Genomic DNA, 57,671 nt, shown 5'->3' with positions numbered 1-57,671 from the left:
GCAACTTCACGCGAAAGCCCCCGGCGACGATCAGCACGTCCTGGTTTTCCGGCATCTGCGCCAGTTCGACGTCCGTCGAGATGACAATGCCCAGGTCGCTCGTGACTTGCCCACCTGAAACCCCCACCGTCAGCACTTCATAGAGGGGCATGTCGCTCATCAGGTTGGCGGTCACCAGCGCATCCACCGCACCGGTGAAGGACATCATCGAGAAGTTGTCCATCAATACAAACGCGACGCGGATCGGCGCCTGGCTGGCGGGCGCCGCGCCGAGCGGTCGATAAGCCATGTTCTTGTTTTTGAGTACGCTCTCGAATGCGCTTGGCATAGGGCCTCGTTAATACATTAAAGACGATGAGGATTGCTGCACGAGGGTGCCTTGAACCCCAGGGCGAAGGCGCAGGGCAAACCACGTTATCTTCCAGACTAGTGAAGCCGGCTGCAATCGCGCCTGCGCCGTCTACCGATCATCCCGCGCCAAAATGGCAAGCCTCAAGTGCCTACGACTTTGGTCGATACACTGGCAGTAGGCATGGGTGCTTTTCCCTTAAGTGACTCGCAACGCCAACCACTGCTGTTTCCGCCATCCAAACACTTAAAATATCCCGCGGGAGAAGTCATGAATATCAAACAGAAGCTGACATGGGCGTTCGCGGCCATCGCCTGCCTTCCGGTTATCCTGGTGGCGGTGCTGGTCGTGCTGAACCTGCGCGACGCCGCAAAAGCCAACTTTCTAGACAGCAGTGGCCGTGAAATCCGCCAGATCGACAACGGCATGAAGCAGTTCTTCGATGGCATCAGCCAGAACGTCGAACTCTTCGCCAGGGATCCGCGGGTCATCGCTGCCAAAGGCTTGAAAAATTATTCCAGCGCCGACGCCGCACAAGCCCCCTTCCCTGAGATCAATCAACAGCTTCTGGAGATCTTCGAAAGATTCGCCAAGAGCCATCCGACTACCGCCTATCTTTCCGTGGGCATGGATGACGGCGGCTACGCGAGCTGGCCGGACGATCCCAAAATGGCCAAGTACGATCCGCGCGTGCGTCCATGGTACAAGGCCGCCATGGCCGCACCGGGCACAACTGTGCGCACAGACGCCTATTACTGGGCGCCGGACGATGTGTCGCTGATCGGCACCGTACAAACTGTCGCTGACTCCAGCGGTAAATTGGTGGGTGTTGTTTGCCTGGACGTGTCGCTCAAACAGCTCACCGAACTGGTCAAGAACATCAAGCTGGGTGAAAGCGGCTACCTGATGCTGGTCGAAGCCAACGGCAACGTCCTGGTGGATGCTGCCGATGCCAAGCATAACTTCAAGCCGTTGGCCGACTTGGGCCCCAACTATGCCGAGCTGGCCAAAAGCAGCGATGGCGTGACCCAGATCGAGATCGACGGCGTGCCCTACATGGCCAACGTGGTCAGCTCCAAAGGGTTGGGCTGGCGCTTCATCGGCCTGATCAAGCGCGATGAAGTGATGGCCGAGGCTTCGAGCCTGACTTGGCTGATCGCCGCCATTGCTGCCGTACTGGCTGTGGTGTTCGCTTTGGTAGGCGCCAGTTTCGCCAGCGTGATCGTGCGGCCGATTCGCGGTGTTGCCAACGGCCTGCAGGAAATCGCCGAAGGTGAAGGTGACCTCACCCGCAAGCTCTCGGTGCAAGGCAAGGACGAAACGGCCACCCTGGCGGGCTGGTTCAACCAGTTCCTGGGCATGATCGCGCAACTGATGCAGCGTATCGGCAGCGCCTCTTCCGACCTGCAAACCGCCGCAGCCGATACCAGCCACGTGGCCCAGAACATGAACGACGCTGCCGGGCGCCAGCGCCAGGCCGTGGAACTGGTGAGCACCGCGTTCAACGAAATGGTCGCCACCGCCAACGAAGTGGCCCGCTCTTGCAGCCAGGCGGCCTCCAGTGCGGACGAAGGCTATCGCGATGTACACGATGGCCAGCATCACATCGGCGAAGCCACCGGCAGCGTGATGAAACTGAGCGACGACCTGCAAAAGTCGACCCAGACCATGCAGGCGCTGGAACAGGACAGCAAGAACATCAACACCATCCTCGACACCATCCGCTCGATCGCCGAACAGACCAACCTGTTGGCCCTGAACGCCGCCATCGAAGCCGCACGGGCCGGCGATCAAGGTCGCGGGTTCGCCGTGGTGGCCGACGAAGTCCGGGCGCTGGCACGGCGTACCGCCGACTCCACCGGTGAGATCGACAGCCTGCTGGGCAACCTCGCACGGCGCACCCAGGAAGTGACCCAACAGATGCAAAGCAGCCTGCAGGTGTCACAAACCAGCGTGGAACGCATCCAACAGGCCCGCGACAGCTTCGACAAGATCCGCAACTCGGTGGACTCGATTCGCGACCAGAATACGCAGATCGCCACAGCGGCAGAGGAGCAGCACCAGGTGGCCGAAGACATCAACCGGCACATCGCGCAGATCCATGCCGATGCCCAGTTGGTCGAGGAATTCGCCCACTCGGCGCAGACCGGCTCGGGGCGTCTGACGGATATTTCCGGACAGCTCAAGGGACTGGTGGGTCGCTTCAAGTTCTAAACCGAGGCCAGCGCAAGTACACAGGTGGGAGCGAGCTTGCTCGCGATGGCAGCCTCACAGTCGACAGATAGGTTGACTGTGCTGGCCTCTTCGCGAGCAAGCTCGCTCCCACAAATGGTTTGTGTTACATGTGCATTTTGCGTCCGCTGAAGATTATCAATGTGGGAGGCAAGCTCAACCAACCGGACAGGCTCCATGCTCCATAAACAACTGATCAGACGCCTGGACCTCATCACCCTTCAGCTGTTCGTTGCCGTCCACGAAGAGGGCACCTTGACCCGCGCCGCATCGAGGGAAGCTATCGCGGTGTCGGCGGCCAGCAAACGCCTGATGGAGCTTGAAGAAGTCCTGGGTGTTGCGTTGTTCTCCCGTACGGCCAAGGGCATGTCCCTGACCGCCGCCGGCGAAACCCTGCTGCATCACGCGCGGCGCATGCTGGCAGAGGTGGAGAAAGTCGGCATCGAAGTCGGCGAGCATTTGCAAGGGCTCAGAGGCTATGTGCGCATGCTGGCCAATCTCTCGGCGATCATCCAGTTCCTGCCTGAGGACCTGCACAGCTTCGTGTCCACTCATCTGCGGGTAAAAGTCGACCTGGAAGAGCGTCCGAGCACAGGCGTCATCGAAGGGATCATCGACGGCGTGGCCGACCTGGGGATCTGTTCGATGGACAGCGATACCAAGGACCTTTTCAGCGTCCCCTATCGCCATGACCGCCTGGCCGTGGTCATGCGTCCCGATCATCCATTGGCCGACCGGGACCAGGTGGCTTTTGCAGACACCTTGCAGTACGACCATATCGGGCTGCACGCAGCGAGTTCGATCAACAGTCGCGTCCATGCCGCCGCCAATACCCTCGGCGAATCCCTGCGCGTGCGCATCCATGTCCCGGGTTTCGACGCGGTCTGCCGGATGGTACAAGCGAACATGGGCATCGGTGTCTTGCCGTACAAGGCCTATGAACTATTCGGACGGGGCCTTGGGCTGACTGTCGTTCCGCTCACCGATGACTGGTCCCATCGAACCCTGTTGCTGGTGGTACGCGAGCGCGACGCCCTGTCCCCTGTGAGCCGGTTGTTGTTCGATCACCTTCAACTCAGCGAATAACCCGACGACTCGTTCGCGAAACGCGAACGCCCCTTTCCAACACAAGGTTGGAATCGCCCACGGAACAGCCTCTAGTCTTGGCACAAATTCCAAGAAACATGAGGCTGCACCATGACTGCTCTTAGCGGAATCCGCGTCATCGAGATCGGAACGCTCATCGCCGCCCCTTTTGCCGCACGGTTGATGGCCGAATTCGGCGCCGAGGTGATCAAGATCGAGAGCCTTGGACAAGGCGATCCTCTTCGCAAGTGGCGAAAACTGCACGAAGGCACGTCGCTCTGGTGGTACCTGCAGTCGCGCAACAAAAAATCCCTGGCACTCAATCTCAAATCCGCCGAAGGCATCGCGATCGTCAAGCAACTGGCCGAAAGCGCCGATGTGCTGATCGAGAATCTTCGCCCCGGCGCCTTGGAAAAACTGGGGCTAGGTTGGGACGTGCTGCATGCACTCAACCCCAAGCTGACCCTGGTACGAATTTCCGGTTATGGCCAGTCCGGCCCCTACCGCGACCGTCCGGGGTTCGGTGCGATTGGCGAGGCCATGGGCGGGATTCGCTACACCACCGGTGACCCGCAGTCCCCTCCCGCGCGCATGGGCGTCAGCCTCGGGGATTCGCTGGCTTCAATGCATGCGGTCATGGGCGCGCTGATGTCGCTGCTGCGGGTCAAGACCGGCCAGGGCGACGGCCAGATCGTCGACGTTTCCCTCGTCGAAAGCGTGTTCAATGTGATGGAAAGCCTCGTGCCGGAATACGACAGGCTCGGCCACGTCCGCGAACGCAGTGGCGGCGCCCTGCCGGGCATTGCGCCGTCCAATACCTACCCGACGGCGGACGGTGGCTACGTCGTCATCGCCGGCAACAGCGACCCCATTTTCAAGCGCTTGATGATTGCAATCGGCCGACCCGACCTGGGAGAAAAACCGGCGTTTGCCCACAACGACGGCCGGGTCGCCGAATGCGACGTGCTCGATCGAGCCATCCGCGAATGGAGCGCCAGCTTGCCGATCGAGGAGGTACTCCAAGCGTTGGAAAAAGCCGAAGTGCCAGCGGGTCGAATTTACTCCGTGGCCGACATCGTCGCCGACCCACACTACCAGGCACGAGGCATGATCTTGGATGCCCAGCTACCGGGCGGAGCCGCGGTAAAAATGCCCGGCATCGTCCCCAAGCTATCGGCCACCCCCGGCACCGTCAACTGGCAAGGGCCGAGCCTGGGGCAGCACACCCAAGCGGTGCTGGGTGAGCTGGGCCTGAGCGAAAGCGCCATCCAACGCCTGAAGAATGAAGGGGTCGTGCAATGATCACCGACTACTCGCAACGCCTTATTGTCCAAGAGGTCGCTCTCCGTGATGGCCTGCAGATCGAACCGGCCTGGGTTGAAACGGCCGACAAGATCAACCTCATCGACCAGCTTTCGCTGGCCGGCTTCACTCGGATCGAGGCGGGATCCTTTGTGTCGCCCAAGGCCATTCCCGCATTGCGTGATGGAGAACAAGTGTTCCAAGGCATCACGCGGCGCCCCGGGGTCATTTATGTCGCGCTGATCCCGAACCTCAAGGGCGCACAACGGGCCCTCGATGCCGAGGCAGACGAACTGAACCTGGTGGTGTCGGCCAGCCAGAGCCACAACCAAGCCAACATGCGCATGACTCGCGAGCAGTCCTTGGCTGCCTTTGCCGACGTGGTTTCGCTGGTGGGCAACCGCGGCGTCAGCCTCAACGGCTCGGTGGCGACTGCCTTTGGCTGCCCGTTCGAAGGGCCGGTCGATGAAGACGTGGTGATGCGCCTGGTCGACACCTACCAGGCACTCGGCATGCACGGGGTGACCCTGGCCGATACGACGGGCATGGCCAACCCACGCCAGGTCTACCGGCTGGTGCGCCGGGTGCTTGAACAGCTTCCTGCCGCTGCGTTGACCCTGCATTTCCATAACACCCGCGGGCTGGGGCTGAGCAATGTGCTGGCAGCCTACGAGGCCGGCGCCCGGCGTTTCGATGCCTCGCTCGGCGGGCTGGGCGGCTGCCCTTTCGCACCGGGTGCCTCAGGCAACATCTGCACGGAAGACCTGGTGAATCTCTGCGAAGAAATCGGCATCGACACCGGAATCGACCTGCCTCACTTGCTGGACCTGTCCCGCACCCTCCCCTCGCTTCTGGGACACGAAATGCCGGGGCAAGTGGCGAAGGCCGGGCGAAATTGTGACCTTCATCCGCTACCTCCCGGTATCGGCTGAGACGTAACGAGGCGACCCTGGTCGCCAGCCAGACAACAAAAACAAAAGAGTTCCCTTAGGGAAACTCGCCTGGAGAAAACTCATGTCTTCCGTATCGATAACCTCTCAAGGTGGCGGCGCCGCAGCCGCGGCCAATGATGAAAAAGCCCTGATCGCCAAAGTGGCATGGCGCCTGATGCCCTTGATCATGGTCTGTTACCTGTTTGCGTTCTTCGACCGCATCAACATCAGCTTTGCCAAGTTCCAGCTGCAAGCCGACCTGAGCCTGAGTGACACCGCCTATGGACTCGGTGCCGGGCTGTTCGTGGTCGGCTACGTCCTGTTCGAGGTGCCCAGCAACATGATGCTGTACAAGGTCGGTGCACGTCGCTGGATCGCCCGCATCATGATGTCCTGGGGGATCGCCACGGCGCTGATGGTGTTCGTGACTGCCGAATGGCAGTTCTACGTCCTGCGCTTCATCATCGGAGCCATGGAAGCGGGCTTCGCCCCGGGCGTGTTGTACTACCTGACCCTGTGGTTTCCACAGAACTACCGGGGACGCATCACCTCCACGCTGTTCCTGGCGTCAGCCTTCGCCGGGCTGATCGGCGCGCCGGTTTCCGGCCTCGTCCTGGGCCATATGGACGGCGTCCTGCAAATGCGCGGCTGGCATTGGCTGTTCCTGCTGGGTGGCATTCCCTGCGTGGGCCTGGGACTGATCGTGCTGTTCACCCTCAAGGACCGGGTCACGGACGCCAAATGGCTGACCGATGCCGAGAAGACCTACCTGGCCAGTCGTATCGCAAGCCAGGAATCCCACAAGCATGGCGGCTCGTTGATGACCGCGCTGAAATTACCGGGCTTCCTGATGCTGGGCCTGATCTACTTCCTCATCCAGGTCGCCTCGTACGGGCTCAATTTCTGGGCACCGCAACTCATTCGCAGCGCCGGCACCGAAAGCCCGACCATCATCGGCCTGCTCACCGCGGTCCCTTACGTCTGCGGCGCCATCAGCATGATCGTGATCGGGCGCTGGTCCGATGCCACCGGCGAGCGACGCAAATTCGTCTGTGGCCTGGTGATCGTCGGCGCCATCGGATTCTTCAGCGCCGGCATCTTTGCCAACCACACCCTGCTGCTGACCATTTCGTTGGCACTGCTGGGTAGCGGCATCATTGCCTCGATCCCGGCCTTCTGGGCACTGCCGCCCAAGCTGTTGGCAGGCGCAGGAGCCGGCGCTGCAGGAGGGATCGCGCTAATCAATACCCTGGGTCAGTTCGGCGGCATCGTCAGCCCGGTGATGGTCGGCTATATCAAGGACATGTCCGGCAGCACCACGCCGGCGCTGTATGTCATCGGTGGCACGTGCATCCTGGCGGGGGCTTTGCTGATGTGGGGCTTGCCGCAATCCTTGAGGACGCTGGACAGGCACCAGTAAACACTCTTTCGAGCCAAGGACGGCTCGCCGTCGGATGCTGCCAGACCACTACCCTTTCGCCTTGATCGCATACATGCCACCGGCAATCACCAGACACGCCCCCACCACCGTCCATGTGTCTGGTAGCTCGCCGAAGACCAACAGGCCAATCAGCGTGGCAAACACCAGCAGCGTGTAGTTGAACGGCTGGAGCGTGGCGGCCGTTGCATACTTCAGTGCCTGGAGAAATAACAGCTGGGCCACCACGCCTGTCGTGGACAGCACCGCAATCAGGCCCCATTGCATCGGGCTCGGCGCCACCCATCCGGGAAGGCCCGACAACGTGACGCTGATCGCGCCGAAGAGGCCCATGTAAAGCATGTTCGTGGCGAACGAATCATGCTGGCTGATCCGACGCGTCAGCACGCTGAAGACCGCGAACCCCAAGGCAGACGCCAGCGGAATCAGGGCGACAAGTTCGAAGACACCGGTGCCAGGCCGAAGGATAACCAGCGTCCCTGCGAAGCCTACGGCGGCGGCAACCCATCGACGCACGCCAATGAACTCACCCAGGAATATCCCGGCCAGCGCCAGTGTCATCAATGGGAACACCGCATACAGGGCATGCATTTCCGCCAGCCCCAGATAGCGCAGCCCCCATCCAAACAGCACGATTTCACCCACCCCGACCAATGCACGGATGACCTGCAGGTAAGGATGACGGCTTCGGCACGCGGTCCGCAGGCTGCCCTGGTAGACGCTATAACCGACAGCGAAAGCCAGGAATACCCAATAGCGCACCATCACCAACTGTGCGACCGGAAGGTCTTTGACCAGCACCTTGGTGATGCCGTCCTGGCTGGCAAACACCAGCATGGAGAGCAGGCACAGGAGAATGCCGAACTGGGGCCTGGGAACCTCGTAGGCGGGTGCGCCGGTGTCCAGTTGATTGCTCATGGGTCATTCCATTTGGAGGGGACTTGCTGCTGCGTGACGACAGCATCATTCACACCCGGCGCGCCATTCGCGTCATCGTAAGTCTGGGGCCCATCGTCAGGCGAGGTCAGACTCGAGCGTGATCAACGGCACAAGGGTAGCCTTGAGCACCTCGATTTTGTCAGCGGACAAACGCGCCAAGGGCCGACGTGGATTCCCTGCGCCATAGCCGCTGATCTCGGCGCCGGCATAGACCGACTGCACATAGTCACCCTGCCAGATCAACGACATTACCGGCTCGATCGACCGCCAAATCTCCCGGGCACGTACCCAGTCCTGTTTCATGGCGGCCTCCACCACGGCAACACAAGCGCGTGGGGCCATGTTCGCCCCGCCCCAGATCAAGCCCGCGGCACCGGCGAAGAGCGCGTAGGGCACCAGCGCGTCGGCGCCATTCATCGTCGGCAGGCCCGTGCGGATCAGCGAGGCTTGGCCGGCAAGATCACCACTGCTGTCCTTGACCGACACGAAGTTTGGAATCTCGCTCAACTGGCGAAACAGCGACGGGGTCACTTCTACGCCCACTGCCTGAGGCACGTTGTAGCCTATGATCGGCAACCCCGCCTCAGACACCGTCGAGTAGAAATCGACGATGCCCTGGTCGTCGGTGGGGCCTTCGAAAAACGGTGGCAGCACCATGACGCCATCGGCGCCACATTCACCAGCATGGCGGGTGCGCTGCACCACCTCCTCCGCCAACAAGGCAGACGTTTGCACGATGACGCGAGCACGCCCATTGATGACCTTGGCGCCAAAGGCAACCAGTTGCCTGGACTCTTCCCGGCCCAGGTAGACGTGCATGCCCGTCCCGGAACTCAGGACAAAGCCGTGCACGCCGGCAGCGAGATAGCGCTCGAGCAAGGTCTCAAAGCGTGGATAGTCGATCTTGCCTTGGGCATCGAACGGTGTGGTAACGGCCAGGTTGAGGCCGGAAAAAGCGAATGCGGACATTGGATCGAGCCCCTCTTATTCTTCTTGATCGGACGCACCAACAGCCCTTCCCAGGCTGTTTGTACGCAGTCGCGATGGCCAACGCAGAAAGCGCCGGCCATCGTTACAGGGAAATCAATCCACCGATTTAAGTGGAATCCGGGCCTGGAGGCGCGTCAGCAGGGTTTCGCAGTACCAATCGTCAAACTGGCATACACCATTTTCCGCGATGTCCGAAAAAGGTCCCGGCTCGTAAGTCGGTGAGGTCACACCGGCCTGCGTCCCTTCCACCAGACGACGGTCTTGGTCGTTGGTGGCAAGCCAAACCTTCGTCAACCGGTCAATCTCGTAGTCAACGCCTTCAACAGCGGTATTGGGCACCAGCCATTTGGTGGTCACAAGCGTTTCGCCGGGGCCGATCGGGAGTACCCGGAAGCTCAATGCGTGGTCACCGAGAAAGTGGTTCCAGGTGGACGGGTAATTAAAGTAGAGCAAGGCGCCAATATCCGGCTCGCCGCTTTTATCCAGGCGTCCTGCAACAGCCGGTTTACCATCCATCGTGTAACTCACGGCACCCGCGGAAAGTGGAATGCGTGTCATACGGAAACGGCCATTCGGGTCCATGACAAGCTTGCTGGGCATACCGGCGATTTCGCAGCGATTCCAGTGGGCGGTCAGTTCCGGATCATCTTCGCCCCCGACCCCTGCCACCGAAAGGTTCTCGACAAAAGAGTTCATCAACTCCGGATGGGTACCGTCACAGTGAAAACACTCGCGGTTGTTTTCAAACACGAGCTTCCAGTTACCTTTTTCCACGAGGTTGGACTCGAAAGCCACCTTGCAGTTATCCAGGAAATGGGGGGCGATGAAAGGACTTACAGAATTCCTGAAACTTTCGAACTCAGGCGCCTCATCAGCGACACAGACATAAATGTAAGCATGAACAATTTCACAATGAACAGGTTTCAGGTTGTATTGAGACCTGTCGAAATCGGCCCCCATATTACCGGCAAACAAAAGACTGCCGTCCAGTTCGAACGTCCACTTATGATAAGGACAAACTAATTTAGCGACTTTACCTTGGGCGTGCTCGCAAACTTTAGAGCCACGATGACGACAAGCATTGTGAAAAGCCCGGACTTGGCCACTTTTATCCCTGATGATTAAGACTGGATAATCACCAATCTGCAAGGTCAAGTATTGCCCGGGCTTTTCAAGCTCAAAAGTATGCCCGGCAAAAATCCAGTCCTTGTGCCAGATCTGCTCAAGATCCTGACGAAAAACTTCAGGTTCAATATACAGTTCACGGGGAAGCGCGTGGCGCGCCTTACGCTTTTGAATCAGGTCGATCACGGATGCCTTGGTATTCATTATTATCCTCTACACATCAACCTGACGGTTAATGGCAAGTACGCCCAGAAAACGGTGTCATGGCCAACGAATCCTGCGCGGAAAACCGTCCAACGCAACCGCTGAATACGCATGTTTTAGCCATGTTTAACACAAAGGGTACGACAGCCTATCCAGTCGACAAAACTACATTTTCGTCGCTCAACTGATAACTTAGCGTTATGACCGACTGAATCCAGACAATATTTTGCTTACCATCACCACCGACCGAGAAGACTTAAATACTCATACGCTCCACCTGGAAAACTTTGAAAGAATCCAGTCCCGCACTCTCCGACAGGCATCTTCGTATTCAGTCCTTTCATTACAGGCCACATAATGAAGACTGTTTCGAAGCGTCACCTGATGTTCGACGGGGCGAACGAGCTGCCCTCTCTCGACCATGGCACCGACAAGCTGGTTCCAGCCCAGTGCGACGCCTTGATGGGTCAAGACCATGTTCATGATCAGGTTGTAATCATTGGCATGAAAAATGGGCGGACAGTCGGCAGGACGCTCATCGATATCAACGTTCAGAAACGCCAGCCACACCCCCCAGTCCACATGCTCAGCCACGCCCGACCGTCCATAGGGACTTAGATTGAGTAGCGAAGAATCGCGCACCCCTTCAAGCGAGGTCAATTCGGGATGCATATCCAAAAACGTTGGCGAGCACACCGGGTAGATAATATCGTGGCACAACTGATAACTCTTATACCCATCCCCCACCTTGCTAATCTTTGAGATGATGATGTCCGGTTCTATGCCAGGCTCCATATTCACAAAGTTTTGAGTGGTGATCAGGTTGAACTCAATATCCGGGTTAGTCGCCCGAAACTCTGGAAGATGTTCGGACAGCCATAATGCAGAGAAGGCGGGCGAACAACAAACGGTCAGGATATGTTTCTGCGTCGGAGCGGTACGAATCCTTTCGGCCGCCTGGGCAATATTAACGAACGATAGTTGCGCAGCTTCAAAAAAGATTTTTCCTTCGGCGGTTAGTTCTACCGTGCGCCCGGCACGCATAAACAACTGAGCGCCCAACGACTCCTCAAGCTCTCGAATCTGCCGACTGATCGCTGCTTGCGATACACACAGTGCCTCCGCCGCCCGAGTGAAGCTTTCATATTTAGCGGCGGCGACGAATGCTCGGACAGCCCGAAGGGAAGGCATTCTAAGCAGTAATGTATCGGGGTCAACGTGTCTGCTGAGCATGGTAAGCCCTCATACTCCTATCATCCGCGAAAGCGGCGGAGCGTAACCCAATAGCCTAGCCCAGGCCATACAAAAGCGTCGTGATTGCGCCAAGACGGTCGTTTCGGCGGGCCTCGATAACGTTAGGTTATCCATAAAGCCCTGTAAATGTTGTTGGATTTAAGATCGGGATACTTATAGATTGAAAAAAAGCCCGAGCCCAAGGGCAAACAATAAAAAACAGGTACACGTCATGCGCAAATCTATCTTTTATTACTGCCCGCCTAAATTACCAACGCTCGAGCTCGATTCGATTTCGCGCGCTTGTAGCGTTACACGCAAAGGAGGGACGCGATGACTAGTCCAGACGAAATCATTTCTGTTAAGAACGTTTTTAAAATATTTGGCGCAGAGCCTGAAACGGCGATGAGAATGCTCGCCGCCGGGGCAAGCAAAAAGAAGTCTTTGAGAAAACAGGCCAGGTCATTGGTGTTTTCGACGCCAGCTTCGCGGTCAAGCGTGGCGAAATCTTTGTGATCATGGGGCTCTCGGGTTCTGGGAAGTCGACGATGGTGCGATTGTTCAACCGCCTTATCGAGCCCACGTCAGGCAGTATTTATCTGAACGGTCGCGAAATTACCGGGCTGGCTGATAAAGCCCTTCTTGATGTCCGCCGCAAAGAGATGGGCATGGTGTTCCAATCCTTTGCCTTGATGCCGCACATGAGCGTTCTGGAAAACACCGCCTTTGGCCTGGAGATTTCCGGCATCAGTGAAAAGGAACGACATAGCCGCGCCAGGGAAGCCCTCGCCCAAGTCGGTCTGGCCGGTCAGGAGCACAGTTATCCGCATCAACTTTCCGGCGGCATGCAGCAACGGGTGGGCCTGGCCCGTGCGCTTGCCAACGACCCGACCATCCTCCTGATGGACGAAGCCTTTTCCGCCCTGGATCCGCTTATCCGCAGCGAGATGCAGGGAGAGCTCATTCGCCTGCAGGCCGAGCAGAAGCGAACCATCATCTTCATTTCCCACGATATTGAGGAAGCTGTTCGTATCGGTCACCGCATCGCGATCATGGAGGGCGGCCAGGTGGTACAGATCGGCACGCCTCAAGAGCTGATCAGTCAACCGGCCAACGACTATGTACGCACCTTCTTCAAAGGCTTCGACAGCTCGCGGATTCTCAAGGCAGGCGACGTGGCCAGGCTCGATCCTGAATGGGTTCGCAAGCTGAACGGCCAAGCGCCACAGTTCAAGGCCGGCCTACCGTTTGGTTACTTGATCGATGAAGGCGGGCAACTGCTCGGGGTGGTGGATATCGATACCAGCGGCGCGGGTAGCAGCACGCATTACACCCAGCACCAACAGCATCCCGTATTTACCGATACCCCCCTGCACGAAGTACTGGAAATCGCAGCCAACCTGCCCTACCCGGTCCCTGTACTCGACCGTTCGGGCGCACTCACCGGGACCCTGTCAAAGAGCGAGTTACTGCAAACGCTGAGCCGCCATTAATACAGGCGCGCCCCTCTACGCTGGCGCGTCCCTGACCTGAAGTACCTGCGGCCTTCATAACGCCGCTGCGGTGATGATGAAGAGGTAAGCCCTGATGTCCGATTTCAGTTTTCTCGACCCGTTTCAAGTCGCCACCATCCCATTGGGTGACTGGGTGGAAAGCAGCCTCAATTTTCTGGTGCACAACTTTCGCGATGTGTTCCGCGCCATCCGCTGGCCGATTGACCAGGTACTGAACGGCGTCGAATACACTCTGCAAAGCATTCCACCCAGCATCGGGATCCTCCTGTCTTCATTGCTGGGATGGCAGCTAGCCGGTAAACGCATGGCGTTGCTGTGCTTTGTGACGCTCACGCTGCTGGGCCTTATCGGTGTCTGGTCCGAATCGATGACCACCCTGGCGCTCGTACTGACGTCGGTGTTCTTTTGCGCCCTGCTGGGTATACCCCTGGGTATTCTCTGCGCCCGCAGTGACAATTTGGAAAAGGTCCTGCGGCCCGTACTCGATGCCATGCAGACATTGCCGGCGTTCGTTTATCTCGTGCCTGTCGTCATGCTGTTCGGCATAGGCAACGTGCCGGGCATCCTTGTGACCATTGTCTTCGCCCTTCCCCCTCTGGTGCGCCTGACGAACCTGGGCATCCGCCAGGTACCGGAGGACAAAATAGAAGCGGCCCGGGCTTTTGGCTGCACACCGCGGCAGATGCTGACCCGCGTTCAGTTACCACTCGCCACGCCAACCATTATGGCTGGACTCAATCAGACCCTGATGCTGTCGCTGTCGATGGTGGTGATCGCTTCGATGATCTCGGTGGGCGGCCTTGGCCAAATGGTCCTGCGCGGCATTGGCCGCCTGGATATGGGCTTGGCCACAGTCGGCGGGACAGGCTTGGTGCTGCTCGCCATCTTCCTTGACCGTTTGACCCAAGCCATGGGCGCGCGCACCGGAGCCGACCCGAGCCTGCGCTGGTATCACACCGGTCCCGTAGGTCTTCTGCTGCGCCTGTTCGGCGCGAAACAGCCTGCGGGGCGAAGCAAGACCGCTTAAACCTTCCTATTCGAATCTGCCGCTCTTGAAGATAAAAACCCAAAAAAGGTACGCGACAATGTCTGAATTAAAGCTTTCCCGCAGCATTCTCAATTGCGCTACAGCCCTTGCCATAGCAGCCATGTCCCTGTGCGCCAACGCCTCGGCGAACCAACCGGGAGACGGGGTAAAGGTCACCCCCATCTTCCCCTCTATTGCTGAAGAACGATTCCGTGGCGAAGTGGCCATGGAAGGTCTTCGAGAGCTGGGTTACAAAGTGGAGGACCCCAAGGAGACCGAGTACGGCGTCATGATGATGGCCCTGGGGAGTGGTGATGCGGACTTTACGGTGCACTTGTGGGACAAATTGCACGATAAGTTCTACCAGCAGGCCGGGGGCGATAAGACCATGGTCAAGGCGGGCGACATCATGCCCGGCGTACTCCAAGGTTATTTGATCGACAAAAAGACCGCTGACGCCCATGGCATCAAATACATCACCGACCTGAAAAAACCGGAAATCGCCAAACTGTTCGACACCAACGGCGACGGGAAAGCAGACCTGACGGGATGCAATCCTGGCTGGGGCTGCGAGCTGGTCATCGCGCACCACATGAAGGCCTACGGCCTCGAAAAAACGGTCACCGTCAACCAGGGTTCTTATTTCGCACTGATGGCGGACACCATCACTCGTTATAAGGAAGGGCAGCCGATTCTCTACTTCACCTGGGTCCCCCAGTGGATCGCCACTGTCTTGGTCGAAGACAAGGACGTGGTATGGCTGGAAGTACCGAAAACCGACTTGCCTGATGGCAACAATGATGTCGACACGATGTACAAGGGCAAGAATCTCGGCTTTGCAGTAGACAAAGTCCAGGCCGTATTGAACAAAGACTTCGCCGAGAAAAATCCGGCGGCCTTGAAGTTCCTTTCGATCATGCAAATTACCACGGCCGACGAAAGTGCCCAGAATTTGAAAATGCAACAGGGCGAGAAAAAACCGGCTGATATCCGTCGTCACGCCAAGGAGTGGGTAGCCGCCCATCGCCAGCAATTTGATGCATGGTTGCAAACCGCTCGCGCTGCTGCGACACAAGCTGAAAATTAATACGAATAAGAGGCGGGACGAGTCGATGACTGGCCCGCCCCTTTAATGACATTCCGTTCCACGTAGAATTTAACGAGTGAAAACCAACCGAAAGACCCGTTTCGATTACTTATAACGGAGGGTTATCTGTTTTCTCCATTAAATGTTGTTGGATATTAAGTAATCACCAGAATAAATTTGGCCCCAGCCCTACAGCCAATTAAAACTGCAAAAAACTTAACCGTGACGACCGCTAAACACTCAGTTCACGTGAAGTTACCAAACACTTTTTTGCATGACTGGCATCGGATCGGTTGAATGAACAGGATCTTGAAATGTTGAAAGTCTCTTCGTTACCTGCCGATGATCAAACTTGCGGGTGGTATCACTTGAGCAAGGGGCGCCAGATCAAGCCCGTCCATCAAGGCTATAGCTGCGCCCGTTGGGTCATTGTCGGTGCCGGCTTCACAGGGCTTGCCGCCGCCCGTCAGCTCGCAACTCATTTCCCCGACGATCAGATCGTGTTGGTTGACGCCCAGGAAGTGGGCTTTGGTACTTCCGGTCGCAATGCCGGGTTCGCGATCGACTTGCCCCATGACATCGCCGCCGAGGATTACATAGGCGACATCGCCACGGCCAAAACAACGCTAAAGCTGAACCTGAGTGGCCTGGGCTATTTAAAAGAGTTGGTTGAACGCCATGGCATCGATTGCCAAATGAAACATTGCGGCAAATATCAGGCCGCCGTTGAACCAAGAGGCATCGCCGTTCTGGAGGCCTATCGTCGCGGACTCGATAAACTGGATCAGCCCTATCAGATGATCGAGGCCAGCGAACTGCCCGAACACATCGGCACGCACTTCTACCGCAAAGCATTATTTACGCCGGGGACTTCTTTGCTCCAGCCTTCAGCGCTTGTAAAAGGCTTGGCTGACAGCCTCCCCAGTAACGTGACGCTGTATGAAAACACTGCGATCACTCATGTGGAGTACGGCACCAAGACCGTGCTCAAGCACGCCGCGGGTTCAATCACCGCCGACAAGCTGATCCTGACCAATAATGCCTTTGGCATGAGTTTTGGCTTCCTTAAGGGCCGAATGCTGCCGGTGTTCACCTACGCCAGTCTGACCCGCCCCATGACCGAGCAAGAACAGGCTCGTCTCGGTGGCAGGCCTTATTGGGGTGTCATTCCTGCGGATCCATTCGGTACCACGGTACGTCGCACACCGGATAACCGTCTTTTGATCCGTAACAGTTTCAGCTTTAACCCGGACGGCCGCAGCGATGCAAAGTATTTGAAACGCTTTGTCGCCCGGCATCAGGCCTCTTTCGAACAACGCTTTCCCATGTTGCCTGAGATGAAGTTCGACTATACCTGGGGCGGCGCACTGGCTCTTTCACGTAACCATATGGGTTATTTCGGCGAACTTTCACCTAACGTCTACGGGGCACTGTGCTGCAACGGATTAGGTGTTACCCGCGGGACGGCGACCGGCAAACTCTTGGCTGATTGGCTGGCCGGTGAACAATCCGAGCTCATTGCTTTCGTCTTGAAATCACCCGGCCCCTGCCCTAACCCACCCGCGCCGCTGGTTTCAGCAGGCGTCAATATAAGTTTGCGCTGGGGACAGTACCGAGCGGGTAAAGAAAGTTGATCCGGTCCGACAATTTGAAGAAGTTGAAGTCGTTCATTTGACTTTCAACAAGCGGCCTCCCTTGGTTTAAAGATTGGCTGCGCTGACTCTATCGAGCTAGCGCCGCTTGATAGGCAGTGACACTAACTGGAGCGAGATTGATGAAATTTGAAGGCATTTACACACCGGCCGTTACGCCCCTGACCTCTGACGGCAGTATCGATAAGACCGCCTTCGCCGACGTCCTGGAGTATCTGGTGGACTCCAAGGTACACGGCATCATTATCGGCGGCTCAACCGGCGAATATTATGCCCACACCGCTCAGGAGCGTTTCGACCTGGCCGTCCAGGCCAAGGACGTGCTGCGCGGCCGTCTGCCGCTGATCGTGGGTACCGGCGCCATCCGCACTGAAGACTCGGTCGCCTACGCCGAAGCGGCGAAGGCCATCAAGGCCGATGCGTTGTTGGTGGGCTCGCCACCCTATGCACTGCCTACGCAAAAAGAGATCGCCCTGCATGTCAAGGCGGTGGACCGCTCCGCCGGTCTCCCCATCATGCTTTACAACTATCCAGGCCGCATGGGTGTGAGCATGGGCGAGGCGTTCTTTGATGAGGTCCGCGATGTGAAAAACATCGTCGCCATCAAGGAAAGCTCCGGTGACATGGCCCAGATGCACCGTTTGGCCTGCAAATACCCGCACATTGCCCTGTCTTGCGGTTGGGACGATCAAGCCCTGGAGTTTTTCGCCTGGGGCGCCCGCAGTTGGGTGTGTGCCGGTTCCAACTTCATTCCCCGCGAGCATGTCGCGCTATACGAGGCCTGCGTTGTCGAGAAAGACTTCGACAAAGGCCGTCGCATCATGGCAGCGATGATGCCGCTGATGGACTTTCTGGAAGGCGGGAAATTTGTCCAGTCCATCAAGTACGGCTGTGAACTGAACGGTTTGAGCACCGGTGGCCTGCGCGCCCCTCTGCACGGCCTGGACCCTGAGGAAAAGCAGGCGCTGCAAGGCGTCGTCACCGAACTCAAGCGCAACATCGCGCAGATCACTGGAGGTGCCTGAAATGGCTGATTTACTGACCAAGGAACAGTACGCGGCCATCGCCGCCCAGTTGAAATTCCCTACCCAGGCATTCATCAACGGCGAGTTCCGTGACGCACTCTCTGGAAAAACCTTCATCACGACGAACCCTGCCACGGGTGAACAGCTTGCAGAGATAGCGGCGTGCGATACCCGTGACGTCGACGTAGCCGTGGCTGCCGCCAAACAAGCGTTCGAGGATGGTCGCTGGCATAAGCTGTCACCCGGCGCACGTAAGCAGGTGCTCCTGCGTTTCGCCCAATTGCTGGAAGACAACGCCCACGAGCTCGCCGTGCTGGAAAGCCTGGACAGTGGCAAGCCAGTCAGCGAATGCCAGAACGTCGATGTGCCCGACACCATCCATACCCTGCGCTGGCATGCGGAGTTGATCGACAAGGTGTACGACAGCACCGCGCCGACCGGCCACGGTGCGGTAACTATGGTGGTGCGCGAAGCGATCGGTGTCGTTGGTCTGGTCCTGCCGTGGAACTTCCCCTTGTTGATGCTGGCCTGGAAGATTGGCCCGTCCTTGGCGGCCGGCTGTTCCATCGTGGTCAAGCCGGCCAAGGAAACCACCCTGACCGCGCTGCGTGTTGCCGAGCTGGCCCATCAGGCCGGCATTCCGGCAGGCGTATTCAATATTACCCCTGGCGGTGGCCGGGAGGCTGGCGAGGCAATCGGTCGGCACATGGATGTGGCGATGGTCAGCTTCACCGGTTCGACCGACACGGGCCGGTTGTTCCTCAAGTACGCGTCCGAGTCGAACCTCAAGCGCGTGGTGCTGGAACTGGGGGGTAAAAACCCCGCCGTGGTGATGAATGACTGCGAAGACCTCGATCAAGTCGCCCAGTACGTGACGGCCGGGGCTTTCTGGAACATGGGCGAGAACTGCTCGGCCTCCTCACGGCTGATTGTCCATAAAGACGTCAAGGATCAATTGTTGCAATTGATCAGCAAACATCTGCGCGACTGGAAAATGGGTGACCCACTGGATCCTGAAAATCGCCTCGGCGCCATGATCAGCAAAACCCATTTCGACAAGGTTCGTTCTTATCTGGAATACGCAGCCGAGCACAAACTCAATGTGATGCAAGGGGGCGAGACCGAGTCCGGTGTGTTCGTGCAGCCGACGATCATCGACGGCGTCGAACGTGACAGTCGCCTGTTTATCGAGGAGATCTTCGGGCCGGTATTGAGCGTGACCAGTTTCAGTACCCTCGACCAAGCCATCGAGCTTGCCAACGACACGGTCTACGGCCTGGCGGCATCCGCCTACACCGGCAGCCTGCGTAACGCTTTGCGCCTGTCGCGGGAGATTCGTGCGGGCGTGGTCACGGTCAACTGTTTCGGTGAAGGCGACGCCTCCACGCCGTTCGGCGGCTACAAGGAGTCTGGCTTTGGTGGTCGCGACAAATCCGTCTGGGCTCATGATCAGTACACCGAGCTGAAGACCATCTGGATCGATGCTTCGTAACCTGATCGAGCACGGGCTGTACTGACAGCGTTCAGCACACCGGTCACCGCTCCACGCAAGCGGTGATCGGATTAGGTGTTCAAGCGTATGGATCCCATCATGACAACTTCACCTTTTTCGATTCCAGCCAATGCTCGGCGCATCGACCCGGCCAGGCAGCGTGCAACTGCATTAAAAAAAGATGGCTCGGTCAATGACAACGACCGCGTCGAAATAGGCCCCACTCCCCTGGCGTTCGCGGAGTGGGAGCGTTTGGGCCTGGAGCCGCCCCATTTGCCCACCCTGCGTACGTACCGATTGCAACGGATCGTGGATCAGTTGGTCGCCCGCGACTTGGGGGGGATTCTGTTATTCGATCCACTGAATATTCGCTACGCGACCGATACCACCAACATGCAGTTATGGACGACCCATAACCCCGCACGGGCATGCTTCGTCGCCGCCAGCGGGCATGTTGTTTTGTGGGATTTCCATGGCTGCGATCACCTTTCCGCCCACTTGCCGCTAGTTACAGAATTGCGCAGCGGCGCATCTTTTTCTTTTTCGAGACCGGCGAGCACACGGATCGACACGCCAGGCATTTCGCCGCACAGATTGACGAGTTACTGCGCCAACACGCCGGAGCCAACCGCCGGCTTGCGGTCGATCGAATCGAAGTCGTCGGCGTGCGCGCATTGGATGCCCTGGCGATCGAGATTTGCAGCGGCCAGGAAGTGACCGAGTTCGCGCGCATGATCAAGGGACCGGAGGAAATCAAGGCGATGCGCTGCGCGGTGGCTTCGTGCGAAGCTTCAGTGGCTGAAATGCACCAGGCAATGCGCGCTGGCGTGACCGAGAACGATGTCTGGGCCGCCCTGCACGCCGGCAATATCCGCCGTGGTGGCGAATGGATCGAGACCCGGATCCTCAGTTCCGGTCCTCGCACCAACCCCTGGTTCCAGGAGTCAGGCCCACGAGTGTTGAGCGACGGCGACCTGCTGTCGTTCGACACGGATCTGATCGGCACCTACGGCATGTGCGTGGACATGTCCCGCAGTTGGATTTGCGGAGGGCTGGAGCCCACGGCCGAACAGAAACGCCTGTATCGAATTGCCCATGACCATATCACCCACAACACCGAACTGATCAAACCTGGTGTGCGCTTCACGGAACTGACCGCCAAGGCGCATCGGCTACCCGAGCCCTGCCGCGCCCAGCGGTACGGCGTGCTGTTCCATGGTGTCGGCCTGTGCGACGAGTACCCCAGTATCCGCTACCCCGAGGACCTGGAATCCTACGGATACGAGGGCGAGCTGCAAGCAGGCATGGTCCTGTGTGTCGAAGCGTACGTGGGTGAAGTGGGCGGCCGCGATGGCATCAAGTTGGAGAACCAATTACTGGTCACTGAAACCGGCTATGAATTACTCACCCGCTACCCTTTCGATGACAGTTTCCTGCGGGATACGAAGCATACCTCATGAACCAGATGATTGAGCCCCAGAAAATATCGAGCGTGGGATTCCTGTTGCTCGATAACTTTTCCCTGACCTGTTTCACCCAATGCCTGGACGTGCTGGTAACCGCCAACCTCATCCAGCCCGGATCGATAAAAGTCCATACTTTCAGTCGAAACGACTCTGAAGTGATCAGCGATTTGGCAATCCCTATCAGGCCAGACACACCGTTGACCGATATCAGAATCGCGGCACTGGACTTGATGGTTGTCTGCGGCGGGCTACGCACGCCCAGGGTACTCCCCAACGGGCTGATAACGCTTCTGACCAAGCTTGCGAACATGCCCATTGCGCTCGGTGGTTTATGGAACGGCGCCTGGTACCTGGGCAAGGCAGGACTGCTGGATGGTTATCGATGCGCCATTCATGCCGAACAACGTATGGCATTGTCAGAGTGTGCACCCAAGACAACGGTGACGTTGGACACGGTGGTGTTCGACAGGGACCGGCTCACCGCGTCAAACCCTGCCGGCGCGTTTCAAATCATGATGAAGTGGCTTTACGCCGCGCTCGATCAGAACCTCGCGGATGCCGTGTTTGAACTGTTGGATCATGAATCTCGATTCCGTACCTCGGCAAAGGTGCTGGACCGCAAAGTCAGTGCATCCTTGCGAGAAGTCATTGCATTGATGGAGTGCAATCTTGAAGAACCATTAGGCCTGGATCTGCTCGCCCAATGCGTTCAACTTTCCAAGCGCCAGATCCAACGTCTGTTTCGAAAACAAATCAATATGTCTCCCCAACGGTATTATCTGGAGCTACGACTGACCGAGGCACGACGCCTGCTACAGAACTCCAGGTTGAGCGTCACTGATGTCGCCATCGCCTGCGGCTTCGTTTCTACCCCGCACTTCAGCAAGTGCTACAGCACCCTCTTCGGCTGTCCGCCTTCAAAGGAAAGTCGTTACGAAATATAGCGTCTGCTGACAAGGCGCCGGGTATTTTCCTGGAAACGTTTCTCCTGTCTCGCGCCTATCAAGACACACCGTTGCTACCGCAATCTTTGCAAAGCCGTCGCGTGATACTGTGGCGTTTCGTGTCTTTGTCCAACAGTTCGACCGCTACAAACTCTTCGATACCCGCCCCGGCCTCAACCTTCTCAATAAACGTCAGAATGGCCTTTTTCATGAACCAGTGGGAGGTGCGGTCCAATTTGGCTGACGCCGACTTCAGCCTCGCCCGCGTTTCTTCGTTCAACTTTACGCCTTGCGTGGTGACCTTCATTTTGCCTCCTCCGAATGGCGAGCTCATTGATTCTTGTAACGAGTCACTCATGCATCAAGCCCCACAGTGCCAGAAGTGGAACATCCGTCGACTTCATTGCATGGACACAGGATGGCGGATTGAATACAAGGCCCCCTGCCCCGGGACTCCACCATCCCACATCCTCCCGATACCACTCCCCTGGCGACAGAACGAGATAGAACTCGGCGGGCGGGTGTTGGTGATAGGGGTAGCAGGTCTCGGGCATCATGAGCGCCAACCCCAAGGTCAAGGTAGTACATTCAAATAATCCACCCGGGCCGGCGATCATCCCGTGGCGATGACGCTCCACGAACGCGCCGTCCTGGTCGGCCCGGGCTTGGCGGTTTATCCAGGTGACATGGGGCAGGAGCGCGCCTAATGCGTCGCGTATCGACACTAAGTGCTCGTTGGCGCTTGGCGCAGCGCCGAGCGCCTCGGATAAATGCCCCTCCAGGAAACCCGGCAGCGCATTTGAAGTTTCCGCCGTCTTCCTGATCGTCCATAGGGCCGTAGCAAGAGATGCGATATGTGCTTGCGCCTTATCGCTGGCATTGCCTGACAGGACGTCCTGAAGCGAACGCCTGAGCACGTCGCCGCTGCTGATAATGTCCTGGTCCCACGATGGGTCTTCAGTGCTGTTCATCATCGTTTTCGATCCCATTGGCTTATAGACGGCTCAGCTGTTCCAACAGGTCTACGGGAACACTGATCCCATCATTCTGTGCGGTGAGCGTTGAGTGTTGCCGTTCCCATCCCGGCCTGTGGACGCCCATCTGCGTCAGGCGGGCCAGTTGGCTTGAGAGCCGCTGCTCGAATCCCGTTGAAAAGAATTTCGGCGCCAGGAGCAGGATCAACAGGCCACAGCCAGGCGTCTGGTTTCCCTGGTTGAAATCCGGCGCATCCAACGACCAATTGGCCCCCGTGAGCCCCGCCGATAAAACCTCGACCATGAGCATCAGATTGGCCCCACGATGGCCACCAAAAGGTAGCAGCGCACCGCTCAACGCCGCCAAGGCATTACGTGTGCCGTTGCCCTGTTGGTCCATCGCCCAACCGTCAGGGATATCGCTGCCCGTCGAAGCGGCGTGGGCGATATTCACGAATGCCGCGGCACTGCACGCCTGGTCGAACATCAGCGGGATGCCGTCGGCTGAGGGCGCGGAAAATGAAAGCGGATTGGTCGAGTAGGTCTTGCCCTTGGCACCAGGAACGGCGACCAGGGCCGGCCCGTTTGCGACCGCCAATGCAATCAGCCCGGCCTGGGCAAACCGCAACGTGTAGTCACCCAGTTCACCGCTGGTGAAACTGTTGCACTGGCTCAGCGTTGCCATACCATTGGCGTGCGTGGCATGGCACAGCGAATCGAAACAGCGATCGACACCCAGTTGGGCAATTCCGCCTTGGGCATCGGACTTGAAGATAATCGCGCCAGCGCGGGAGATGCGTGGTTCGGCACGTGGATTGATTCGTCCGGAAGAAAAGCCCGGCAAGTAATCGGCGAGGTGGCGAAACCCCACGGCCTGGTTACCGCGCGCTTGCGCAGCCACGGTGGCGTGAGCCAATGAGAGGGCAACCGCGGGTGAGCAGCCCTTCGCTTCACAGAGATGCGTCACCCAGTCGATCGCTTCATCAACGGTAAAACGACGATAAGTTGTGGTCTTCAAGGGTTTCGCCTGAATATTCGCTCAATGCATCCGATGCCCTTCACCAAGGGCACCAGACTGCAACACAACTATTGGACAGCAACAGCCATTACTGTGACGGTGTCGCGGAAGCGGTCTGGCTGCCGAACATCGCCTCGAAGCGGGGCTTGTTGGCGGCGTAGTACTCTGCAACGACCTTGTCTGCCGAGCTGTCACGGGCGGTGGACATCAACTTCTCAAGGTCAGCCTTGGGGATCTTGAAGTTGGCGAAGAACCGGGCGACATCAGGATGCTCGGCGCTGAAGCCTTTGCGGGCAACCGCATGGATCTGCTCAGAGCCACCGAAAATCTGCTTCGGATCATCCAGGTAGCGCAGCGGCCACTTGGCGAACATCCAGTGGGGACTCCAGGCGTTGATCAACGACCATTTGTCACGCTTGATGTTGCGATCCAGCTCGCTCAGCATTCCAGACTCTGAAGAAGCGACCATCTTGTAACCATCGAGCTTATATTCCTGGATGGCCTTTTCCGTGAGCTTGTATTGGCCGTTACCCACTTCCGAAGTCAGGATCTTGCCGCCGAGTTTCTCCCGCACCTCTGGTTTGTTCAGATCCTCGACACTGGCGATCTCGCTGGTTGGAATGGACGTTGGCACCGCCATGCCGATCCGACCTTCATACAGCACGCCGAGGTCTTCGAGCTTGTCCTGGTATTTGTCGTAGAACGCCTTGTGAGTGCTCGGCAGCCAGACCATCGGAATCAGGTCGATATTGCCGTTAGCCAGGGCCTGGAACTGAATGCCGATATCGGCGAGCACCAATTTGACCGGTTGCTTCAAGTGGTCGCGCAATGCCGTATCTGCCAGCTTTACAGCGATTTCCGTATCCGACCAATTCACCCATCCAATACGGATAGGCGTGGGTTCCTCGGCGTGAACCGTCAGGCTACCGGCGGCCATCGCCAGGCCAGCAAGCCAGCCGATACAAGTTTTACTGGATAACGTAATCATGGTGCATCTCCGCATACTGTATTAATAGTTATTGGCAGGGCAGCAGAAGAATTAACGTTCCCTCATCAAAGCAGAGCCATTACACCCTCGAGGGATCTTATGTTGTGCATGGATAAATTCTAGTTATGGGGAAACTCTTCATGTATTCCGGTGGCTCGGCCCTCCTCCGCCCTTTGGCGGAACTTATAAATGTAAGCACTCACAATGCTTTTTCGAGCGCCGGCAAGGCCTCGAACAAGTCCGCCACCCACATGTAATCCGCCACCTGGGCAATCGGCGCCTCGGCGTCCTGGTTGATCGCAACAATGACCTTCGAGCCACTCATGCCCGCCAAATGTTGAATGGCGCCGCTGATACCCGCGGCGATGTAAAGCTCTGGCGCGACGATTTTCCCCGTCTGCCCGACCTGCAGATCATTGGCGGCAAAACCCGAATCCACCGCGGCACGCGAGGCCCCTACGGCACCACCGAGCTTGTCGGCCACACGCTCGATCAAGGCGAAATGTTCCTTGGATTGCATGCCGCGGCCACCGGAAACAACGACGCGGGCACTCGACAAATCGGGCCTTTCACTGGCCGTCAGTTGTTCGCTCACGAAACGCACGTTGCTTGCGCTTTGCCCGCCCTCCACCGCCACCACTTCGCAACGATGCTCATGGGACAAGGCCTGGGTGAACGCCGAGGCACGAACGGTCAGCAACTTGATCGGGTCAAGGGACTGCACCATGGCGATGGCATTGCCGGCATAAATGGGACGCTGGAAGGTGTCCGCCGAAACGATGTGGGTGACGTCGGAGAGCATGCCGACATCCAGGCTGGCCGCGACCCGCGGCAACACATTGCGGCCTATGCTGCTGGCGTCGGCAACGACGTGCGTATACCCCTCGGCCACCAGTGAAGTGATCAGCGGTTGGGCATTTTCAGCCAGGGCGTTTTCGAACATCGCACCTTGTGCGAGCAGCACCCGGTCCAGGCCCTGTGTCAGTGCTGCCTGTTGCGCCACTGCCGAGGCGTCCGTCCCGCCCATCACCAGCAAATCCGTCCCGGCACCCAGCGCCATGGCGGCGGTCACGGCACTCCACGTACCCGCCGTCAGTTGACCTGCACTGTGCTCGGCGATCACCAATGTGCGCATCAAATCACCCCCGCAACGTTTTTCAGTTTATCCACCAGCTCGGCCACCGAACCGACGTTGATGCCCGCTTTGCGCACCGCAGGCGGGACAACCCCTAACAATCGAGCGTGTTCCTTCACGCTCGCGCCCAAGGTGTCAGCAGCAATGATTTCAAGCGGTTTTTTCTTGGCTTTCATGATGTTCGGCAACGAGGCGTAGCGCGGTTGGTTCAGGCGCAAATCACAGGTCACCACGGCCGGCATGGCGAGGGCGAGCACCTGGCTGCCACCGTCGACCTCACGCTCGACCACCCATTGCCCGTCGACGTGATTGATTGCCGAGGCGTAAGTGGCCTGACCGCTGCCAATCAGCTGCGCGACCATTTGCCCGACCTGGCTGTTCTCCTGGTCGATCGCCTGTTTGCCGAACAGGATCAGTTGCGGCTTTTCCTGATCGATCACTTTGCTCAGGTACTTGGCGACGTTGAGCGGCTCGAGCAGCTCACTCGTCTCGACCAGCAGCGCCCGGTCCGCGCCGAGTGCCAATGCCGTGCGCAGTTGCTCCTGGGCGGCCGAAGTGCCCACCGAGACCACCACCACTTCGGATACCAGCCCCTTCTCCTTGAGGCGAATCGCCTCTTCCACCGCGATTTCGCAGAACGGATTCAAGGCCATCTTCACGCCATTGAGCTCGACGTCTGAACCGTCGGCTTTCACCCGGACTTTCACATTCGGATCGATGGCGCGTTTTACCGCAACGAGCACTTTCATAGTTCTTTGCATAGCCCCCTTGCACTCTGGATCGATGCGGGATGACCGACCGGATACGCCGGATCCCCCCTGTTTCGACTGGATGGTAATCCTGGTTTTTCCACCACGCAAGAAAAATGTACACCTGTGTCTCAATCGTTGACACACATGAACATTCGACATACCGTTATGTCAAACCAAGCCTGATGTTCTGTTCCCGGAGCGCAACACCATGTCCAGCGATCCTCTGCTGCAGCCCTATAAGATCAAACACCTGACCCTCAAGAACCGGATCATGACCACCTCCCATGAGCCCGCTTATCCTGTCGACGGCATGCCGAAGGATCTGTACCGCGCCTACCACGTTGAACGTGCCAAGGCTGGTGTGGCGCTGACCATGACGGCGGGCTCCGCCGCCGTTTCCCGGGACAGCCCGCCGGTGTTCAACAACGTGCTGGCGTACAAGGATGAAGTGGTCAAATGGATGAAGGACCTGACCGACGAATGCCACGAACACGGCGCGGCGGTGATGATCCAGCTGACCCACCTGGGACGGCGCACACGCTGGGACAAGGCCGACTGGCTCCCGGTCGTCTCGCCTTCCCATCGTCGCGAAGCGTCCCACCGGGCCTTCCCGAAAAAGATGGAAGAATGGGACATCGACCGGATCATCAAGGATTACGTGGACGCCGCCGAGCGCATGAAGGCCGCCGGTCTCGATGGGTTGGAATTGCAGGCCTACGGGCACCTCATGGATCAGTTCTGGTCGCCACTGACCAACGATCTCGACGGGCCCTACGGTGGTTCGCTGGAAAACCGGATGCGCTTCACTTTTGATGTGTTACGCGGCATTCGCCAGCGTTGTGGCGAGGATTTCCTGCTCGGGGTGCGCTACACCGGCGATGAAGACCTGCCCGGCGGCTTCGGTGCCAGCGATGGCCTGCAGATCTCCCACATGCTCAAGGACAGTGGGCTGGTGGACTTCCTCAACGTCGTTCGCGGACACATCGATACCGATGCCGGCCTCACCGACGTGATTCCGATCCAGGGCATGCGCAACTCGCCGCACCTGGATTTCGCCGGCGAGATTCGTTCGGCCACCGGTTTCCCGACGTTCCATGCTGCCAAGATCCCGGACGTCGCCACGGCGCGACACGCCATCGCCTCCGGCAAGGTGGACATGATCGGCATGACCCGCGCGCACATGACCGACCCGCACATCGTGCGCAAGATCATCGAAAAGCGCGAAGAAGAAATCCGTCCCTGCGTCGGCGCCAACTATTGCCTGGACCGCATCTATCAGGGCGGAGCTGCGTATTGCATCCACAACGCCGCCACTGGCCGCGAAACCACCATGCCCCACGAAATCCCCAAGGCGGCTGTCAAGCGCAAGGTGGTGGTGATCGGCACCGGCCCGGCGGGCCTGGAGGCGGCACGGGTGGCCGGCGAACGTGGCCACGACGTCACGGTGTTCGAAGTGGCGGATCAGCCCGGTGGGCAGATCCGCCTGACTGCCCAGAGCGAGCGTCGCCGCGAAATGATCAGCATCATCGACTGGCGCATGACGCAATGCGAACGGCTGGGCGTGAAGTTCCATTTCAACACCTGGGCCGAAGCCGAAACCGTCATGGCCGAGGCGCCGGACGTGGTGATCGTCGCCACCGGCGGCTTGCCCCATACCGAGGTACTCAAGCACGGCAATGAACTGGTGGTGTCGACCTGGGACATCATTTCCGGCGACGTCAAGCCCGGCCAGAACGTGCTGATCTTCGACGACGCCGGCGACCATGCGGCGCTGCAGGCGGCCGAGGTCATCGCCAACAGCGGTGCGAAACTGGAGATCGTCACGCCGGACCGGTCGTTTGCGCCGGAGGTGATGGCGATGAACCTGGTACCTTACATGCGCAGCCTGCAAGACCTGAACGTCACCTTCACGGTCACCTATCGGGTCGATTCCGTGGAGAAACGCGATGGTCAGTTGGTGGCCAACTTCGGCAGCGATTACGGCCAGGTGCACAAGCAGCGTGTGGTCGATCAGGTGGTGGTCAACCACGGCACCCTGCCCCTGGACGATTTGTACTTCGAACTGCGCCCACATTCGAGCAATAACGGCGCGGTGGAACAACACGATCTGATCGCCGGCAAAACCCAGAATATCGTGACCAACCCGCAGGGCCGCTTCCAGTTGTTCCGGATCGGCGACGCGGTGTCGGCACGCAATACCCACGCGGCCATCTACGATGCGCTGCGGCTGGTCAAGGACATCTGAAGTCATGCCCCTGATCCTGGATCAGGGGCCATTTTTCCTATTCGACACGAGGCTCTTCCATGTCAGCACAGACCTTGAAATCAAGGGCTGCGGTCGCATTCGCGCCCAATGAACCGTTGCGGTTGGTCACCATCGATGTGGCGCCGCCCAAGGCCGGTGAAGTCCGGGTTCGCATCATCGCCACTGGCGTTTGCCATACCGACGCTTTCACCCTTTCGGGCAGCGATCCCGAAGGCATTTTCCCCACGGTGCTGGGGCATGAAGGTGGTGGTGTCGTCGAGTCCATCGGCGAAGGCGTGACGTCGCTGCAAGTCGGCGACCACGTGATCCCGCTCTACACCGCTGAATGTCGGCAGTGCAAATTCTGCCTATCCGGCAAGACCAACCTCTGCCAGGCCGTCAGGGCCACCCAGGGCAAAGGCTTGATGCCCGATGGCACCTCGCGTTTTTCCTATGAAGGCCAACCGCTGTTCCATTACATGGGCTGCTCGACTTTTTCCGAATACACGGTGCTGCCGGAAATTTCCCTGGCGAAGATTTCAAAAGACGCGCCGCTGGATCAGGTTTGCCTGCTCGGCTGCGGGGTGACCACGGGGATTGGCGCGGTACTCAACACGGCAAAAGTCGAAGCCGGTGCCAGCGTGGCGATCTTCGGGTTGGGCGGTATCGGCCTGGCCGCGATCATCGGCGCAAAAATGGCCAATGCCGGACGCATCCTGGCCATCGATATCAACCCAGCCAAACGCGACGTTGCCCTGTCATTGGGCGCAACGGACTTCATCAACCCCAAGGAAGATGACCGCCCCATCCAGGACGTCATCGTCGAACTCACCGACGGTGGCGTGGATTACTCCTTCGAATGCGTCGGCAATGTGCAACTGATGCGCGCGGCGCTGGAGTGCTGCCACAAGGGTTGGGGCGAGTCGATCATCATCGGTGTGGCCGGTGCCGGCCAGGAAATCAGCACCCGCCCGTTCCAGCTTGTCACCGGTCGCGTATGGCGCGGCAGCGCCTTCGGCGGCGTGAAGGGCCGCACCGAGCTTCCCAGTTATGTAGAGAAGGCCAGCCGCGGGGAAATCCCGCTGGAAACCTTCATCACCCACAACATGCCCCTGGACAAGATCAACGACGCCTTCGAGTTGATGCACAGCGGGCAAAGCATTCGCACCGTCATTCATTTCTGAGCGCCGGGCGATCGTCCAACTACCCATAGAAAGGAAACCAAGATGTCTGTTTTTACCCATGTCACCGTCGGCACCAACAACCTGGCAAAAGCACGTGCGTTTTATGATGCCACCTTGAAAGAGATCGGCCTCAAGCGTGTTGCCGATCTCAACGAGGCCGGTTCCATCTGGGGCGTCGATAAGCCTTCGTTCTTTGTACTCAACCCGGCCAATGGCAGTCCGGCGACCATTGGTAACGGTGTTACGGTGAGCTTCGAGGCACCGAACCGTGCTGCGGTTCTGGCGTTCCATACGGCTGCATTGGCGAACGGTGGCGTATGTGAAGGCCTGCCAGGCCCGCGTGGCTGGGCGGACAATGCCTATGCGGCTTATGCTCGGGATCTGGATGGGAACAAGCTGGCGGTGTATTGCTTCAAGGCTGAATAGGATTTGAGGTTGGCTTGAGGAAAACGGCGCCTTTCGTTTTTTGGAGGAGTGCCGTTTTTTATCTGGGGGTGGGGTTGCTCGCGAAAGCGGTGTCACAGTCAATGAATATGTTGGATGTGCTGGCCTCTTCGCGAGCAAGCCCGCTCCCACAAAGGGTTTGTGTTGGGCATGGATGTTGTGTCCGCTGAAGATCGAATGTGGGAGCGAGCCTGCTCGCGATGCGGTGGTGGCCGTTACCCGACCCCGATCGTTTTATCAGGCTTGAAGCCCCGTGCGGGCCACCGCGGCACCTGCCTGCAACGCCCTTCCAATCTGCTCTTCGAAATACCCCTGGGTCATCGCCTGCAAGGCCGCGGCCGTTACACCGCGGTAGGCCACCAAGGCGTCGATCATCTGTTGGGCATCACGGCTCGCCAGCAGTTGGCTGCTGTTGACCACTACATTTTTCGCGGCAAGCTGCGCGATATCACCAGGTATACCGGCCAGCATCGCCTGATTCGCCAGCGCCGTCATCAACAAGGCCGGAAAGGCCGGGCCGGTGCCTGAGAGTGCCGAGAGGTAATCGATGAAGTCTTCTTCCTGGACTTCAGCAGCGGTGCCCACACATTCAAACAAGCGCTGCACCAGGATTTTCGTCGTCGCCTCTACCCCGCCCGAACAATACCAGGGCGTAAAGGCCTGCTCGATTTCCACCGCCGCATTGGGCATCGCCCGTACGACTGCCGACGCCATGGTCTGTGTAGCAATTGCCTGTGCCGTGATGCCGGCCATCAAGGAGATCACGGTTTTGCCCGTCGCATTGATGTTCAAGCTGGCGAACTGCTCGGGGCGAACCGCGATGATCACGACGACGCTTTGATCCACCAGGTCCTGGTTGTTCGTGACCAGACTGGCACCTTGTTGGACCAACGGGTGGTTTCCCGAACGATTGGAGATGATCAGGTTTCCCGCCGGCACCAGTCCCTTTGCCAGGACGGCCTTGGCAATCGCGCCGCCCAACCAGCCGGTTCCGCCAATGATCCCCACGGTCTCATTGGTCATCGCCGTTGCCTTCGAAAGTGTCCGTCAACGGAACAAAGACCCCGGGCTCTTTTTCGGCATAGCCGAACTTCCCATAGAAACGATCCAGCTCACGCTGCTTGGGGACTTTGCCGGTGAAGATGCTCACGTAATGAGGGATGCGCTGGAAACGCACGGTGATCAGCTCACTCGTATTCATGGTGATATAGCCGATTTGAGTCAGATAAATCGTTCGGGCCCGGGTATCAGCTCCCTGGCTGTCATAACCAAAGCGCTTGAACATGTTCGCCAGGGCGTTCATTCGCTGCTCGTCTACCGCAGCGACCTCCTGGGCCACTTCAGCGGACTGCAGCGCCCAGCTGCGCACGGCAAACTCGAACTGCGAGTCGAACAATTGTGGGTTGAGCCAGCACTCGAACACATTCAGGATCGCCTCGGAGATGCTTTCGGCATAGCTTTCACATTGCCGGATCAAGCCCCCCGTATTGGTCTCTCGCCAACGCGACAGCAACGCCGCCAGCAGTTGCTCGCGATCCTCGAAGAACCAGTAGAAGCTGGTGCGTGACAAGCCCAGGCGCTTGGCCAGCGGCATGACTCGAACAGCATCGATGCCCGATTCCTTCAGGGCCTCGTAGGCCGCTTCCAGCCAACCCTCCGGCGAGCCCCGCCAGCCTGCGTCCTGGGCCTTGCCGCGTGCCTTCCCTACCTGGGGCATCTTTGCTTACCTTCTTTAAAATAATGCGTAACGTGAATGTACTCGGATGACCGTCGAATGTACACCTGAGTACATTTGATTGACTTTTTCGCCCGAGAAGTGGTGAACAATTAATGATCAAAACTCATGAGACACTGACATAAAATGGTTTGTCAGCAAAAGGCACCTGGATAACTATCTTCCACAGGCAACGGACTCCAAACCAAAACAACAACGAGCCGCCATCATGAATCTTGCAGTGCACACCTCTGAAGGACACTCGACACCCGGCCAAAGAATGCCGGGGCGACTGGCTTTGATACACGCGTCTTCCGTTACTCATCCCCTGCCCAAACTTCGATAACTGCTCACGCGACGCCTCGCGCAGTCGTTTTGTGTTGCCTGGAACCTGGCACACGGAGCTGCGCCCGGGCGGTTGCTGGCGTGCTGTTTCTTTCCATCAGCCGGATTAGTGATATGTGGATTACACAAGAAAAGCTTCCACTGGGTGAACATATCGCCCGGTATGTCGAATGGTTGACACAACATGGTGCTGGAGTTTTCGACGCCATATCGCTGTCGCTGTCGGGCGTCATCTCCGCGTTTACCAGCGCACTCCTCTGGTTCAACCCCTTGGCGTTGATCGCTGTATTTGCGCTGCTTGCCTATTACATCCAACGCAAGGCCAGTCTCACCTTCTTTGTCACCCTCTCCTTCCTGCTGATATTCAATCTCGGTTACTGGCAGGAGACCATGGAGACCCTCGCCCAAGTGACCTTCGCCACACTTGTCTGCGTGGTCATCGGTGTACCGTTGGGCATCGTTGCAGCCCATCGACCATGGTTCTATGCAGCCTTGCGGCCGGTGCTCGACCTGATGCAGACCGTGCCCACCTTCGTGTACCTGATCCCGACCCTGACACTTTTCGGCCTGGGGGTAGTCCCAGGCCTGATTTCCACGGTGGTGTTCGCGATTGCCGCGCCCATCCGCCTGACCTACCTGGGCATCCGCGACGTACCGGACGAACTGATGGACGCTGGCAAAGCCTTCGGCTGCTCCCGTCGCCAGCTCCTGTCGCGCATTGAACTGCCCCATGCGATGCCGAGCATCGCGGCCGGCATCACCCAGTGCATCATGCTGTCGTTGTCGATGGTGGTGATCGCCGCACTGGTGGGCGCCGATGGCCTGGGCAAACCCGTGGTCAACGCACTCAATACCGCCGATATCTCGATGGGTTTTGAAGCCGGCCTGGCGATCGTGCTGCTGGCCATCATCCTCGACCGAATCTGCAAACAACGTGAAGCCGTGAAAAGAGGTGACGCATGAGCATCATCCGTTTTGAAGACGTTGACGTCATCTTCTCTGCCCGTCCGAAGCCCGCCCTGGATCTACTCGACAAAGGTTTTTCCCGCCCGGAGATTCTTCAGAAAACCGGTTTGATCGTTGGCGTGGAGAAAGCCAACCTGGAGATCAACAAAGGCGAGATCTGTGTGCTCATGGGCCTGTCCGGCTCCGGCAAATCCAGCCTGCTGCGCTGCATCAACGGCTTGAACACCGTCAGCCGCGGCAAGCTGTTCGTCGAACACGAAGGCCGGCAGATCGACATCGCCTCCTGTACCCCCGCCGAACTGAAGATGATGCGCACCAAGCGCATCGCCATGGTGTTCCAGAAGTTCGCCCTGATGCCCTGGCTGACGGTGCGCGAGAACATCAGCTTCGGCCTGGAAATGCAGGGCCGTCCTGAGAGAGAACTCCGCAAGCTGGTGGATGAGAAGCTGGAGCTGGTGGGCCTGACCCAATGGCGCAACAAGAAGCCCGACGAGTTGTCCGGTGGCATGCAGCAACGGGTCGGCCTGGCCCGCGCCCTGGCGATGGACGCCGACATCCTGCTGATGGACGAACCCTTCTCCGCCCTCGACCCGTTGATCCGCCAAGGCCTGCAAGATGAGTTGCTCGATCTGCAGCGCAAGCTGCACAAGACCATCGTATTCGTCAGCCATGACCTGGACGAAGCCCTGAAGCTGGGCACGCGCATCGCCATCATGAAAGACGGCAAAATCATCCAGTACAGCAAACCCGAGGAGATCGTGCTGAACCCGGCTGACGACTACGTGCGTAACTTCGTCGCCCACACCAACCCGTTGAATGTGCTGTGTGCGAAAAGTTTGATGACCCCGCTGGACCAGTGCATTTTCGTCCGCGACGAATATTGCCTGGATACAGCTCAAAACCTGTGGATGATGGTGAACCCGCAGGGTCATTTGACCAGCCTTCGAAAAAGCGCCACGACGGCGCACGTCCAACCATGGAATCCGACCCAGCCAATCGAGACCCTGGCTCGACAGCCAACTTGCGTGCCGGCAGCGACCACCATGCGCGACGCCCTGCAGATTCGCTATGAAACGGGCCATCCACTGATCGTGCAGAACGAGGCCGGTACTGTCCTGGGCATATTGGGCGACGGTGAACTGTATCGGGCACTGCTTGGACATAACCTGTCACAGCCCGCGCCTTCTGAACCCGCAAGGGAATCTTCGGTGGCTTGATTCGCCAGGCAACGACGTCGGAACGCACCTATGCAACCCAGCGATATCGATAGAAAGGTCAAGGGCTATCGGCGGTTGATACCGTCGATGACGGCGTTGCTGGAATTCGAAGCCGTGGCGCGATTGGCCAGTTTCACCCTGGCCGCCCAAGAGCTGGGCGTGACCCAGGCCGCCGTCAGCAAACAAATCCGGTTGTTGGAAGATACCCTGGGGACCAAGCTGTTCCATCGGCTTCATCGGGCGATCAAGCTGACTCACGAAGGCTATATCCTGCATCTGGTCGTCGCTGAGTCCATTCATCGCATGGCCAGTGTCTTCGACAAAATTGCCGAGGGCATTGGTGAGCAGGAGATCACCATCGCCTGCACGGAGGCGTTCTCTCACTTGAGAATACTCCCCAGATTGATCGCTCTGCGCACCCTGCAACCGAAGTTGAAATTGCGCCTGATGACGCAGCAGGTCTCGCCAAGTTCTTATCGGGATGACGTCGACCTGGCCATCCGTTTCGGTAATGGAAAATGGGAGGATGGCAGCTCGGTCTTCCTGTTCGATGAAGAAGTGTTTCCCGTTTGCTCGCCGGCCTGGCTCGCCGCCAACCCGGCACCTTCATCCATTACCGATTTTCTGGACACGGCGCTGATTGACTCAGATTCCACCCTTGAAGGCTGGATGACCTGGAACCGTTGGTGCCGGGAACTGGGCGATATGCGCCCCAAGCTCAATTATTCATTTCGCTGCAGTTCCTACAACGATGCGATCCAGGCGGCCATTCAAGGCCACGGCATTGCACTGGGATGGAGTCGGCTGATCGCGCACCGTCTCAACAGTGGCGAACTGATCAGAATCACGCCCTACGTGGTCAAGCCAAAAGACGCTTATTACCTGGTGATTCCGAGCGGTCGAAAACTTGAGCCCATTACCCAGGCACTGGTTGATTGGTTGCGCGATGACAGTTATCTAACTCACTGATAATCAACAAGTTAAAGTCAACTTTCAGGCATAACGCAAAGTTATGCGAGCGTGAAAATAAAGCGCGTTGACGGTCTTATTCCACCTTTCCAAACTGTACTCGCCGCCTGATCAATTTGAATGTGAGCGAGACCTATAATGACAATCAATGCCGTGAAGACCCATCGTGAACTCCTGGCCGACCGCACGCCCGGCCATGGCATGCCAGGCGGTTTGTTTGGTCGCCAGGATATTTTTGAAACCGATGTCGAGGTCTTCTTCACCAAACATTGGATTCTGGTGGGCGTCACCAGCGATGTCCCCGAACCCGGTGATGTCTCGACCCTTGATATTGGCAAATCCTCCATCCTCCTGGTACGCGACGATGACGAGCACGTGCAAGCGTTTCGCAATGTCTGCCGTCACCGCGGGGCTCGCCTGAAACAGGCCGGCAAGTCGACGGTGGGCATGCTGGTCTGCCCCTACCACCAGTGGAGCTACGACCTGGATGGCAGCCTGAAACATGCGGCACACATGGGCAAGGACTTCGACCCTAAATGCAAAAGCCTGATCCCTGTGCACACCCGGGTCATCGGCACCCATGTCTTCGTCTGCCTCGGCGACGAACCACCAGAAGACATCCTGTACCTTGACCAGGTCATGACGCCGCGTTTCGCCCAATACGACATCGCCCACTCAAAGATCGCCTACGAATCGGAAATCATCGAGAACGGCAATTGGAAACTAGTGATCGAGAATAACCGCGAGTGTTATCACTGCGCCGCCACCCACCCGGAATTGACCGCTTCTTTCCTGCCCGAAGATTTCGGTTTCTGCACCGATGGGCTGGGCGAGGATTCACTTCAGGCACTGGCCGAATATCACCGCCGCAATGCCGACACCAAGGCCAACTGGGAGCGCGAAGGCTATATCTGCGATGCCGTCGAACACCTGGGTGAAGACGCCGTGACCCAATTCCGCTCGCAGCGACTGGCCATTGCCGGCAACGGCGAATCCCAGACCCTGGACACCCGCGTGGCGTGTACCCGGCTGTTTGGCGACCTCACCCGCCGCGACTTGGGCGACGTGCATCTTTGGACGCACAACTCCTGGACCCATGTCATGAGCGACCACGCCGTAGTCTCCTACATCATCCCGCTGGCACCCGATAAAACCCTGGTGCGCACCAAATGGCTGGTTCATGCCGATGCCGTCGAAGGCGTCGACTACCAGGTGGATAAGCTGACCGAAGTCTGGGCGGCGACCAACCTGCAAGACGCCAGCCTCGTCGGCATCACCCACAGCGGCACCCAGGATCCCGCCTACACGCCCGGGCCGTTCTCGGCCTTTACCGAAACCTATGTCGACCAGTTCTCGCGCTGGTACGCGGCGCGTCTGGCCGCCCATGGCGTGTGAGGAATGAACATGACGACTTACGAAAACCTGACGTGTCCTGGAAACACCAGCGCGGTCCAGCGCTTTACCGATCCGACCACCTGGGGCACGTTCGGCTCGCAATGGAACAGCGGGGAACAGAAAACCCTGCAATGCTGCGCTGTGCGCCAGGAAACCCATGACGTAAAAACCTTCATTTTTCGTTGTGCGGACTTCAGCGCACTGAGTTTCGAACCCGGTCAATTCATCACGATCTCACCGGTCATTGGCGGGCAGACCCTCTTCCGCTGCTACACCCTGTCGTCCTCCCCGACCCGGCCCTTTGCGTTTTCCATTACCGTCAAACGTGTGCCGGGGGGCGCGGTATCGAACTGGCTGCATGACCACCTCAAGCCCGGCGACAGCCTGAAGGCGTCCGGTCCGGCGGGCAGTTTTACACCGGTCGGCCATCCTGCGACCAAGTTGTTGTACCTGTCGGCCGGCTCGGGTGTAACGCCTCTGATGTCGATGACCCGGGCCGCCTGCGACATGGCCGGCAACCTCGACATTGTCTTCGTACACAGCGCGCGTACTCCTGCCGATATCATCTTCCACGCAGAATTGACGCGCATGCAGGCCGCCATGCCGGGACTGCGGGTCATCAGTGTGTGCGAAGGACTTGGCGACACCGCTCAATGGCAGCAACCGATAGGCCGGCTCGATTTGCCGTTGCTGAGCCAGCAAGTGCCGGACTACAAGGAACGGGAAATCTTTACCTGTGGTCCCCAGGGCTACATGGAAGCGGTCAAGTCGCTGCTCAGGGAAGCGGCGTTCGATTTCGCCCACTATCATCAGGAAAGCTTCGACATCAGCGCACTGAACGAGGAACCGTTGCTCGAGCAAGCCCCTTCCCTCGATCAGCAGGAGGTGTTCACGGTAACCTTGTCGCGCTCGGGGAAGACGTTCAGCATGCCGGGCAATCAGACCGTGCTGAGCGCCGCAAAAAAGGCTGGGGCAATCGTGCCCTCCTCCTGCAGCCAGGGCGTTTGCGGCACCTGCAAGACCGCCCTGCTACAGGGTACGGTCGAGATGAATCACAACGGCGGTATCCGGCAACGGGAAATCGACAAAGGCCTGCGTTTGCTGTGCTGCAGCAAGCCCACTTCTGACCTGGTCCTTGATCTTTAGCCTTGCATCGCGAATAAGGTAGTCACTGCACACTGGCTTCTGCACAATCTCCGTGCGCTTACCCTAATAAGACAGTGGCCCAGCCTGATGAAACTGCAACCCTTGCCGCCCCTCAACAGCCTGGTGGCATTCGAGGCCGCCGCCCGCCACTTGAGCTTCACCGTGGCGGCACGCGAACTGAACGTCACCCAAGGCGCAATCAGCCGCCAGGTGCGCTTGCTCGAAGACTACCTGGGCACGGCGCTGTTCACCCGCACGACCCGCGAAATCAACCTCACCGCCACCGGCAGCCAGTATTACGAAAGCGTGCGCGATACGCTGCAACAGATCGCCCAGGCCACGGCGGGAATACGCCATTGGCAAGGCGCGCAGCAGGTCACTGTCGTCACCAGTACGGCGATGGCCTCATTGTGGCTGCTGCCGCTCGTGTCGGAGTTCCAGCGCCAGAATGAAGAGATTGACCTGCGCATCATCGCGACGGATCAAGTCAGTGATTTTTCCCGGCTGGACTGTGACCTGGCGCTGTATTACTGCAGCACACCGCCGAAAAACATGAAAGTCACGCCGTTATTCAACGAAGAGATTTTCCCGGTATGCAGCCCTGCCTATCTGGCGCAGCATCCAGGGATCGAGACGCTGAAGCAGTTGGGCGGATGCACCTGGTTATGGCTGGAAGACCAGCACCGCGACTGGATTGGCTGGAAGGAATGGTTCCAACGCCTTGGTTACCAGGCGCCAGAACCTCGACGGCGCATCAATATCAACAGCTACTCCATGTTGATCCAGTCGGCGCTGGCTGGCCAGGGGATTGCCTTGGCCTGGTCGGGCCTGCTCAGCAATCACTTGCAAACCGGCAACCTGGTGCGGCCGACGCAAGCCATCCTGCGCACCGATGCGCAGTTCTGCCTGCTGGAACCTCAAGGCCGGGCCCCAAACAGACAAAGCGTCAACCTCTTCCGCCAGTGGCTGATGGCGCATCTGGCGGAGACAGTCGACGTTTGATGGGCCTGGCGATCTAGCCGATTTTCACATTCATGGTGATGCGCGCCGTGAAGACCTTCACCCCAGCCTCGTCGAAGATCTCGACCGGGACAATCTTGTCGCCCGAAGTCTGCCAGTCGATTTCGCTACCGTCGGCAATCGCATGGATGGAGGTCTTGGCCTTGGCCAAGTACTCGACGGTCATGCCTTTGGGAATCCAGCGCGCGCCGCTGGGGATGGACACCTCGGTCATCATCCCGCCCGCCAGTTCTGCCGCGTTGCACAACGCGATCGCGTGAACGGACGCCAGGTGATTGGTGATTTCCTTGCGAAACGGCACCTTCACTTCACCGCGACCGGGGGTCAACACAGAAATTTCCGGGTTGATGGTGCCGAAATACGGTGCCATCTGGCAGGCCATATTGCTGAAAGCGGACGGGCCAACGCTTTGGTACATGCTGAGAGTCTGGCTCATGGGGGATCTCTGGTCAGGTGGATTGAAGTCACGGACAGAACATCATTCCATTACAGAATATTGCTCTGTTACAGAACAATATTCTGTAAATGTCTACCCTGTCAATCGCTCGTGCCTGGCCGTCGTTTCAATTACCATGGCCCCTTTTTGCCTGGGCCGAAAAATGGAACCTGTCGATCTCCTCGAGCGTTGCTACCCAGGGCGCCGTGCCGAGTCCAAGCGGCACATTCTCCGATGTGCCCTGGCGCTGTTTAACCAACAGGGCATAGAAGCGACCACCATCGACATCATCCGGGCCGAAAGCCAGATGAGCGTGGGAGCGATCTATCACCATTTCGATAACAAGGAAGGCTTGGTCGCGGCGTTGTACATGACCGCCCTGGATGACCAGGCACGGCTCAGGGACAGCTACCTCGGCGCTGTCACGTCAACCAGGGAATGGGTCCACGCCTTGGTGTTCAGCTACGTGGATTGGGTGGTCAGCCAACCCGATTGGGCGCGGTTCCAGTACCAGGCTCGCTTTGCGGTCGCACGCAGCAGCTTCAACGAGCGGCTCGCCGAGGCGAATGTCGCCAGGAACGCCGCGCTCAAGCAATGGTTCAGCGACCCTGCCCACCAGCAGGATTTGCAGGACCTGCCTTTTGAACTGATCCCGTCACTGATCATCGGTTCAGCGGAGAGCTATTGCCGCGCCTGGCTCTCGGCCCGAGTCAAACGCAGCCCTGAACTCTACCGGCAGCAACTGGCCGAGGCCGCCTGGCGCGCCGTTGGCGCTGGCGGCTGAGCAGTTCGCTCGCGTTTCTCCGGGTTCATGGCGCTCCCAGTCAACTCTGGCCGTTGCGCTCAAGCATCACCCAACACCGGGACTTAAAGTCGAAGTGCCAGGGGACATTCCCCCGCTCACAATTCCAAGAATAGAGCCACTTCAATGAGCCTGACCAAATCCCTGCCAGCGTGCCTGGCACTCAGCTTCGCGTCATTTGCCGCCCATGCAGCCGACGGCCCTCCTCCACCTTCCGTAAGCCAACCCAGCGGTATCAACCTGGGCGGCACCAGCTTCTACGACGGGTTTGCGGGGCCACCCGGGCTGACTCACCAGACCTACCTGAAGTTCAGCACCGCCAGCAGCATCAGGACCAACGGCGGCAAGAAAAACGGCGCCTTCGATGACCCGAAGATCAACGTCATCACGATGATCAATCAGCTGAGCTACTACTCACCCGACACCTTCGCGGGAGGGGCACACCTGGGTTGGAGCCTGCTGGTACCCGTTGTTTCCCTGGACGGCGACTTCGGTGACAACGGTGCCAAGCTCAAGGACAACGCTACCGGCCTGGGCGATGTCACGGTCGGGCCACAGGTCCAGTTCGATCCGATCGTCGACGCCAGCGGCCGGCCGGTTTTCGTGCAGCGCATGGCCTTCGACACCATCCTGCCAACGGGCAAGTACGACAAAGACAAAGACCTGAACCCTGGCTCCAACCACTTCTCCCTGAACCCCTACTGGGCAGCGACCTGGATGCCGGCACCCCGTTGGGAAGTGAGCTGGAGACTGAACTATCTGTACAACTTCAAGAACGACGATCCGGCGAGCAGTTCGCAGCAGTTCTTTGAAGGGCAAGCGGTGCGCGACACCCAGTCAGGACAGTCGGCATGGGCCAACTTCACCGCCTCGTACGAAGTGTTTCCGAAGGTCTCGGTGGGCATCAACGGCTACTACTTCCGGCAGATCTCGGATGACAAGGTCAACGGCAACACCCTGACCGACTCCCGGGAAAAGGTGCTGGGCTTTGGCCCGGGTCTGTTCTGGAAAATCACCGAAGACAAAGCCTTCTGGCTCAACACCTATAAAGAAACCGGCGTCGAGAACCGCTCCCGAGCGGATTACCAGGTGCAGGTTCGCTACGTCCACAAGTTCTGATTGACGTGTAGGCCGGCTCACGCATGAGCGGGCTCTTTACCTGAGGTGATGCTTCATGAACGCACTCGACTCCATCGACAGCAAAAAATCACTGGGCGCCATCTGCCTGATGATGGTCATTTCCCTGGGGACTCTACAGATCCAGCCGATCCTGGGCGGTGCCTTGATCGACCAACTCGGCCTGCCGCTCAATGCAATCGGCGCTCTTTTCGCCGCTGAACTCATGGCGATGGCCATCGCTTGCGGGGTCTGCGCCCTGTTCATGGCGAGCGTCGACCGCCGTCGCTTCGCCCTGGTGGCCTTGTTGATCCTGGCATTGGGTAACCTGGCCAGCACACAACTGCACAGCCAGGCCGGACTGGTCATTTCCAGGATGATCTGCGGCGCCAGCGGCGGCGCGGTCATGGCGGTTGTCTATGCCACCGCAGCGCTGCGCACGTCCAAGGACGCGACTTTCGCGATCATCAACATCGGCAACCTGCTGTGGGGCATGCTGCTGGTGACCTCCATGCCGCTGGTCCTTCAAGCATTTGGCGTGAATGGCGCGTTTTCCCTGTTGGCGATCACCAGCGTGCTCGCGGCGCTGGGTTGCTGGAGAGTGCCCAAGCGCTACCCGGACGCCCATCGCGCGGCCAATGGCTCGATCCAGCCATTTGGTCTCACTGCCGTGCTGTTGATCCTGCTGTTTGCCCTGCTGTTCTTCGGCCACTCCGCCCTGTGGGTGTACCAGGAACGCATCGGCAAGAGCATCGGCCTGGAGCCCCAGCAGATTGGCGGAATCCTCGGCGGCAGCATCCTTGCCGGTGCCCTAGGCGCCGGGCTGGCCGGGCTGATCGGACGGCGCCTGGGCCTGCTGTTTCCACAACTGTTGAGCTTCGGCACGGCATTGCTGGCGACTTTGATCATGGTCTATGGCACCAGCCCCGTTGCCTTTATCACCACGGCCTGCCTGATCCATATGGTCTGGTTTTTCAGCCTGCCCTACCTGCTTTCCATGGCGGCGGAACTGGACCCTTCCGGCCGACTGGCAGGCCTGGGTAACGCTGCGATTTTCATCGGCCAGGGACTCGGCCCGTTTGGCGCCGCACTGGTCGTGGGCGAGGGACACTTGCGCGCGGTCGGATGGCTGGCCGCCTCAGCCTATCTGCTAGCCTTGGTGATCTCGTGCCTGGTCGTTGCACGCTTTCGCCGCGGCGTGAAACCTTCCGGGCCGGCGATGTCCCCGCAATCGGCCTGAACATGAACGAACCCGCACATTGACGAGATTGCCAGATGAGTATTCCATTCCCTCAAACCCCTGAATTTTCCGGCGCTCTCTATACGCCCAGCCGCGTGGAAGCAGAGGTGTTCGATCTTGAGATCGAAGGCATCCTGCCCGCTTCGATCTGTGGGACTTTTTATCAGGTGGCGCCAGACCCGCAGTACCCTCCCATGCTGGGTAACGACATTTTCTTCAACGGCGACGGCATGGTTAGCCGCTTCAACTTTGCCAATGGCAAAGTCTCGATGCGACGCCGCTACGTGAAGACCGATCGCCTGCTGGCCCAGCGCCGTGAAGGGCGTTCGCTCAACGGCGTCTATCGAAACGTCTACACCAATGACCCCCTCGCGGCGAAAAACAACACCACCGCCAACACCACCGTCATCCCCCACAACGGCGTCCTGTTGGCGCTCAAGGAAGATGCTCTGCCTTGGGCGATGGATCTCGAAACCCTGGAGACCCTCGGCGAATGGAGCTTTGATGGGCAGATCAAAGCTGCGACGTTCACCGCCCACCCCAAGCTCGATCCGGTGACAGGCAACCTGCTGGCCTGCAGTTATGAGGCCAAAGGCGACGGCACGCCCGACCTGGCCTATTTCGAAATCTCGCCGGACGGAAAGCTGCTGCACGAGATCTGGTTCCAGGCGCCTTATGCGGCCATGGTGCACGATTTCGCGGTGACCGAACGCTACGTCGTGTTCCCGTTGATTCCGTTGACGGTTGACGTCGATCGCATGAAAAACGGCGGGCCGCATTTCCAGTGGCAACCCGACCTGCCCCAGCTGTTCGCCATCGTGCCGCGCAACGGGCGTGGGCAAGATGTGCGTTGGTTCAAGGGGCCCAAGGACGGTTTCCAGGGGCATACGCTCAATGCGTTCGATGAGGACGACAAGGTGTATGTGGACATGCCGGTCACCGGCGGGAATATCTTCTACTTCTTCCCCCAGGCCGACGGCTACGTACCACCGCCTGAAACCCTGGCCGCCAGCCTGATGCGCTGGACCTTCGACCTGAATGGCGCGCAGGAGGACGTTCAACCGCAGCCACTGACGGAATATCCCTGCGAGTTCCCACGGTGTGATGATCGCTACATCGGTCGAAAGTACCAGCATGGTTTCCTGCTCGCCTTCGATCCTGAGCGCCCCTACAACCCGGCGAATGGGCCAATCCCCTTCCAGTTTTTCAACCTGCTGGCGCACCTGGACCTGCAGACAGGCCGCACCGACGCCTGGTTTCCCGGCGACAGCGGATGCTTCCAGGAACCCATCTTCATACCGCGCTCGGCGGATGCAGAGGAAGCCGATGGCTACGTCGTAGCCCTGCTCAACCTCATCGCAGAGGGACGCAGTGAGCTGGTTGTGCTGGACACCCGTGACATGGCCAGCGGGCCCATTGCCCGCATCAGGATTCCCTTCCGGATGCGCATGTCGCTGCATGGCTGCTGGGCACCAATCGATTGATTGGCATCGGGTCCTGATGCCCGTCAATTAAGCACAATCCCTGTGGGAGCGAGCTTGCTCGCGATGGCGGCGGTTCAGTTACATGAGTATTGAACTGGCTGGCCTCATCGCGAGCAAGCTCGCTCCCACAGGTTTAGAGCCCTTTTCACACCTCCCCTTGCTCCCCAGGTCCGCCAAAGGGACAGTCGCGCCAAAAAATACATAAATTCCATATTTTAGGATTTTTGTACAAATCCTACTTTACAGGATTTTATAGCAAGACTAGATTAACCCTCATTGCACCCTTCCTCTCTCCAGGAGCCTCCATGAAACTCGCAAGTTTTATTGTCCAAGGCCGTAGCAGCTACGGTGTGGTCGAAGGTGATCAAATCATCGACCTGGAATCGCTCAAGCCAACCCTTGGCAGCGATCTCAAACAGGCCATCGGTCATAACCGCCTGAACGAACTGAGCACTGCGCGCCTGGCAAGCCTGCCGCGTATCCCCTTGGCTGACGTGACCTTCCTGCCGGTGATCCCGAACCCAGGCAAAGTGCTGTGCATCGGCATCAACTACGCCACTCACGTGCGCGAAACCGGTCGGGAAATGCCGACCTATCCGATGATCTTTACCCGCTTCGCCGACAGCCAGACCGCCCACCTGCAACCCATCGTTCGCCCGACCGCGTCCCACAAGCTTGATTTCGAGGGCGAGCTGGCGGTGGTGATCGGTAAAGCGGCCCGCCACGTCAAACCTGCCGACGCGCTGGACTACGTCGCCGGTTATGCCTGCTACAACGACGGCAGTGTCCGCGACTGGCAGAAGCACACCATTCAGTTCGTCCCAGGCAAGAACTTCCCGAACACCGGTGGTTTCGGCCCCTGGCTGGTGACCGGCGACGAGATCGGCGACCCGCAGGACCTGGAATTGACCACCCGGCTGAACGGCGAAGTGATGCAGCACACCCGCACCAGCGACATGATTTTCGATGTGCGCCAGCTGATCGAGTACTGCTCCACCTTCACCGAACTGGCCCCCGGTGACGTGATTGTCACCGGCACCACTGGCGGCGTCGGAGCGTTCCGCGAGCCGCCGGTGTGGATGAAACCGGGCGACGAAGTCGAGATCGAGATCGCTCGAATCGGCACCCTGCGCAACAGCATCGTGGACGAGCAATAAGCATGGAAAACCTACACACCCCTGACGCCCTGCCCGAGCAGGATGGCGACAGCAAAGGCTCGAGCCTGGAGCGCATGCTGCGGGTACTCGACCTGTTCACCGAACAGAGCCCGATCTGGGCGGTGGACGACATGGGCGGCGCCTTGGGTTTTACCCGTTCGACGATCTATCGCTACGTGCGCGAATTGGCCGAGGCCAACCTGTTGTTCCAGGTCGAAGCCGGGCGTTATGCCCTGGGCGCGCGGATCATTACCTGGGATCGCCAACTGCGCCTGAGCGACCCCCTCGTACGCGCCGCACAATCGCTTGAGCCCAGCTTCCCGCAGTGGAGCGAACATCAGGTGTGGCTGATCTGCCGGCTGTTCAAGGACCAGGTCGTGTGCATTCACCAGCACGGAGACCTGTTCAGTGAGGTCAGCTACTCCCGTGGCTCGCCCAGGCCTTTGTTCCTGGGGGCGACGTCCAAGGCGATCCTCGCCAACATGACCTCGCGCCAACACAGCCAACTGTTTCTCGACCACCCCGATGAAGTGCGCGCCAGTCAACTTGGCCAGACCTGGGAGGCATTTCGTCGCTCGCTGCAGCAACTGCGTCGCCAAGGCTATGTGGCCAGCGCAGGTGAAGTCGACGCGGGCGTCTATGGCCTGGCCGCGCCGATCTTCGATGGCGATGGCAAGGTCGTCGGCAGCATCAGTTGCGTGCGCCCGGTGCGAGAACGCGACAGTGCCCAGGAGGAGACACAAGGGCAGCAGATCCTTGCCCTGGCGCAGGAACTGTCGCAACGCATGGGTGCGCTCGCCAACCGCGCCAAGCCACTGGGCTGAGCCATCCGGAAGGGAATAACAATGACAACCCTCAAACGCATCAATACCCAGGTCCTGGTCATCGGTGCCGGTCCTACCGGGCTGACCCTGGCCAACCTGCTCGGCCAAGCCGATGTGGACACGCTGATCATCGATCGCAAGCCGGGCACCGTGACCGAGCCGCGCGCGGTTTCAATCGATGACGAATCCTTGCGCACCATGCAGGCCATCGGGCTCGATGCCGCCGTGCTGCGTGATGTCGTGCCCGGCTACGGCGTGCATTACTTCACCCGGCCCGGCGGTCGCTGCTTCGGCAAGGTCGAGCCGACCGGCAAGCTGTATGGCTTCCCCAAGCGCAACGCCTTTCGCCAACCGCTGTTTGAAAACACCCTCAGGACAGGTCTCGAACGCTTTGCCAGCCTGACGGCTCGGTTCAGCCACGAGCTGGTGGAATTCACCCAGGACCCACACGGCGTGTGCGCGCTGGTGCGTGACGCTGATGGGCAACTGATGGAAGTCCACGCGGCTTACCTGGTGGCCTGCGACGGCGGCCGTAGCCCGGTGCGCAAGCAACTCGGGATCGAGATGGTCGGCTCGAGCTTCTCCTCGCGCTGGCTGGTGGTCGATACCGACCAGGACGACGACCCCTTCTGGCAGACCCGCGTGTATTGCGACGCCAGACGCCCGGTGGTGGAAGTACCCGGCCCTCACCGTACGCGCCGATTCGAGTTCCTGCTCAAGCCCGATGAAACGGACGAACAGGTGCTCGACGAAACCTGCCTGCAAGCATTGCTGCGCCCGTTCAAGGGAGACGCGCCGGTTTCCATCGTGCGCAAGACGGTCTACACCTTCCACGCCCGGGTCGCCGAGCGGTGGCAGGTGCAGCGGGTGTTTCTCGCCGGCGACGCCGCGCACCTGACCCCGCCCTATGCCGGGCAAGGCATGAACAGCGGCGTTCGCGATGCCCACAACCTGGGCTGGAAGCTGGTCGGCGTGCTGAAGGGAAAAATGGCGGAAAGCGCACTGCTGTCCTACGAAAGCGAGCGTCGTGATCATGCATGGGCCTTGATCAAGTTGGCCTTGAACCTCGGCGTGGTCATGGCACCGGCCACCGTCCTGCGCGCTCGCCTGATCAGTGGTGCATTCGCCTTGATCGGCCTGTTGCCGCCGTTGCGCGATTATTTCCTGCAAATGCGCTTCAAGCCCAAACCCCGCTTCACCCGGGGCCTGGTGCTGACCGAGGGGCAAGCAGGCACGTTGTCCTGCGGACAGATGTTCCCGCAACCGATACTCACCGATGCCCACGGCCAGGAACGCCTGCTCGATGACACCATCGGCGCCGGCTTCGCCTTGATTCAATACGGCGACCCGACCCGCCAGCGTATCGATGAACTCAAGCATGATCTCTGGAGCCACCTTGAAGCCAGACGCATCCTGATCCTGCCCACGTCCGTCCATGCCATACCGTCGATCCCGGGCTGCACGGTGCTTCAAGACCGTGAAGGCCAGCTCAAAACCCTGCTGGGCGATTCCCACCCGTTTCTGCTGCTGCGCCCGGATCGCTACATCGCGGCGATTTTCGACAAGGCGACCGAGACCCAGGCCGCAGAATCGCTGCAGTCGCTGTTCGGCATCGCCATGGCCCACAACAGCGAAATCGAACCGAGCAGCGCGCCCGTCTTTCACTAAAACCTTCAAGCACAGAGGTGGTTATGCAAACACTCCAGACTTCCACACCTGCACGCCTGTGCTACCTGCACCTGGCGAGCAAGGACGCGCAACGGCAAATCGATTTCTATCGGCGGATGCTGGACATGGACAGCCAGGCGCAAGCCGATGGCAGCTGGATGCTCAGCGGCCCGCAACGCGCCATGCTCGTTTCCCCCGCCGACCACAGCGGCCTGCTCGCGGCAGCGTTCGACTTGGGAAGCCAACCTCGACTGCAAGAACTGCGGGGTCGCCTGCTCGGCAATGGCTGCGTGATCGAAGAGACCAACTCGCCGCTGCTTGAGCCGGGGGCCTTCCTGATCCGCGACCCCCAGGGCCGGCAAACGATATTTGGCGTCGCTGCCCCTGCCCTCCACGCCCCTCACCCAGGCATGCCGGGTCGCTTGCAGCACGTGGTGTTCCAGACCACGGAGCTAGAAGCCATGATTGATTTCTACGTCAACACGGTGGGCTTTACCGTTTCGGACAATGTCGTGGACGAGCAGACCGGCCAACTCACGACGTGCTTCCTGCGCTCGGACGATGAACACCACACCTTGGCGTTTTTCCGCGGCTCGAAAAACGAGTGGGACCACCACTGTTACGAAACCAACGAGTGGAATGACATCCGTGACTGGGGGGATCGTTTCGCCAAGGAGCGCATCACCATTTTCTTCGGCCCTGGCCGACATGGGCCTGGCAACAACCTGTTCTTCATGGTGGTCGATGCCGATCGCAACCGCCTGGAGTTCTCGGCGGAGCTCGAAGTCACCGATGCCAGCCGCCAGCCCGGTGTCTGGGCACAGGAGGAATACACACTCAATTCCTGGGGCCGCGCCTGGATCAGGAGCTGAGCAGTTTTCCCCATCGGCGTTTGCACCCTTAGTTTCTAAACGAGGCGACCACCTGCCTCCGAAGGTAAAAGACCATGACGACTCAACCGCTCGCGCCCTACGCCATCAACGGCAACCAATACATCAACGGCACCTGGCGTGCAGGGCGCTCCGCACGCCGCCTGGACGACCGCAACCCCTTCAACGGCGAACGGCTGCTGGAGATGCCCCTGGCCTCGATTGCCGATCTCGACGACGCCTATCAGGCAGCGCACCTGGCGCAGGCAGCATGGTCACAGCTGCACCCCACCCAGCGCGGCGCACAACTTGAAAAGCTCGCCCAGGTCATCCAGAACCGCCGCGAAGAAATCATCGACTGGCTGATCCACGAATCCGGCAGCACCCGGATCAAGGCGAGCATGGAATGGCAATTCACGCTGAACCTGGTGCGCGAATGCACGACGATGCCGATGCAGGTAGAAGGTCGGATCCTGACCAGCTACAAGCCCGGCGAACAGAGTTTTGTCTTCCGTGAGCCCTTGGGTGTAGTGGGCGTGATCAGCCCATGGAATTTCCCGCTGTACCTGAGCATGCGCTCGGTGGTGCCGGCACTCGCCCTGGGCAACACGATTGTGCTCAAGCCCGCCAGCGACACAGCGGTGACCGGCGGCCTGCTGATCGCCCACCTGTTCGAAGAAGCCGGCTTCCCCGAGGGTTCGCTCAACGTCGTGGTCGGCGCAGGCTCGGAAATCGGCGATGCCTTCGTCGAGCACCCGGTGCCGAGCCTGATTTCCTTCACCGGTTCGACGGATGTGGGACGCAATGTCGGCCGTATTGCCACCGGAGGCAAACACATCAAGCGCGTGGCCCTGGAACTGGGCGGCAACGCGCCGCTGGTGGTGCTGGATGACGCCGATATCGAAATTGCGGCACACGCCGCGGTGGTCGGGCGTTTCCTGCACCAGGGCCAGATCTGCATGAGCGTCAACCGGGTGATCGTCGACCGCTCGCTGTATGCCGATTTCGCAGCGCTGGTGGTGGAGCGCGTGCGCAACCTCAAGATTGGTGATCCGACCAAGGCCGACACGGTGATCGGGCCAGTGGTCAATCAGAGCCAGCTCGATGGCCTGCTGCGTAAGCTCGACGGCGCCCGGAGTGCTGGCCTCAAGCAGCTTTGCGGCGGCCCGGCATCCGGGCTGGTGCTACCTGCCCATGTGTTCGGTGAAGTGGGAGCCGATCAGGAACTGGCCCGCGATGAGACGTTCGGCCCCCTGCTGCCGCTGCTGGTCGCAGAAAACGAAACCCATGCATTGGCGTTGGCGAACGCCAGCGAGTATGGCCTGTCCAGCGCCGTGTTCACCCAGGACATGGCCCGTGGCTTGAACTTCGCCCGTGGCATTGTGGCGGGCATGACCCATATCAACGACATCACCGTCGATGACCAGCCCAATGCCCCGTTCGGTGGTGAAAAGAATTCCGGCCTCGGTCGCTTCAACGGTCACTATGCCCTGGATGAGTTTACCCGTGCCCATTGGGTGACCTGGCAGCCCGGAGGCCATCACTACCCGTTCTGAGTCTTTGGCACCCTTGATCAGGCCCGGATCGGGCAAATCGACCCCTTTGCCCGATCCGTCAGAAAACAATAATAAATAGAGGCGAAAAATGAACCATTTAGCCTGCGTGTCCACCGATCAGGTTGTTCGCTCCGACCGCCTGATGAAATGGAAAGAGTTCATGAGCGATCACCTGGGGCGTACGCCGGACTATATAAAACGGCTGGAATCGACGTTCATCGACCCGTTGCATGAGAGCAACTTCCAGGGTCGGCTGGAGTACGGGGACCTGGGCCAGTTGCGTTTCTGTCGAATGACCGCCAGCGCCCATCGATATTCGCGCCACCTGAGCAAGGCGGTCGACGCCCTCGATACGCAGCGCATGTTGATCATGCAGGTGGCTGGTGTCAGTCATTTCGAGCAGGGCCAGCAAAGCAGCGTACTGGCCCCTGACGAAATGCTCCTGGTCGACTGCGGCAAACCTTTCAATGTGACCAGCACGCAAGGTTGCGAACACTTCATCCTGCTGTTCCAGGGTGCATCCGGGCAACTGGCGCAAACCGGCGACATGCACCTTAACGGTCGCAATGGACTGGGGCGGATGCTCATGCACCTGATCAGCGATGCCTACAATCAATATCCCTTGCTGAACAACCATTCGGCCGGGCTGATCGGTGACAGCATCACCGGGCTGCTGGATAACGCGCTGAAGAACAAACAGGAAGAAAAGCAACTCGAACACGACTTCCGCTTCTTCAAGCAGAACCGCCTCAAGGCGTACATCGAGCGCCACCTGGCCGACCGCGACCTGACCATCGAACGCATCGCCAACGCCGAACAGTGCTCGGTCCGCAGCCTGCACCGCGCCTTCCAGGATGAACTGGGGTGCAGTGTCAGCGAATACATCTGGCAGCGGCGCCTGTCACGTTGCGCCGAAGACCTGCGCAACCGGGAACATGCCCACCGCTCGCTCACCGAGATCGCCTACGCCTGGGGCTATGGCAGCAGTTCCCACTTCAGCCGGCATTTCAAATCGACGTTCGGCATGTCACCCAGACTGTTCCGCGACACCGCGAGTGACAGCCGGGAAAAATCGACAGCGGCTTGAGCCTGTTTCCAATTCCTATGGTTCACCATTGCCCTGTGGGAGCTGGATTCGGTGCTCACCACAAATCTTCTGTGGGAGCTGAGCTTGCTCCCACGGGGTGCTCCGGGGAGGCATGGGGCCGATGCTCACCACAGATCCCCTGTGGGAGCAAAGCTTGCTCGCGATGGCGGTGGGTCAGTCTGCCGTGATGTTGGATGTGCTGACGCTATCGCGAGCAAGCTTTGCTCCCACAGGGGCGGGTTCCTTAATTCCAGCCGCCGCCCATCACCTTGTACAACGTCACGCGGTTGCTCTGCTCGGTCAGGCGCAGGGTGATCAGGTCCTGTTGCGCGCTGTACAGGGAACGCTGGGCGTCGAGGGCTTCGAGATAGCTTTGCGAACCGCCACGGTATAACGCGTCGGAGAGTTCGAAGCTCTTGCGACTGGCGTCGGTCAACGCCTGTTGGGCCTCGATACGGCGATCCAGCGTGCTGCGCTCCGCCAGGGCATCGGCCACTTCCTTGAAGGCGCTCTGCAGTGTTTGCTGATAGGTCTGCACCTGAATCTCGCGCTCGGTCTTGGCCGAGTCCAGCGTCGCGCGGTTACTGCCGGCATCGAAGATCGGCAGGCTGATGCTCGGGGCAAATGTCCAGGCGCCACTGCCGGACTTGAACAGGCCGGACAGGGCCGAGCTTGAGGAGCCGGCATTGGCCGTCAGGCTGATGCTGGGAAAGAACGCCGCACGGGCGGCGCCGATGTCGATATTGGCCGACTTGAGCGTATGCTCGGCGGCCAGCACATCGGGGCGTCGTTGCAACAGGCTGGAAGGCAGCTCTGCCGGCACCTGCACCAGCGCCGCGGCCGATTCCAGGTACGCGCCCGGCAACAACTCTTCGGGAATGTCGCTGCCCACCAGCAAGCGCAGTGCGTTGCGATCCTGCAGGATCTGGCTTTCATACGCCGCCGCGTCGACCCGCTCCGACTCCACGGTGGTTTGCGCCTGGGCCACGGACAGACCGGAGGAGCCGCCCAAGGCGTGGCTGCGTTGGGTCAGTTCGTAGGTCGCCTGCTGGCTGCGCAAGGTTTCCTGGGCCAGGTGCAGGCGCTCGTTGTCGGCCGCCAGGGTCAGCCAGGCCGTGGCCACTTCGGCCACCAGGCTGATCTGCGTGCTGCGTCGGGTTTCGGTCAGGGCCAGATAGTCTTCCAGGGCTTCGTCCTGGAGGTTCTGCACCCGTCCAAACAGGTCCACTTCATAACTGCTCAAACCCAGTTGCGCACTGTAGTCATGGGTGGTGGCCGCCGAGCCCGTGTTGGACAACGAGCCGGGCGTGCGACTGTGAGTGCCACTGACACTGGCATCGATCGAAGGCAAGGACTCGGCGCGCTGGATACGGTATTGCGCCTGGGCTTTTTCAACGTTCAGGACCGCCAGGCGCAGGTCGCGGTTGTTGCTCAGCGCCAGGGACTGCAAGCGCGCCAGGCGGCTGTCGGTGAAGAAGCTTTGCCACTCGATGTCGGCGCTCACCTGGCCCTTGGGCGTGCTAGCGGCCGGCAGCCATTGCTCGGCGACTGGCGCCTCAGGGCGTTCATACTGCGGCGCCAGATTCATGCAGCCACCGAGCAGCGTGAGGATGGCCAGCAATGGCCAGCGGAACTTGATCATGCGTCACCTGACTGGGCGGATGGAACAGAGGTCGAAGCCGTGGAAACGCGACCGAAACGCCGGCGAATCTGCACGAAAAACAAAGGAACGAAGAAGATCCCCAACACCGTGGCGGACAACATGCCGCCCAGCACACCGGTACCAATGGCCTGACGTCCGGCGGAACCGGCACCGCTACTCAGGGCCAGGGGCAATACGCCGAACATGAAGGCCAGGGACGTCATGAGAATCGGCCGCAGGCGTTGGCGCACAGCGATCAATGTCGCCTCGCGCAAGCTGTTGCCCTGCTCTTGCAGGTGCTTGGCGAACTCGACGATCAGAATGGCGTTCTTGGCGGCCAATCCCACGGTGGTCAAAAGCCCGACCTGAAAGTACACGTCGTTGCTCAAGCCACTGACACGCGTGGCCAGCACCGCGCCCACCACCCCCAGCGGCACCACCAGCATCACCGAAAAAGGCACCGACCAACTCTCATAGAGCGCAGCGAGGCAGAGGAATACGAACAGCACCGAAATCCCGTACAGCAACGGTGCCTGCGAACCGGAAAGGCGCAACTGATAGGACTGCCCGGTCCACTCGTAGCCGATGCCCTCCGGCAATTGCTTGACCAGCGCTTCCACCGCATCCATGGCGTCCCCGGAACTGACGCCGGGCGCCGGATCGCCAACCACCTCCAGCGAGGCGTTGCCGTTGTAGCGCTCCAGCAACGGCGAGCCGTAGCTCCAGGAACTGCTGGCGAACGAGGAAAACGGCACCATTTCATCGTTGCTGTTGCGTACGAACCAGTGCTCCAGGTCAGCCGCCTGCATCCGCGCCGCAGCTTCACCCTGGACGTAGACCTTCTTCACCCGCCCCTGGTTGAGGAAGTCATTGACGTAAGTGCCGCCCAACGCCGTGGACAACGTGGTGTTGATGTCGCTGGTGCTCAGGCCCAAGGCCCCGGCCTTGCGATCATCGATGCTGACCTTGAGCTGCGGTGCGTCGTCCAGGCCATTGCTGCGTACCCCGAGCAAGCGAGGGTCCTGGTTGGCGAGCTCGATGAGTTTTTCCCGCGCCGCCACCAGCGCATCATGCCCCAGGCCGGCAAGGTCCTTGAGTTGCAGGTCGAAGCCGGACGTCTGTCCCAGGCCGCGCACGGCCGGCGGTTGCATGACGAACACATTGGCATCGCCGATGCTCGACAGCGCCATGGTCGCGCGCTGGGCGAAGGACGCCGCACCCTGCCCTGCGCCCGTGCGCTCGCTCCAGTCCTTGAGCCGGATAAAAGCACGGGCGCTGTTCTGGCTGTTGCCGTTCATGCCCAGGCCGGAAATGCTGATCAGCGCTTCGACTTCCGGCTGTTCGAGGAGGTAGCTTTCGAACTGCTTGACCACCGCTTGGGTGCGGCTGTCCGTGGCCCCGACTGGCAACTGCACCTGGGCCATGAGAATGCCCTGGTCTTCGTCAGGCAGGAACGAAGTCGGCAGGCTGAAATAACCGGCGGCCATCACCAGCAGCACCAGCCCATACACCAGCCAGCCGACGCGCCCGCGCTGCAAAATGCCCCCCACCTGGCGTTTATAGGCCTCGGCAGCCCGCTCGAACGTGCGGTTGAACCAACCGAAGAATCCGCGTTGAGCGCCATGGCCCTGACCATCGGACGGCTTGAGCAGGGTCGCGCACAATGCCGGCGTCAGCGTCATGGCGACGAGTACCGAGAGCACCATGGCCGAGACGATGGTGACCGAAAACTGCCGGTAGATAACGCCTGTGGAGCCGCCAAAAAACGCCATGGGAATGAACACCGCACTGAGCACCAGGGCGATGCCGACCAGGGCGCTGGTGATTTCATCCATCGACTGGCGCGTGGCGTCCAGGGCCGACAGCCCCTGCTCGCCCATTACCCGCTCGACGTTCTCCACCACCACAATCGCGTCGTCCACCAACAGGCCGATGGCCAGGACCATGGCGAACATGGTCAGGGTGTTGATCGAATAACCGAACAGCGCCAGCACGCCGAATGTACCCAGCAGCACCACCGGCACCGTGATCGCGGGGATCAACGTGGCCCGCAAGTTCTGCAGGAAAAGGAACATGATCAGCACCACCAGGACAATCGCCTCGCCCAGTGACTTGACCACTTCTTCGATGGACAGGCTGACAAAGGGCGTGGTGTCGTAGGCAATCACGTTCTTGAGTTGCATCTCCGTCGGATAGAGCGGTTCCAGCTCCTTGAGCTTGGCCTTCACCGCCTCGCCGACGTTCAGGGCATTGGCCCCGGCGGCGAGCTGGACGCCCATGGCGGCAGCGGGTTTGCCGTTGAGGGCAGAACTGACGTCGTAGCTTTCACTACCCAATTCAACCCGCGCCACATCCCCAAGCAGCACGACCGCACCGTCGCTGGTAGACTTGACCACCACATTGCGAAACTCCTCGACGGTTTGCAGCTTGCTGCGGGCGCTGATGGTGGCGTTCAACTGCTGCCCCTTCACCGCCGGCATGGCGCCGAGTTGACCGGCAGAAACCTCGGTGTTCTGCGCCTCCAGGGCCGTGCTGACATCCGAAGGCATCAGCGCGTATTTTTCCAGCAGGGCCGGGTCCAGCCAGATGCGCATGGCATAGCCGGAGCCCAATGTCTGCACATCGCCGACACCGTCGATGCGGCTGATGGAATCGAGCAAGGTGCTGGAAATGTAATCCCCGATCTGCGTGCCGGTGACGCTCGGATTGTCGGAGGCCAAGGCGGCAATCATCAGGAAGTCCGAACCGCCCTTGGTCACGGTCAGCCCCTCGCTTTGCACCGACTGCGGCAGCCTCGACTCGGCCTGTTGCAGCTTGTTCTGCACTTGCATCTGGGCCACGTCCGGGTTGGTGCCGGCGGTGAAGGTCAGGCTGATGCTGGCGCTGCCATCCGAGCTGCTGGAGGCCGACATGTAGGTCAGGTTGTCCAGGCCCTTCATTTGCTGTTCGATGACCTGGGTCACCGAGTCTTCCACGGTCTTGGCCGAGGCGCCGGTGTAGGTCGCGGAAATGCGCACCGTCGGCGGCGCGATGTCCGGGTACTGTTCCAAGGGCAACTGGCTGATGGACAAGGCGCCAGCGAGCATGATGACGATGGCGATGACCCAGGCGAAAATCGGCCGGTCGATAAAGAAACGCGCCATGTTCAGCCCTCCTGCACAATGGCAACAGGTGTCGCTTTCTGCGTACGGCTGCGGGTGCCGGCGTTCTGTGCCACGACGCTTTCACCGACCCGGACCTTTTGCCCGCCCTCGACAATCACCTGGTCTCCCGCGTTCAGCCCCGCCGTGACCCACCATTGGTTATCCACGGCGCGGTCGATGGTCAACATGCGCTGCTCGACCTTGCCATTGACCACCACCAGCACCGAAGTCGCACCGCTGGCACTGCGGGTCACCGCCTTCTGTGGAATCAGGATGGCCTTGTCATCCCGCGCCTGCTCCAGCACCGCTCTCACGTACATGCCCGGCAGCAACAGTCGGTCCGGGTTGGCGATTTGCGCCCGCAGGGTCACCGTGCCCGTGCCCTCATTGACGCTGACCCCACTGAACTTCAAGCGACCTTCATGGGCATAGGTGCTGCCGTCATCGAGCTTGAGGCTGATCCGCGCTTCACCTTCGCCATTGCTCTGCAGCACACCGCTGGCCAGGTCGCGCTTGAGCCGCAACAGTTCGGTGGTCGACTGAGTGACGTCTACATACATCGGGTCCAACTGCTGCACGGTGGTCAGTGCGCTGTCCTGGTTGGCCACCACCAGCGCGCCGGGCGTGACCGTCGAGGTTTCGATGCGCCCACTGACGGGGGAACTGATTCGGGTATACGCCAGGTTGATGCGTGCGGTGTCAACATCGGCCTGGGCCACTTGCACTTCCGCTTCGGCGGTCAGCAGGCTGGCCTGGGCATCCTCGTTGTCCTGCTGGCTGATGGCATCGATCTTTACCAACTGGGCGTCACGCTTGGCCGTGGCCTGGGCCGACTTCAAGGTGGCGCGTGCCTTGGCGAGGTTCGCCTGGGCCTCAGCCAATGCGGCCTTGTAAGAGGAAGCATCCAGTTGATACAGCGCCTGTCCGGCCTTGACCTCGGCCCCTTCGACAAACAACCGCTGCTGGACGATACCGCCAACCTGCGGGCGTATCTCGGCGATCATGAACGCCTGGGTGCGTCCGGCCAGCTCAGTGGTCAGCGCCTGGCTTTGCGGCTGCACGGTGATCACCGAGACCTTGGGCGGTTCGGGCGTGGGT

The 57,671-nt window shown here is 59.4% G+C and carries 49 protein-coding genes and 2 pseudogenes (2 of these 51 running past the window's edge); 34 read left to right on the top strand and 17 right to left on the bottom strand.

All coding sequences use genetic code 11. From position 1 onward, the window contains the following. A protein-coding gene (locus AB4O22_RS07250) for a GlxA family transcriptional regulator (protein ID WP_223471580.1) crosses the window boundary here: on the bottom strand, positions 1-328 show its start. 716 nt of this gene lie to the left of the window's left edge; only the first 328 of its 1,044 coding nucleotides appear in the window; the start codon lies at positions 326-328; the stop codon falls past the left edge of the window. Positions 329-532: 204 nt separating this feature from the next. On the opposite strand from AB4O22_RS07250, the pseudogene AB4O22_RS07245 reads away from it, so the two are divergent. The 6 genes and pseudogenes from AB4O22_RS07245 to AB4O22_RS07220 form a co-directional block, all read left to right on the top strand. Beyond that, positions 533-1,702, top strand: a pseudogene (locus tag AB4O22_RS07245) (HAMP domain-containing protein); the annotation flags it as partial. A gap of 6 nt (positions 1,703-1,708) precedes the next feature. Beyond that, positions 1,709-2,563 (top strand): methyl-accepting chemotaxis protein, encoded by an 855-nt coding sequence (locus tag AB4O22_RS07240; protein WP_371103548.1) that lies wholly within the window; start codon positions 1,709-1,711, stop codon positions 2,561-2,563. 195 nt (positions 2,564-2,758) lie between these two features. Further along, a complete protein-coding gene (locus AB4O22_RS07235) occupies positions 2,759-3,667 on the top strand; it encodes a LysR family transcriptional regulator (protein WP_223471579.1) in 909 nt (302 codons plus the stop codon). Between the two features lie 111 nt (positions 3,668-3,778). Continuing rightward, positions 3,779-4,969 carry a CaiB/BaiF CoA transferase family protein gene (locus AB4O22_RS07230; protein WP_223471578.1) on the top strand — a complete coding sequence of 397 codons (1,191 nt, stop codon included), beginning with the start codon at positions 3,779-3,781 and terminating at the stop codon, positions 4,967-4,969. Further along, positions 4,966-5,901 (top strand): hydroxymethylglutaryl-CoA lyase, encoded by a 936-nt coding sequence (locus tag AB4O22_RS07225; RefSeq protein ID WP_223471577.1) that lies wholly within the window; start codon positions 4,966-4,968, stop codon positions 5,899-5,901. The genes AB4O22_RS07230 and AB4O22_RS07225 overlap by 4 nt, the downstream gene beginning before the upstream one ends. 82 nt (positions 5,902-5,983) lie before the next feature. After that, complete coding sequence (locus tag AB4O22_RS07220) at positions 5,984-7,321, top strand: MFS transporter (RefSeq protein ID WP_460096053.1); 1,338 nt, start codon at positions 5,984-5,986, stop codon at positions 7,319-7,321. 48 nt (positions 7,322-7,369) lie between these two features. Here AB4O22_RS07220 and AB4O22_RS07215 read toward each other — a convergent pair whose 3' ends face one another. From AB4O22_RS07215 to AB4O22_RS07200, 4 genes are all read right to left on the bottom strand, one after another. Then, positions 7,370-8,257: a DMT family transporter gene (locus AB4O22_RS07215; protein WP_460096052.1), complete on the bottom strand. Its 888-nt coding sequence runs from the start codon at positions 8,255-8,257 to the stop codon at positions 7,370-7,372. A 96-nt stretch (positions 8,258-8,353) separates the two neighbouring features. Next, complete coding sequence (locus AB4O22_RS07210) at positions 8,354-9,247, bottom strand: dihydrodipicolinate synthase family protein (RefSeq protein WP_223471574.1); 894 nt, start codon at positions 9,245-9,247, stop codon at positions 8,354-8,356. A gap of 114 nt (positions 9,248-9,361) precedes the next feature. Next, positions 9,362-10,597: an aromatic ring-hydroxylating oxygenase subunit alpha gene (locus tag AB4O22_RS07205; protein ID WP_460096051.1), complete on the bottom strand. Its 1,236-nt coding sequence runs from the start codon at positions 10,595-10,597 to the stop codon at positions 9,362-9,364. Between the two features lie 264 nt (positions 10,598-10,861). Next, complete coding sequence (locus tag AB4O22_RS07200; RefSeq protein WP_223471572.1) at positions 10,862-11,830, bottom strand: LysR family transcriptional regulator; 969 nt, start codon at positions 11,828-11,830, stop codon at positions 10,862-10,864. Between the two features lie 333 nt (positions 11,831-12,163). Here AB4O22_RS07200 and proV point away from each other — a divergent pair. From proV to AB4O22_RS07155, 9 genes and pseudogenes are all read left to right on the top strand, one after another. Then, positions 12,164-13,323: pseudogene (gene proV / locus AB4O22_RS07195) on the top strand (glycine betaine/L-proline ABC transporter ATP-binding protein ProV). A 94-nt stretch (positions 13,324-13,417) separates the two neighbouring features. Next, positions 13,418-14,371 (top strand): glycine betaine/L-proline ABC transporter permease ProW, encoded by a 954-nt coding sequence (gene proW, locus AB4O22_RS07190; RefSeq protein ID WP_223471570.1) that lies wholly within the window; start codon positions 13,418-13,420, stop codon positions 14,369-14,371. A 58-nt stretch (positions 14,372-14,429) separates the two neighbouring features. Beyond that, a complete protein-coding gene (gene proX, locus AB4O22_RS07185; RefSeq protein WP_223471569.1) occupies positions 14,430-15,458 on the top strand; it encodes a glycine betaine/L-proline ABC transporter substrate-binding protein ProX in 1,029 nt (342 codons plus the stop codon). Positions 15,459-15,772: 314 nt separating this feature from the next. Then, complete coding sequence (locus AB4O22_RS07180; RefSeq protein WP_460096050.1) at positions 15,773-17,092, top strand: NAD(P)/FAD-dependent oxidoreductase; 1,320 nt, start codon at positions 15,773-15,775, stop codon at positions 17,090-17,092. 140 nt (positions 17,093-17,232) lie between these two features. Then, complete coding sequence (locus tag AB4O22_RS07175; RefSeq protein ID WP_460096049.1) at positions 17,233-18,135, top strand: dihydrodipicolinate synthase family protein; 903 nt, start codon at positions 17,233-17,235, stop codon at positions 18,133-18,135. Position 18,136: 1 nt separating this feature from the next. Beyond that, positions 18,137-19,627 carry an aldehyde dehydrogenase gene (locus AB4O22_RS07170; protein ID WP_223471566.1) on the top strand — a complete coding sequence of 497 codons (1,491 nt, stop codon included), beginning with the start codon at positions 18,137-18,139 and terminating at the stop codon, positions 19,625-19,627. 99 nt (positions 19,628-19,726) lie between these two features. Next, the gene (locus tag AB4O22_RS07165) at positions 19,727-20,344 is read left to right on the top strand and encodes a hypothetical protein (protein ID WP_460158242.1); all 618 of its coding nucleotides are present in this window, start codon (positions 19,727-19,729) and stop codon (positions 20,342-20,344) included. Continuing rightward, positions 20,293-21,087, top strand: coding sequence for a M24 family metallopeptidase (locus AB4O22_RS07160; RefSeq protein ID WP_460105683.1), 795 nt, complete (start codon positions 20,293-20,295; stop codon positions 21,085-21,087). The genes AB4O22_RS07165 and AB4O22_RS07160 overlap by 52 nt, the downstream gene beginning before the upstream one ends. Next, a complete protein-coding gene (locus tag AB4O22_RS07155; protein ID WP_223471564.1) occupies positions 21,084-22,037 on the top strand; it encodes a GlxA family transcriptional regulator in 954 nt (317 codons plus the stop codon). The genes AB4O22_RS07160 and AB4O22_RS07155 overlap by 4 nt, the downstream gene beginning before the upstream one ends. 58 nt (positions 22,038-22,095) lie before the next feature. Here AB4O22_RS07155 and AB4O22_RS07150 read toward each other — a convergent pair whose 3' ends face one another. The 6 genes from AB4O22_RS07150 to AB4O22_RS07125 all read right to left on the bottom strand — a co-directional run bounded on the left by AB4O22_RS07150 (position 22,096) and on the right by AB4O22_RS07125 (position 26,901). Further along, on the bottom strand, positions 22,096-22,344 hold the full coding sequence (locus AB4O22_RS07150; protein WP_223471563.1) for a transcriptional regulator: 249 nt from the start codon (positions 22,342-22,344) through the stop codon (positions 22,096-22,098). Positions 22,345-22,387: 43 nt separating this feature from the next. Beyond that, a complete protein-coding gene (locus AB4O22_RS07145; RefSeq protein ID WP_223471562.1) occupies positions 22,388-23,008 on the bottom strand; it encodes a dimethylsulfonioproprionate lyase family protein in 621 nt (206 codons plus the stop codon). Positions 23,009-23,030: 22 nt separating this feature from the next. Then, on the bottom strand, positions 23,031-24,029 hold the full coding sequence (locus AB4O22_RS07140) for an Ldh family oxidoreductase (RefSeq protein ID WP_460096048.1): 999 nt from the start codon (positions 24,027-24,029) through the stop codon (positions 23,031-23,033). A gap of 88 nt (positions 24,030-24,117) precedes the next feature. Continuing rightward, entirely contained in the window at positions 24,118-25,017 is a 900-nt protein-coding gene (locus AB4O22_RS07135; protein WP_460096047.1) for a glycine betaine ABC transporter substrate-binding protein, read from the bottom strand. A 199-nt stretch (positions 25,018-25,216) separates the two neighbouring features. After that, complete coding sequence (locus AB4O22_RS07130) at positions 25,217-26,152, bottom strand: electron transfer flavoprotein subunit alpha/FixB family protein (RefSeq protein ID WP_460096046.1); 936 nt, start codon at positions 26,150-26,152, stop codon at positions 25,217-25,219. Continuing rightward, positions 26,152-26,901, bottom strand: coding sequence for an electron transfer flavoprotein subunit beta/FixA family protein (locus tag AB4O22_RS07125; protein ID WP_460096045.1), 750 nt, complete (start codon positions 26,899-26,901; stop codon positions 26,152-26,154). The genes AB4O22_RS07130 and AB4O22_RS07125 overlap by 1 nt, the downstream gene beginning before the upstream one ends. A gap of 211 nt (positions 26,902-27,112) precedes the next feature. Between AB4O22_RS07125 and AB4O22_RS07120 the strand changes: the two genes are divergently transcribed. From AB4O22_RS07120 to AB4O22_RS07110, 3 genes are read left to right on the top strand one after another with little or no spacing between them, the layout of a single operon-like run. Continuing rightward, a complete protein-coding gene (locus tag AB4O22_RS07120; RefSeq protein WP_460096044.1) occupies positions 27,113-29,149 on the top strand; it encodes an oxidoreductase in 2,037 nt (678 codons plus the stop codon). 59 nt (positions 29,150-29,208) lie between these two features. Continuing rightward, positions 29,209-30,333 carry an S-(hydroxymethyl)glutathione dehydrogenase/class III alcohol dehydrogenase gene (locus tag AB4O22_RS07115; protein ID WP_460096043.1) on the top strand — a complete coding sequence of 375 codons (1,125 nt, stop codon included), beginning with the start codon at positions 29,209-29,211 and terminating at the stop codon, positions 30,331-30,333. 42 nt (positions 30,334-30,375) lie between these two features. Further along, positions 30,376-30,759, top strand: coding sequence for a VOC family protein (locus tag AB4O22_RS07110; protein WP_003203443.1), 384 nt, complete (start codon positions 30,376-30,378; stop codon positions 30,757-30,759). A 255-nt stretch (positions 30,760-31,014) separates the two neighbouring features. Here AB4O22_RS07110 and AB4O22_RS07105 read toward each other — a convergent pair whose 3' ends face one another. Further along, on the bottom strand, positions 31,015-31,800 hold the full coding sequence (locus AB4O22_RS07105) for a pyrroline-5-carboxylate reductase family protein (protein ID WP_460096042.1): 786 nt from the start codon (positions 31,798-31,800) through the stop codon (positions 31,015-31,017). Then, complete coding sequence (locus AB4O22_RS07100; RefSeq protein ID WP_003203446.1) at positions 31,790-32,494, bottom strand: TetR/AcrR family transcriptional regulator; 705 nt, start codon at positions 32,492-32,494, stop codon at positions 31,790-31,792. Before AB4O22_RS07100 ends, AB4O22_RS07105 begins: the two co-directional genes overlap by 11 nt. Positions 32,495-32,950: 456 nt before the next feature. Between AB4O22_RS07100 and choW the strand changes: the two genes are divergently transcribed. The 6 genes from choW (at position 32,951) to AB4O22_RS07070 (ending at position 39,531) form a co-directional block, all read left to right on the top strand. Further along, positions 32,951-33,799 (top strand): choline ABC transporter permease subunit, encoded by an 849-nt coding sequence (gene choW, locus AB4O22_RS07095; RefSeq protein ID WP_460096041.1) that lies wholly within the window; start codon positions 32,951-32,953, stop codon positions 33,797-33,799. After that, complete coding sequence (choV, locus tag AB4O22_RS07090; protein WP_460096040.1) at positions 33,796-35,019, top strand: choline ABC transporter ATP-binding protein; 1,224 nt, start codon at positions 33,796-33,798, stop codon at positions 35,017-35,019. Before choW ends, choV begins: the two co-directional genes overlap by 4 nt. 30 nt (positions 35,020-35,049) lie before the next feature. Next, positions 35,050-35,988 (top strand): LysR substrate-binding domain-containing protein, encoded by a 939-nt coding sequence (locus AB4O22_RS07085; protein WP_460096039.1) that lies wholly within the window; start codon positions 35,050-35,052, stop codon positions 35,986-35,988. Between the two features lie 138 nt (positions 35,989-36,126). Continuing rightward, positions 36,127-37,383 carry an aromatic ring-hydroxylating oxygenase subunit alpha gene (locus AB4O22_RS07080; protein ID WP_003203456.1) on the top strand — a complete coding sequence of 419 codons (1,257 nt, stop codon included), beginning with the start codon at positions 36,127-36,129 and terminating at the stop codon, positions 37,381-37,383. A 9-nt stretch (positions 37,384-37,392) separates the two neighbouring features. Continuing rightward, entirely contained in the window at positions 37,393-38,529 is a 1,137-nt protein-coding gene (locus tag AB4O22_RS07075) for an FAD-binding oxidoreductase (RefSeq protein WP_223472624.1), read from the top strand. Between the two features lie 87 nt (positions 38,530-38,616). Then, complete coding sequence (locus AB4O22_RS07070) at positions 38,617-39,531, top strand: LysR substrate-binding domain-containing protein (protein ID WP_003203461.1); 915 nt, start codon at positions 38,617-38,619, stop codon at positions 39,529-39,531. Between the two features lie 13 nt (positions 39,532-39,544). Here the strand turns inward: AB4O22_RS07070 and AB4O22_RS07065 are convergent, their stop codons facing one another. Then, positions 39,545-39,985 carry a hotdog fold domain-containing protein gene (locus tag AB4O22_RS07065; protein WP_003203463.1) on the bottom strand — a complete coding sequence of 147 codons (441 nt, stop codon included), beginning with the start codon at positions 39,983-39,985 and terminating at the stop codon, positions 39,545-39,547. Positions 39,986-40,148: 163 nt separating this feature from the next. Here AB4O22_RS07065 and AB4O22_RS07060 point away from each other — a divergent pair, with 163 nt between their 5' ends. The 10 genes from AB4O22_RS07060 (at position 40,149) to AB4O22_RS07015 (ending at position 51,788) form a co-directional block, all read left to right on the top strand. Continuing rightward, complete coding sequence (locus AB4O22_RS07060) at positions 40,149-40,769, top strand: TetR/AcrR family transcriptional regulator (RefSeq protein WP_003203465.1); 621 nt, start codon at positions 40,149-40,151, stop codon at positions 40,767-40,769. Between the two features lie 144 nt (positions 40,770-40,913). Then, positions 40,914-41,906, top strand: coding sequence for a SphA family protein (locus AB4O22_RS07055; RefSeq protein ID WP_003203467.1), 993 nt, complete (start codon positions 40,914-40,916; stop codon positions 41,904-41,906). 55 nt (positions 41,907-41,961) lie between these two features. Then, on the top strand, positions 41,962-43,143 hold the full coding sequence (locus AB4O22_RS07050) for an MFS transporter (protein ID WP_003203469.1): 1,182 nt from the start codon (positions 41,962-41,964) through the stop codon (positions 43,141-43,143). Between the two features lie 35 nt (positions 43,144-43,178). Continuing rightward, on the top strand, positions 43,179-44,627 hold the full coding sequence (locus AB4O22_RS07045; protein ID WP_013693745.1) for a carotenoid oxygenase family protein: 1,449 nt from the start codon (positions 43,179-43,181) through the stop codon (positions 44,625-44,627). 305 nt (positions 44,628-44,932) lie between these two features. Then, positions 44,933-45,784 (top strand): fumarylacetoacetate hydrolase family protein, encoded by an 852-nt coding sequence (locus tag AB4O22_RS07040; RefSeq protein ID WP_003203474.1) that lies wholly within the window; start codon positions 44,933-44,935, stop codon positions 45,782-45,784. A 2-nt stretch (positions 45,785-45,786) separates the two neighbouring features. Further along, entirely contained in the window at positions 45,787-46,608 is an 822-nt protein-coding gene (locus AB4O22_RS07035) for an IclR family transcriptional regulator (RefSeq protein WP_003203477.1), read from the top strand. A gap of 21 nt (positions 46,609-46,629) precedes the next feature. Continuing rightward, a complete protein-coding gene (locus tag AB4O22_RS07030) occupies positions 46,630-48,276 on the top strand; it encodes a bifunctional 3-(3-hydroxy-phenyl)propionate/3-hydroxycinnamic acid hydroxylase (RefSeq protein WP_460096038.1) in 1,647 nt (548 codons plus the stop codon). Between the two features lie 23 nt (positions 48,277-48,299). Next, positions 48,300-49,148, top strand: a complete 849-nt coding sequence (locus tag AB4O22_RS07025) for a VOC family protein (protein ID WP_460096037.1) — start codon at positions 48,300-48,302, stop codon at positions 49,146-49,148. A 74-nt stretch (positions 49,149-49,222) separates the two neighbouring features. Beyond that, positions 49,223-50,701 carry an aldehyde dehydrogenase family protein gene (locus AB4O22_RS07020; protein ID WP_460096036.1) on the top strand — a complete coding sequence of 493 codons (1,479 nt, stop codon included), beginning with the start codon at positions 49,223-49,225 and terminating at the stop codon, positions 50,699-50,701. Between the two features lie 88 nt (positions 50,702-50,789). Continuing rightward, a complete protein-coding gene (locus AB4O22_RS07015; protein WP_460096035.1) occupies positions 50,790-51,788 on the top strand; it encodes a helix-turn-helix domain-containing protein in 999 nt (332 codons plus the stop codon). A gap of 244 nt (positions 51,789-52,032) precedes the next feature. Here AB4O22_RS07015 and AB4O22_RS07010 read toward each other — a convergent pair whose 3' ends face one another. The 3 genes in view from AB4O22_RS07010 to AB4O22_RS07000 are tightly spaced (at most 2 nt apart) and all read right to left on the bottom strand, a layout consistent with a single transcriptional unit that may run on beyond the window. Further along, complete coding sequence (locus tag AB4O22_RS07010; RefSeq protein ID WP_460096034.1) at positions 52,033-53,430, bottom strand: efflux transporter outer membrane subunit; 1,398 nt, start codon at positions 53,428-53,430, stop codon at positions 52,033-52,035. Continuing rightward, positions 53,427-56,573, bottom strand: coding sequence for an efflux RND transporter permease subunit (locus AB4O22_RS07005; RefSeq protein WP_460096033.1), 3,147 nt, complete (start codon positions 56,571-56,573; stop codon positions 53,427-53,429). The genes AB4O22_RS07010 and AB4O22_RS07005 overlap by 4 nt, the downstream gene beginning before the upstream one ends. Before the next feature lie 2 nt (positions 56,574-56,575). After that, positions 56,576-57,671, bottom strand: the 3' portion of a protein-coding gene (locus AB4O22_RS07000; protein ID WP_223472620.1) for an efflux RND transporter periplasmic adaptor subunit. Its footprint extends 98 nt past the window's final position; only the last 1,096 of its 1,194 coding nucleotides appear in the window; its start codon lies off the right edge, out of view; the stop codon is at positions 56,576-56,578.

Source organism: Pseudomonas sp. S3_B11, assembly GCF_054667715.1.
The sequence above is the reverse complement of the archived record's forward strand: the minus strand, read 5'-3'. Positions and strand labels throughout refer to the sequence as shown.

What these genes read in the sequence shown, in the direction of transcription:
- AB4O22_RS07175 (WP_460096049.1), top strand. Translation starts at nt 17,233, where the DNA reads ATGAAATTTGAAGGCATTTACACACCGGCCGTTACGCCCCTGACCTCT.
- AB4O22_RS07180 (WP_460096050.1), top strand. Translation starts at nt 15,773, where the DNA reads ATGTTGAAAGTCTCTTCGTTACCTGCCGATGATCAAACTTGCGGGTGG.
- AB4O22_RS07110 (WP_003203443.1), top strand. Translation starts at nt 30,376, where the DNA reads ATGTCTGTTTTTACCCATGTCACCGTCGGCACCAACAACCTGGCAAAA.
- proX (WP_223471569.1), top strand. Translation starts at nt 14,430, where the DNA reads ATGTCTGAATTAAAGCTTTCCCGCAGCATTCTCAATTGCGCTACAGCC.
- AB4O22_RS07100 (WP_003203446.1), bottom strand. Translation starts at nt 32,494, where the DNA reads ATGCCCCAGGTAGGGAAGGCACGCGGCAAGGCCCAGGACGCAGGCTGG.
- AB4O22_RS07120 (WP_460096044.1), top strand. Translation starts at nt 27,113, where the DNA reads ATGTCCAGCGATCCTCTGCTGCAGCCCTATAAGATCAAACACCTGACC.
- AB4O22_RS07115 (WP_460096043.1), top strand. Translation starts at nt 29,209, where the DNA reads ATGTCAGCACAGACCTTGAAATCAAGGGCTGCGGTCGCATTCGCGCCC.
- proW (WP_223471570.1), top strand. Translation starts at nt 13,418, where the DNA reads ATGTCCGATTTCAGTTTTCTCGACCCGTTTCAAGTCGCCACCATCCCA.
- AB4O22_RS07220 (WP_460096053.1), top strand. Translation starts at nt 5,984, where the DNA reads ATGTCTTCCGTATCGATAACCTCTCAAGGTGGCGGCGCCGCAGCCGCG.
- AB4O22_RS07040 (WP_003203474.1), top strand. Translation starts at nt 44,933, where the DNA reads ATGAAACTCGCAAGTTTTATTGTCCAAGGCCGTAGCAGCTACGGTGTG.
- AB4O22_RS07235 (WP_223471579.1), top strand. Translation starts at nt 2,759, where the DNA reads ATGCTCCATAAACAACTGATCAGACGCCTGGACCTCATCACCCTTCAG.
- AB4O22_RS07050 (WP_003203469.1), top strand. Translation starts at nt 41,962, where the DNA reads ATGAACGCACTCGACTCCATCGACAGCAAAAAATCACTGGGCGCCATC.
- AB4O22_RS07060 (WP_003203465.1), top strand. Translation starts at nt 40,149, where the DNA reads ATGGAACCTGTCGATCTCCTCGAGCGTTGCTACCCAGGGCGCCGTGCC.
- AB4O22_RS07200 (WP_223471572.1), bottom strand. Translation starts at nt 11,830, where the DNA reads ATGCTCAGCAGACACGTTGACCCCGATACATTACTGCTTAGAATGCCT.
- AB4O22_RS07165 (WP_460158242.1), top strand. Translation starts at nt 19,727, where the DNA reads ATGACAACTTCACCTTTTTCGATTCCAGCCAATGCTCGGCGCATCGAC.
- AB4O22_RS07170 (WP_223471566.1), top strand. Translation starts at nt 18,137, where the DNA reads ATGGCTGATTTACTGACCAAGGAACAGTACGCGGCCATCGCCGCCCAG.
- AB4O22_RS07205 (WP_460096051.1), bottom strand. Translation starts at nt 10,597, where the DNA reads ATGAATACCAAGGCATCCGTGATCGACCTGATTCAAAAGCGTAAGGCG.
- AB4O22_RS07085 (WP_460096039.1), top strand. Translation starts at nt 35,050, where the DNA reads ATGCAACCCAGCGATATCGATAGAAAGGTCAAGGGCTATCGGCGGTTG.
- AB4O22_RS07130 (WP_460096046.1), bottom strand. Translation starts at nt 26,152, where the DNA reads ATGCGCACATTGGTGATCGCCGAGCACAGTGCAGGTCAACTGACGGCG.
- choW (WP_460096041.1), top strand. Translation starts at nt 32,951, where the DNA reads ATGTGGATTACACAAGAAAAGCTTCCACTGGGTGAACATATCGCCCGG.
- AB4O22_RS07080 (WP_003203456.1), top strand. Translation starts at nt 36,127, where the DNA reads ATGACAATCAATGCCGTGAAGACCCATCGTGAACTCCTGGCCGACCGC.
- AB4O22_RS07055 (WP_003203467.1), top strand. Translation starts at nt 40,914, where the DNA reads ATGAGCCTGACCAAATCCCTGCCAGCGTGCCTGGCACTCAGCTTCGCG.
- AB4O22_RS07015 (WP_460096035.1), top strand. Translation starts at nt 50,790, where the DNA reads ATGAACCATTTAGCCTGCGTGTCCACCGATCAGGTTGTTCGCTCCGAC.
- AB4O22_RS07010 (WP_460096034.1), bottom strand. Translation starts at nt 53,430, where the DNA reads ATGATCAAGTTCCGCTGGCCATTGCTGGCCATCCTCACGCTGCTCGGT.
- AB4O22_RS07035 (WP_003203477.1), top strand. Translation starts at nt 45,787, where the DNA reads ATGGAAAACCTACACACCCCTGACGCCCTGCCCGAGCAGGATGGCGAC.
- AB4O22_RS07210 (WP_223471574.1), bottom strand. Translation starts at nt 9,247, where the DNA reads ATGTCCGCATTCGCTTTTTCCGGCCTCAACCTGGCCGTTACCACACCG.
- AB4O22_RS07125 (WP_460096045.1), bottom strand. Translation starts at nt 26,901, where the DNA reads ATGAAAGTGCTCGTTGCGGTAAAACGCGCCATCGATCCGAATGTGAAA.
- AB4O22_RS07150 (WP_223471563.1), bottom strand. Translation starts at nt 22,344, where the DNA reads ATGAAGGTCACCACGCAAGGCGTAAAGTTGAACGAAGAAACGCGGGCG.
- AB4O22_RS07005 (WP_460096033.1), bottom strand. Translation starts at nt 56,573, where the DNA reads ATGGCGCGTTTCTTTATCGACCGGCCGATTTTCGCCTGGGTCATCGCC.
- AB4O22_RS07070 (WP_003203461.1), top strand. Translation starts at nt 38,617, where the DNA reads ATGAAACTGCAACCCTTGCCGCCCCTCAACAGCCTGGTGGCATTCGAG.
- AB4O22_RS07240 (WP_371103548.1), top strand. Translation starts at nt 1,709, where the DNA reads ATGATCGCGCAACTGATGCAGCGTATCGGCAGCGCCTCTTCCGACCTG.
- AB4O22_RS07155 (WP_223471564.1), top strand. Translation starts at nt 21,084, where the DNA reads ATGAACCAGATGATTGAGCCCCAGAAAATATCGAGCGTGGGATTCCTG.
- AB4O22_RS07230 (WP_223471578.1), top strand. Translation starts at nt 3,779, where the DNA reads ATGACTGCTCTTAGCGGAATCCGCGTCATCGAGATCGGAACGCTCATC.
- AB4O22_RS07105 (WP_460096042.1), bottom strand. Translation starts at nt 31,800, where the DNA reads ATGACCAATGAGACCGTGGGGATCATTGGCGGAACCGGCTGGTTGGGC.
- AB4O22_RS07045 (WP_013693745.1), top strand. Translation starts at nt 43,179, where the DNA reads ATGAGTATTCCATTCCCTCAAACCCCTGAATTTTCCGGCGCTCTCTAT.
- AB4O22_RS07030 (WP_460096038.1), top strand. Translation starts at nt 46,630, where the DNA reads ATGACAACCCTCAAACGCATCAATACCCAGGTCCTGGTCATCGGTGCC.
- AB4O22_RS07215 (WP_460096052.1), bottom strand. Translation starts at nt 8,257, where the DNA reads ATGAGCAATCAACTGGACACCGGCGCACCCGCCTACGAGGTTCCCAGG.
- AB4O22_RS07065 (WP_003203463.1), bottom strand. Translation starts at nt 39,985, where the DNA reads ATGAGCCAGACTCTCAGCATGTACCAAAGCGTTGGCCCGTCCGCTTTC.
- AB4O22_RS07225 (WP_223471577.1), top strand. Translation starts at nt 4,966, where the DNA reads ATGATCACCGACTACTCGCAACGCCTTATTGTCCAAGAGGTCGCTCTC.
- AB4O22_RS07020 (WP_460096036.1), top strand. Translation starts at nt 49,223, where the DNA reads ATGACGACTCAACCGCTCGCGCCCTACGCCATCAACGGCAACCAATAC.
- AB4O22_RS07145 (WP_223471562.1), bottom strand. Translation starts at nt 23,008, where the DNA reads ATGAACAGCACTGAAGACCCATCGTGGGACCAGGACATTATCAGCAGC.
- choV (WP_460096040.1), top strand. Translation starts at nt 33,796, where the DNA reads ATGAGCATCATCCGTTTTGAAGACGTTGACGTCATCTTCTCTGCCCGT.
- AB4O22_RS07075 (WP_223472624.1), top strand. Translation starts at nt 37,393, where the DNA reads ATGACGACTTACGAAAACCTGACGTGTCCTGGAAACACCAGCGCGGTC.
- AB4O22_RS07135 (WP_460096047.1), bottom strand. Translation starts at nt 25,017, where the DNA reads ATGATTACGTTATCCAGTAAAACTTGTATCGGCTGGCTTGCTGGCCTG.
- AB4O22_RS07025 (WP_460096037.1), top strand. Translation starts at nt 48,300, where the DNA reads ATGCAAACACTCCAGACTTCCACACCTGCACGCCTGTGCTACCTGCAC.